Here is a 56647-nt window from a genome sequence, read left to right on the forward strand (position 1 = left end):
GGCGGTCTGGTGCTGAAGGTGCTGCGGGACCGGCTGGACAGGGCGATGGCGGAGTACGCGGCCAAGCCGTACGAGGAGCTCGTGCAGCTGATCCGGACGGGTCCGCCGAAGCTGTCGCCGTACGCGCTGAAGCAGATCGACGAGGCGGCGAACGCGGTGGAGTTCTACGTCCACTCGGAGGACGTGCGGCGGGCCCAGCCGGACTGGTCCCCGCGCGAGCTGGACCCGGTGTTCACGGACGCGCTCTGGTCCCGTCTGGAGAAGCTGGCCCGCCTGACGGGCCGCCGCTCCCCGGTGGGCCTGGTCCTGCGCCGCCCCGACGGCCGCACGGCGGTGGCCCGCAAGGGCGTCCCGGTGGTGACGGTGACGGGCGAGCCGGGCGAGCTGACGCTGTTCTGCTTCGGCCGCCAGGCCGCCGCCGCGGTGACCCTGGACGGCGACAAGGAAGCGGTCGCCAAGCTGACGACGGCGCAGCTGGGCATCTGATCCCTGACGCGCCCCTTGCACGGCTCGGCCTGGCGGCCTCCCCGGCTGCGGGCCGCTGCGCCGGACTCCGTCCGGCGACCGGTCCCCTTCGGCCCGAAAGCGCCTTGTCCGGCCGGATCGCGGCGTGCTTAATGAAGCCCCGCTCCGTCCACGGTCGACAGCGCTCGGGGGGAAACCATGTCCACTCCGGTCCCACCGCCACCGATACCGCCCCAGGCACCGCCCGCGCCACCGCTTCCGCCCGTGCTCCCCGGCTCCGGGGTGGAGCTGCGGGTCAGCAGGCGGCTGCTGTGGGTGGACGGCGCCGCCTATCCGCTGCACAACATCGCCCGGGTGCACACGTTCGAGACCAGACCCGACCGCTGGAAGGCCTTCGTCCAGTTCCTGAAGGGGGTCGGCTTCACGGCGGTGGGCCTGGTGGTGCTCATGCTCGTGGACAACGACACCAAGGTGTTCAGCGGCTCGGACTACGGCTCGCACGACGGCACGCCCGGGCTGGTGACCTTCGCCGTCCTGGTGGTGATCGCCCTCGTCGTCGTGCTGCTGAGCAAGATCTTCGCGTCGCCCCAGCACGTCCTGGCCGTGGAGACCTCGGGTCCATCCGCCCTGGTGACGCTGCCCGACAAGGAACGGCTCCGGCAGCTGGTCGGGCAGATCGTGCACGCCATCGAGAACCCGACGGCCGAGTTCGCCGTCATGGTCCAGCGCGTCGGCGACACGGTGAACATCTTCGGCGGCACGGGACACACGGGAGTCAAGAAGTCATGACCGAGGGCAACCACTACGGCGACGTCGTCAACATCCACGGCGGGACCCACATCACCGGCATCGTGAAGAACCAGTCGCCGACCATCGCCCCGCAGCTGCCCACCGCCGAGCGGGAGGCCATCGCCGAGCTGGTCCGGCTGCTCGACGGGCTGCGCGACCGGATCCCTCCGGGCGACGTGCGGACGGTCGACGACTCCCTGCGGGCGATCGGCTCCGCGGACCGCACCCCGCAGGAGCGCCGCGGCGCCCTGATGGCCGTGGCCGGGGTCGCCTCGCTGATCGGTACCGCCGCCGTGCCCGTCAGGGACGCGGTGAACGCGATCCTGGCCCTGTTGGGCGGCTGAGGCGGAGAGCGAAACGCAGGCGGGCCCGCCCGGAAACCGGGCGGGCCCGCACCGCGTCGTCAGCGGACCGGGTGACCGGCGTCGCGCAGGGCGCCCTTGACCTCGGAGATCCGCAGGTCACCGAAGTGGAACACCGACGCCGCCAGCACGGCATCGGCACCGGCGGTGATCGCCGGCGCGAAGTGTTCGAGCCTGCCGGCGCCGCCGGAGGCGATCACCGGGACCGTGACGTGCTTGCGCACGGCCTCGATCATCTCCGTGTCGTAGCCGTCCTTCGTGCCGTCCGCGTCCATCGAGTTGAGGAGGATCTCCCCGGCGCCCAGTTCGGCGGCCCGGTGGGCCCACTCGACGGCGTCGATGCCGGTGCCCTTGCGGCCGCCGTGGGTGGTGACCTCGAAGGAGCCGCCGGCGGTGCGGCGCGCGTCCACGGACAGGACGAGGACCTGCCGGCCGAAGCGCTCCGCGATCTCCTGGATGAGCTCGGGGCGGGCGATGGCGGCGGTGTTGACGCCCACCTTGTCCGCTCCGGCGCGCAGCAGCTTGTCCACGTCGTCCGCGGTGCGGACGCCGCCGCCCACGGTCAGCGGGATGAAGACCTGCTCGGCGGTGCGCCGGACCACGTCGTACGTGGTCTCGCGGTTGCCGGAGGACGCGGTGATGTCGAGGAAGGTCAGCTCGTCGGCGCCCTCGGCGTCGTACAGCTTGGCCATCTCCACGGGGTCGCCCGCGTCGCGCAGGTTCTGGAAGTTGACGCCCTTGACGACCCGGCCGTTGTCGACGTCCAGGCAGGGGATCACTCGTACGGCGAGGGTCATGCCGCGTCTCCCTTGTAGGCCTCGACCTCGACCTCGACGACCATCGCGGGGTCGACGAAGCCGGACACGATGAGCATCGTGGCGGCCGGACGGACGGTGTCGAAGAGGGTCTTGTGGGCGCGGCCCACCTCGTCGACGTCCCGGGCGTGCGTCAGGTACATGCGGGTGCGGACGACGTCCTCGGGTCCGAGACCGGCCTCGGCCAGCGCCTTGAAGGCGACCTCGAAGGCCTTGACGGCCTGGTCGTACGGGCCGCCCGCGTCGGCGGCGGTGCAGCCGGAGACGAGCACGAGGCCGTTGGGGAGCTGGACCGCGCGGGAGTAGGCGATCACGTCCTCGTAGGGGCCGCCGGAGGAGATCCGGCGTACGGCGGAGGCGTTGCTCATGCCGAGACCACCTCCAGCGCCTCTTCCAGGGTGAAGGCCTTCGCGTACAGGGCCTTGCCGACGATGGCGCCCTCGACGCCCAGCGGCACCAGCGAGGACAGGTCCCGCAGGTCGTCGAGGGAGGAGATGCCCCCGGAGGCGACGACGGGCCGGTCGGTGGCGGCGCAGACGTTCTTCAGCAGCTCCAGGTTGGGGCCGGTGAGGGTGCCGTCCTTGCCGATGTCGGTGACCACGTAGCGGGCGCAGCCCTCGGAGTCCAGGCGGGCGAGGGTCTCGTAGAGGTCGCCGCCCTCGCTGGTCCAGCCGCGGCCCTTGAGGGTGGTGCCGCGGACGTCCAGGCCGATGGCGATCTTGTCGCCGTGCTCGGCGATGGCCTTGGCGGCCCACTCGGGGGTCTCCAGGGCGGCGGTGCCGAGGTTGACGCGGGTGCAGCCGGTGGCGAGGGCCGCCGCGAGCGAGGCGTCGTCGCGGATGCCGCCGGACAGCTCGACCTTGATGTCCATGGCGCGGGTGATCTCCGCGACCAGGGCGCGGTTGTCGCCGGTGCCGAAGGCGGCGTCCAGGTCGACCAGGTGCAGCCATTCGGCGCCGGAACGCTGCCAGGCGAGGGCCGCCTCCAGCGGGGAGCCGTAGGAGGTCTCGCTGCCGGACACGCCGTGCACGAGGCGGACGGCCTGGCCGTCGCGGACGTCGACCGCGGGCAGGAGTTCCAGGGTCTTCGGCGTAGCGGTCATCACAGGGTCTCGATCCAGTTGGTGAGGAGCTGGGCTCCGGCGTCTCCGGACTTCTCGGGGTGGAACTGGGTGGCCCACAGGGCCCCGTTCTCCACCGCCGCGACGAACCGCTCGCCGTGGGTGGCCCAGGTGACCTTGGGGGCGCGGATCAGCGGGTTGGTGACTTCCAGGGTCCAGTCGTGCGCCGCGTAGGAGTGCACGAAGTAGAACCGGGCGTCGGCGTCCAGGCCGGCGAACAGCCGGCTGTCCTGCGGTGCCTCGACGGTGTTCCAGCCCATGTGGGGGACGACGGGGGCCTTGAGCGGGCCGACCGTGCCGGGCCACTCGTCGAGGCCCTCGGTCTCGACGCCGTGCTCGATGCCGCGCTCGAAGAGGATCTGCATGCCGACGCAGATGCCCATGACGGGACGGCCGCCGGAGAGCCGGCGGCCGATGATCCAGTCGCCGCGTACGTCCTTCAGTCCCTGCATGCAGGCGGAGAAGGCGCCGACGCCCGGGACGAGGAGTCCGTCGGCGTCCATGGCCTTGTCGTAGTCGCGGGTGATCTCGACGTTCGCGCCGACGCGCGCGAGGGCGCGCTCGGCGGAGCGGACGTTGCCGAAGCCGTAGTCGAAGACGACGACGTTCTTGGTGGCTGCGCTCATTCCCAGATCCCTTGGATTCGCAGGACTCCGGCGGCCAGGCACATCGCGGAGCCGATGGCGAGCAGCACGACGACCGACTTGGGCATCTGCTGCTTCTGGAAGGAGTAGACGCCGCCGGCCAGGAAGAGGCCGACGACGATCAGGATGGTGTTGAGCCCGTTCACGCTAGAGGGCACCCTTCGTGGACGGGAGGATGCCGGCGGCACGCGGGTCGAACTCGGCGGCGTAGCGCAGGGCGCGCGCCAGCGCCTTGAACTGGCACTCCACGATGTGGTGGGCGTTGCGGCCGTACGGGACGTGGACGTGCAGGGCGATCTGGGCCTGCGCGACGAAGGACTCCAGGATGTGCCGGGTCATCGTGGTGTCGTACTCGCCGATCATCGGCGCCATCTTCTCGGGCTCGGTGTGCACGAGGTAGGGGCGGCCCGACAGGTCGACGGTGACCTGGGCGAGGGACTCGTCCAGCGGCACGGTGCAGTTGCCGAAGCGGTAGATGCCGACCTTGTCGCCGAGGGCCTGCTTGAAGGCGGCGCCGAGCGCGAGCGCGGTGTCCTCGATGGTGTGGTGGCTGTCGATGTGCAGGTCGCCGTCCGTCTTGACCGTGAGGTCGAAGAGGCCGTGGCGGCCGAGCTGGTCGAGCATGTGGTCGTAGAAGCCCACGCCCGTCGAGACGTCGACCTTGCCGGTGCCGTCGAGGTTTATCTCGACGAGGACCGAGGTCTCCTTCGTGGTCCGTTCGACCCGTCCGATGCGGCTCATGCGTGCTGCTCCTTCTTCAGTGCGCGAACCGCTTCCAGGAACGCGTCGTTCTCGGCCGGGGTGCCGGCGGTGACCCGCAGCCACCCCGGTACTCCGTTGTCCCGGACCAGGACGCCCTGGTCGAGGATCTTCTGCCATGCGGTGTGGGAGTCCTCGAACCTGCCGAACTGGATGAAGTTCGCGTCGGACTCGGTGACCTCGTAGCCGATGGCCCGCAGCTCGACGACGAGGCGGTCGCGTTCGGCCTTGAGCTGCTCGACGTACCCGAGCAGGGTGTCGGTGTGCTCCAGGGCGGCCAGCGCGGTGGCCTGGGTGACGGCCGACAGGTGGTACGGCAGGCGCACCAGCTGGACGGCGTCGACCACGGCGGGGTGCGCGGCCAGGTAGCCCAGGCGCAGTCCGGCGGCGCCGAAGGCCTTGGACATGGTCCGGGAGATCACCAGGTTCGGGCGGCCCTCGATGAGCGGCAGCAGCGAGTCCCGGTGGCTGAACTCCACGTAGGCCTCGTCGACGATCACCACGGAGGGCTTGGCGGCCTGCGCGGCCTCGTAGATCGCGAGGACGGTCTCCGCCTCTACGGCGGTGCCCGTGGGGTTGTTCGGCGAGGCGATGAAGACGACGTCGGGGGCGTTCTCTGCGATCGCCTGCTCCGCCGCCTCCAGGTCGATGGTGAAGTCCTCGCGGCGCGGGCCGGAGATCCAGCCGGTGCCGGTGCCGCGGGCGATCAGGGCGTGCATCGAGTACGAGGGCTCGAAGCCGATCGCGGTGCGGCCGGGGCCGCCGAAGGTCTGGAGCAGCTGCTGGAGGATCTCGTTGGATCCGTTGGCGGCCCAGACGTTCTCGCGGGCGACGTGGTGCTTGCCCGTGCGGGTGAGGTAGGCGGCCAGCTCGGTGCGCAGCTCGACCGCGTCCCGGTCGGGGTAGCGGTTGAGGGTGCGGGCGGCGTCGGACACGCGCTCGGCGATGCGCCGTACGAGCTCGTCGGGCAGCTCGTACGGGTTCTCGTTGGTGTTGAGCTGGACGGGCACGTCGAGCTGCGGGGCGCCGTAGGGGGTCTTGCCGCGGAGCTCTTCGCGGATGGGCAGTTCGTCCCAAGGGGACATGGAGGAGTTGCCGGTCACGCCTGGGGAACCTTCCATCCGAACCGCGCCTTGAGGGCCGCGCCGTGCGCGGGCAGGTCCTCGGCCTCGGCGAGGGTGACCACGTGGTGGGTGACCTCGGCGAGGGCGTCGCGCGTGTAGTCGACGATGTGGATGCCGCGCAGGAAGGACTGCACGGACAGGCCGGAGGAGTGGCAGGCGCATCCGCCGGTGGGCAGCACGTGGTTCGACCCGGCGCAGTAGTCGCCGAGGGAGACCGGGGCCCAGGGGCCGACGAAGATCGCGCCGGCGTTGCGGACGCGGGCGGCCCAGGCCGCCGCGTCGGCGGTCTGGATCTCCAGGTGCTCGGCGCCGTAGGCGTCGACGACCTTGAGGCCGTCCTCCAGGTCGCGCACGAGCACGATGGCGGACTGCTTGCCGGCGAGGGCGGGCTTGATCCGGTCCTCGACGTGCTTGGTGGCGGCGACCTGCGGCTCCAGCTCGCGCTCGACGGCGGCCGCGAGCTCCTCGGAGTCGGTGACGAGGACGGCGGCGGCCAGCGGGTCGTGCTCGGCCTGGCTGATCAGGTCGGCGGCGACGTGCACGGGGTCGGCCGTGGAGTCCGCGAGGACCGCGATCTCGGTGGGGCCGGCCTCGGTGTCGATGCCGATCTTCCCGGTGAAGTAGCGCTTGGCGGCGGCGACCCAGATGTTGCCGGGGCCGGTGACCATGTTGGCGGGCGCGCACTCCTCGGTCCCGTACGCGAACATCGCGACGGCCTGGGCCCCGCCGGCCGCGTACACCTCGTCCACGCCGAGCAGCGCGCAGGCGGCGAGGATCGTCGGGTGCGGCAGGCCGCCGAACTCCTTCTGCGGCGGGGACGCGAGCGCGATCGAGCCGACACCCGCCTCCTGGGCCGGTACGACGTTCATGACGACGGAGGACGGGTACACCGAGCGGCCGCCCGGGGCGTACAGCCCCACGCGCTCCACCGGAACCCACTTCTCGGTCACCGTGCCGCCGGGGACCACCTGGGTGGTGTGCTCGGTGCGGCGCTGGTTGCGGTGCACGATCCGGGCGCGCCGGATCGACTCCTCGAGGGCGGCGCGGACGGCCGGGTCGAGCTCGTCGAGAGCGGTCTTGAGGGCCTCTGCGGGCACCCTGACCTGCTCCAGCGTCACCCCGTCGAACTTCTGCGCGTACTCGATCAGCGCCGCCGTGCCACGATGATGGACGTCCTCGCAGATGGGCCGCACCTTCTCCAGGGCAGCTTCTACGTCGAACTCGGCACGGGGCAGCAGATCGCGCAGGGCGCCACCCTCGGGGAGGGCGTCACCGCGCAGGTCGATACGAGAGATCACCCCCCAATTCTCTCAGACCGTCTCGATCCACCGTTCGCCCGTATCACTGGCTGATACACGCCCCGGACGCCACAGGCCCCGATAGCGTTGATCACAGCGGTTTTCGAACCGCACGGGGTACGAGCGGAGGGGGGCCGCCATGACCGAGGCACGCGCGGGCGACGCACCGGCGGATCTTTCCGCCGCCGAGCAGCGCATGTGGGAGGCGTTCCGCACGGGCAGCGTCTGTGATCTGAGCACCCGCGCCGCCGACCGGGACGACCCGCACACCGACCACGTGTGGGGCCCCGAGCGCAGCGTCCGCGCCCGGGTGGTGGCGCTGCTGCTGCTCCACGGGCCGCCGCCGGTGCCGGGCCGGGTGGCCTCGCTGAAGCTGCGCGGGGTGCGGATCGTCGGGCGGCTCGATCTGTCCGGTGGAACGGTCGGCCCGTACGTGGAACTCCAGTCCTGCCGCTTCGACAGCGAGATCCAGCTGTCCGAGGCCCGGTTCGGCACGCTGCGCCTGGTCGACTGCGCGATACCGCGGCTGGAGGCGGCGCGCCTGCACACGGAGGGCGATCTGCACCTGCCGCGCTGCCGGGTCACGCGCGGGATCCGGCTGACGGACGCGCAGATCGGCACGGACCTGCTGATCAGCCAGGCCGTGGTGCAGCGCGACGCCAAGGGGCGGGCGATCGCCGCCGACGGGATGTCGGTCGCGCAGGACTTCCAGGGCGAGCTGCTGGAGACGTACGGGGAGGTGAGCCTGCGCGGCGCGAAGGTCGGCGTGTCGATGAACATGCGCGGCGCCCGGCTGCGCAACCCGAACGGCCGGTACGCGCTGAACGCGCCGCAGTTGACCGTCGAGCGCACCTTGTACCTGACGTCGATCGCCCTGGACTACGCGACCGGCGCGATCTCCTCCACTCCCCCGTACGGGCTGGGGCCGACGCCGGTGCGCGGCCGGCGGGCGCAGCGTTTCGAATGCCGGGGCGGGCTGCGGTTGGACGACGGCCGTTTCGGTGACGCCATCGACTTCTACGGCGCGCGGTTCGTGCTCGCCGCCGATCAGGAGCTGTCGCTGCGCCGGATCCAGACGCCCGAGTTCCGCTTCGTGGGCGAGCGGCCGGAGCGGGGGCGGGTGGTGGTGTCGGGGGCCAAGGTGGTCAAGCTGGTGGACACCTCCACGAGCTGGCCGGGCCCGGGCGGCGTGTCGATCGAGGGCTTCGTCTACGAGAACCTCGCGCCCCGGGGTCATTTCCCGCTCTCGCGCCGGCTGGAGTGGCTGGAGGCGGCGACTCCCGAGTACTCGCCGGAGCCGTACGAGCGGCTGGCGGCCGTGCTGCGGGCCGGCGGCGAGGAAGACGACGCCCGCGAGGTGCTGCTGGCCAAGCAGCGCCGGCGCCGGTCCACGCTGCCGGTGGGACAACGGGCCTGGGGTTACCTCCAGGACTGGACGGTGGTCTACGGCTACCGTCCGGGCCGGGCCGCGCTGTGGATGGCGGTGCTGTGGGCGGCGGGGACGCTGCTGTTCTCGCAGCTCCATCCGCCGCCGATCAAGGAGGACGAACACCCGCAGTGGAACGCCGCCCTGTACGCCCTGGACCTGCTGCTCCCGGTGATCGACCTGGGCCAGCAGGACCAGTGGAAGGTGACGGGGGGCTGGCAGTGGGGGGCCACCGCGCTCATCCTCCTGGGGTGGATCCTCGCCACGACGGTGGCCGCGGGGGCCTCCCGCCTGCTGAGGCGGGGGTGACGGGTCCGGCCCCGCGGCCATTACCCTGTGCCTCGTGACCACCGTTCGCCTGCCACTCTTCCCGCTGAACTCGGTGCTGTTCCCGGGACTCGTCCTCCCGCTGAACGTCTTCGAGGAGCGTTATCGCGCCATGATGCGCGAGTTGCTGAAGGGGAGCTCGGACGAGCCGCGCCGGTTCGCCGTCGTGGCGATCCGGGACGGCCGCGAGGTGGCCCCGACCGCGCCCGGCCTGCCGGACCAGACCGCCGTCCCCGAGCGGGGCCCGGCGGCGGGCTTCGGCGCGGACCCGATCCAGGCCTTCCACCGGGTGGGTTGCATCGCGGACGCGGCGACGATCCGGGAGCGGGAGGACGGCAGCTTCGAGGTCCTGGCGACGGGCACGACCCGCGTACGCCTGCTCTCGGTGGACGCGTCGGGCCCGTTCCTGGTGGCGGAGCTGGAGGAGCTCCCCGAGGACGCCGGGGACGGCGCGGGCGCGCTGGCCGAGGGGGTGCTGCGGGCCTTCCGCAACTACCAGAAGCGGCTGGCGGGCGCCCGCGAGCGGTCCCTGACGGGCGCGGAACTCCCGGACGAGCCGTCGGTGGTCTCCTACCTGGTGGCAGCGGCGGCGGTGCTGGACATCCCGGCGAAGCAGCGCCTGCTCCAGGCCCCTGACACGGCGACCCGCCTCGCGGAGGAGCTGAAGCTCCTGCGCACCGAGACCGCGATGATCCGCCACCTCCCGTCGCTCCCGGCGGTGGACCTGACCCGCTCGCCGACGAGCCCGAACTGACGGCGGACGGATGGCGAAGAAACCGAAGCAGGCGTCGGGCACCCCGGCGATCGTCGCGCTGACGGCGGCCGGGGTGTCCTTCACCACGCACGCGTACGAGCACGACCCGTCGCACCCCTCGTACGGCGAGGAGGCCGCGCAGGCGCTCGGTGTCTCACCGGAGCAGGTCTTCAAGACCCTGGTCGCGGACGTGGACGGGGCGCTGACGGTGGCGGTGGTCCCGGTGTCGGGCTCGCTGGACCTGAAGGCGCTGGCGGCGGCGGTGGGCGGCAAGCGGGCGGCGATGGCCGATCCGGCGCTGGCGGAGCGCACCACGGGCTACGTCCGCGGCGGCATCTCGCCGCTGGGGCAGCGGCGCCGCCTCCCCACGGTCCTGGACGCCTCGGCCTCGGGGCACGCCACGATCTGCGTCTCGGCGGGCCGCCGCGGCCTGGAGGTCGAACTGTCCCCCACGGACCTGGCCACCCTCACCTCGGCCACCCTGGCCCCGGTGGCCCGCCCGTAGCCTGCGGCGCGCCACTGGTACCCGTCTGCGGCGCCGCTGCAGGGGGCCGGCCCCAGACCCCGCTGCTCGAACGCCGGACGGCTGGTTTGCCTCCGGCGGCGCCTCAAACGCCGGCGAGGCTGAGATCGCCCCCGGCGGGGACACATCCAGCACCTCCGGCGTGTGAGAAGCGGGGTCTGGGGCGGAGCCCCAGGGGGCCGCGCAGCGGCACCTTCAGCCTCGCCGGCGTTTGAGGCGCGGGGTCCGGGGCGGCGCCCCGAGGGATGGGCCGGCCCCGTCAGGCGATCGGCGGCTTCGGGTCCGCGTGGACGTGCGGCGGCGGATAGGCGGACCACTCCGGGGACGGGTCCGGGTCCCGGGGGGTCCACAGGGCCGTGAGGGCCAGGTGGACCAGGACCGCGGCCATCGGCCAGGCCAACAGCACGCCGTGCGCCAGCAACTGCAGCGGCGCGTCGAACGGCACGCCCTTGCCCGCCGCCCGCGCCGCGGCGACCAGGTTGGACGTCGGCCCGAGCACGAGGCCCAGCCGCCATCCGACCAGCCCCGCGAAGAGGGACCCGACCGCCAGCCCGATGACCAGCGGCACGCCACCCGCCCGCCGCCACAGGAACGTGCCGAGGCCGCTGAGCGCGCCCAGTCCGGCCGCCAGCAGGAAGAACGTCCCGTCGGTCCCGATCCGGCCCTCGCCCTCGCTGTTGCGCAGGAACACGGCCTCCCCGTTGGAGACGTACTGCACTCGCGGCGCCAGCCACGCCCACAGCACGGCGAGGAGCACACCGGCCACGCCGACCGCCAAGGCCACGGCGGCCCCGTCGCGGACGTCGGCCGGGGTGATGCCCATGCCGGCGGCACCCGGCTTCTCGGGCGGGAGCGACGGCGGGTCGGTCGGGGAGGAAGGGGTCACGGCTTCGGTCACACCCACATCGTGCCAGGTGTGCCCGGCACGGGCGCCACCGGCGTCAGCGGACCGCCGCCCGCCGGTACGCCCAGGTGGCGACGGCCAGCGAGAGGACGCCCACGGCCCCGCACACCCCCAGGTCGAGCGCGACGGCGGCCCAGTCCGGCTCGGGCGCGAAGGTACGGGCGAACGCCTCCACCCCGTACGTGGACGGCAGCAGGTCCCGCGCCCACACGATCAGGTCCGGCATCCGCTCGGGCGGCAGCACGCCCAGCAGCAGCGCCGCCGACATGCCGAGCTGCCCGGCCAGCGTGGCCAGCTCCTGCCGGGGCGCCAGCAGCCCCAGCGCCGCGCCGAGCCCGGCGAGCGCGGCCCCGGCGAGCGGCACCACCGCCAGAAGGATCCACAGTCCGCCCATCGGCAGCCCGAACAGCACGCACCCGAAGACCGCCGTGACCAGCGTCCCCGGCAGGGTGAAGGAGGCGTACGCGGCGGCCGCGCCCAGCACCACCGACGCGGGCGGCACCGGCAGGGTGGCGTAGTGGTCGAGCCCGCCGCCCGCCCGCAGCTGCCCGAAGTACTGCGCGAGCAGGTTCAGCGCGACGAAGGCGACGACGAGCACCGAGGAGCCGGCCACGACGGCCCGGGCCTCCGAGCCGCCGTCGACCACACCCCGCATGAGGATCATGATGCCGACGGACTGGAAGGTGGCCACGAAGAGCAGCGGGATCCGTGCCACCCGGGCCCGGGAGAGCTGCGCCCGGTACACGGCGGCCAGTGCCGGCAGGAGCCGGGCCCGCTCGGCCAGCGGCGCCGCGGCCGCCTGCCGGGCGGCGGAGTGCGGCACGCCTCCGGTCGCCGCGGCCTCGGTCGCCGCGACGCCGATCCGCGTGGCCCGCCCGGTCGTCTCGGCCCCGATCGGGCCGGCCTCGGTCGGCGTGGCAGTGCCTGCCGGACTGTCGCTCACTGCTTCACCAGCCCTTTCGTCTTCCCGCCGAGCGCGAGGTACACGTCCTCCAGGCTCGGCGTGGCCAGCGTGAAGTCGTCCAGCGAGGCGAAGGCCGGCCCGCCGGTCACCGCGGCGACCGCGGCCCGGGCGTCGTCGGGGCCGAGCCGCAGCACCCAGCGCCGCCCCGTCTCGACGGCGGTCGTGCGCAGGGCTTCGACCTCCGGCACTCCCAGCGGAGCGGATTCGCGCCACACCAGTTCGAGCCGGACCTCGCCGGAGACGGTGGCCTTCAGTCCGGCCGGGGTGTCGCAGGCGATGACCTTGCCCTGGTCGACGACGGCGACCCGGTCGAGGACGGTCTCGGCCTCGATGACGTTGTGGGTGACCAGCAGGACCGTCGCGCCGTGCTGCGCGCGCCGCCGGTCGACGGCCGCCCAGACGGCCCGTCGGGCCACGGGGTCCATCCCGGTGGTGGGTTCGTCGAGGACGAGCACCGGCCGCTCCCCCACCAGTGCGGCGGCGAAGCAGGCGAGGCGGCGCTGTCCGCCGGAGAGCTTCTTCAGGGGCCGGCCGGCGATCTCGGTCAGCCCGAGTTCCTCCAGTACCTCGTCGCGCGCGGCCCGGGCCGCGCGCAGCGGCAGTCCGCGCAGCCGTCCGGTGGTCTCGGCGGCCAGGGCGACCGTGAGCTCGTCGAGGGCGGTGGACTCCTGCCCCAGGTAGGCGAGGAGCCGGGCCGCCCGCTCGGGGTGGCGCACGAGGTCGTGGCCCAGGAGGGTGACGGTGCCCGCGTCGGGGCGCATCAGGCCGGTGAGCTGTCGGACCAGGGTGGACTTGCCGGCGCCGTTGGGGCCGAGCAGGCCGAAGACCTCGCCGCGCCGCACGTCCAGGGAGATCCCGTCGTTGGCGCGGGTCTCGGGCAGGGCGGGGGCCCCGCGCCGGCCGCGTACCGCGGGGTACGTCTTGACCAGGTCACGTACCGCGCAGACGACGTCGGCGGGTCCTCCCGCGGCTGCCGCCGTACTGCTCTGGTGTTGCGCCGTGCCCGTACTCACGAGGGAGCAGCCTACGCGGCTTCCGGCCCTACTCGGCCGCCGGGGTCGCCGCGCCCGCGGGTCCCAGGGAGAGTCCCACCGGGCCCGCCGCGGGTACGGCGACCACGTGCTCGGCGGCCGCGCGCACGTCGATCTCCCGCCAGAACCCGGCGCGGATGGCGTAACGGTCGTGCTCGTCGATCTGGTCGTCCTTGTGGGCGAGCAGTCCGAACCGGGCGGCGTAGCGCAGCAGCTCGCCGTCGATGCGGTGCGGGATGCGCGGGTACATGGTGGCGAGCTTCTGCAGGTGCACGGATTCCGGGAGCCGTTCCATCCAGCGCCGGGCGAAGACCTGGCCGACCTCGAAGGGGTCGCCGCCGACGGTGGTGATGTCCTCCTCGCGGTCGGCCCAGCGCTGTTCGGCGCTGGTGAGTTGGGCGAGGGTGGGCAGCGAGGCGGTCTCGGCGGGTTCGCCGAGCGGTCCGGAGCGGTCGATCCAGCCCTTGTCGGAGGACCAGCGCAGGGCGCTTCCGGCGGGCTGTGCGCCGACGGGGTGCCCGGCCGCCGCCGGCGGGGGTCCGGCCTGCCGGCCCGGGTCGCGCAGGGCTCCGGCGAGGTCCTTGGGCGTGGGCACGGTCTTGCCGCCGGTGGCCGGCGCCGGTACGGGAACCCCTTCGGCCTCCTCGTCCCGGGAGGCGGTGCCGTTGCGGGCGGCCTCGGCGAGGGCGGCCTCGGGCAGCGGGGCGGAGAGGATCGCGGCGATGTCGGGGCGCGGGGCGGTCGGCGGGGCGCAGAGTCCGGCGAGGTCCTTGGCCCGGACGGCCCGGGTGATCCAGGCCCGGTCGAGGACGCGGCGTTCGTCGGCCTCGGCCACCAGGTCCTCGGACTGGTTGTAGTCCCCGTCGGCGGCCTGCACGGCCCACAGGTGGACGGCGACGCCGTGTTCCTTGGCGGACATCAGGCCGGGCAGCAGGTCTCCGTCGCCGGTGACGAGGACCACGTCGGAGCAGGCCCGGTTGCGGGCGAGTTCGGTGAGTTCGGCGTGCATGGCCGCGTCGACGCCCTTCTGCGCCCAGCGGCCGTCGCTGCGGGTCAGGGCGCCGAGCCGGACGGTCACGCGGGGCATGACGCGCAGCCGCCGGTGTTCGGGCTGCGGCACCCGGTCGGGTGCGCCGTCGAACCAGTAGATGCGCAGCAGGGGCTGCTCGGTGTCGGCCTCGGCGCGTTCGCGCAGCCCCTGGATGAGGGCGGCGTGGTCGACGGTGATGCGGGAGCGCGAGGGCTCCCCTGCGAGAAGGCTCGCGGCGGCGCCCAGCAGGTAGCCGGCGTCCACCAGGACGACGCAGCGGTCCACGCGTTCCACCTCTTCCCTGGGGAATCCTCTGAGTTCTTCGGCGGTTCCCCCGAGTCTGCCCGACCGCAAGGGTGTTGACGGCCGGAACTCGATCATCGGCGTGGCGGAAGTTTTGGTTCTACCGGCTACGCGCAGTAATGATCCAAAATGCGCGGTTTCTGGCGCTGTGTGAGTGTGAAGGCGGTCCTGGCCCCTAGACCTCACGGAGGCTCCCCCCATGGCCAAGAACAAGAACCAGAAGCAGCCGGCGAAGCAGCAGGCCCGCTCTTCGCAGGACCCGTCGAAGAGCTCCATGGAATCCGGCGAGTCGGTGAATCCGTCGCCGAGTCCGATGGACATGGCCCACAAGAGCAAGCAGAAGAAGTTCGGCCACAACTGACCCGCGGCCGACGCGCACACGGCGCGCTCGGCGCGCTCAGTGACGAAAAAGGGCCTGCCCGGTCGACCGGGCAGGCCCTCGCGCGTGTACGGCTACGGCCTCATCCGGCCAGGCACGACGGTCCGAGCAGCACCTTGAGGTCGCCGAAGAGGGCGGGGTCGGGCTGGACCCGGTGCCGGTCGAGGCGCAGCACGGTGGTGGTGCGCGGCCCCTGGAGCTTGATCCGCACCTCGGTGTTGCCCTTGTGGTGGCGCAGGATCTCGCCCAGACGGGTCACCATCGGCGGGGTGACCTTGACGGTCGGGATGGTGAGGACCACGGGTGCGTTGGTGCCGGCGGAGGAGAGGTCGGGGACCATCATCTCCATGGCGACGAGGCGCGGGACGTCCTCGCGCTTGTCGAGGCGGCCCTTGACGAAGACGACGGTGTCCTCGACCAGCTGGGTGGAGACGAGCTGGTAGGTCGCGGGGAAGAACATGCACTCGATGGAGCCGGCCAGGTCCTCGACGGTGGCGATGGCCCAGGCGTTGCCCTGCTTGGTCATCTTGCGCTGCAGGCCGGAGATGATGCCGCCGATGGTGACGACGGCGCCGTCGGAGTGCTCGCCGCCGGTGAGCTGGGAGATGCCGGCGTCGGTCTTGTCGGAGAGCACGTGCTCCAGGCCGAAGAGCGGGTGGTCGGAGACGTAGAGGCCGAGCATCTCGCGCTCCTGGGCGAGCAGGTAGGACTTCTCCCACTCGACGTCGGAGAACTCCACGTCGAGCCCGAAGCCGGGCTCGTCGCTGCCGTCCTCGTCACCCATTCCGCCGAACAGGTCGAACTGGCCCTCGGCCTCCTTGCGCTTGACCGCGACCACGTTGTCGATCATGGATTCGTGGTGGGCGACCAAGCCCTTGCGGGTGTGGCCCATCTCGTCGTAGGCGCCGGCCTTGATCAGCGACTCGACGGTCCGCTTGTTGCAGACGACGGCCTCGACCTTGTCCAGGAAGTCGGGGAAGGAGGAGTACTTCCCCTTGGCCTTCCTGGTCTTGATGATCGACTCGACGACGTTCTGGCCGACGTTGCGGACGGCGGTGAGGCCGAAGAGGATCACGTCGTCGCCCTGGGCGGCGAAGTTCGGCTCGGACTCGTTCACGTTCGGCGGGAGCACCTTGATGCCCATGCGGCGGCACTCGTTCAGGTAGATCGCGGACTTGTCCTTGTCGTCCTTGACCGAGGTGAGCAGGCCCGCCATGTACTCGGCGGGGAAGTTCGCCTTGAGGTAGGCGGTCCAGTAGGAGACGAGTCCGTACGCGGCCGAGTGGGCCTTGTTGAAGGCGTAGCCGGCGAAGGGGACCAGGACGTCCCAGAGGGCCTGGATGGCCTGGTCGGTGTAGCCGTTCTTCCGGGCGCCCTCCTGGAAGATCGTGAAGTTCTTCGCGAGCTCCTCGGGCTTCTTCTTGCCCATCACTCGGCGCAGGATGTCGGCCTCGCCGAGCGAGTAGCCGGCGATGATCTGGGCGGCCTTCTGCACCTGCTCCTGGTAGACGATCAGGCCGTAGGTGACCGCGAGGACCTCTTCGAGCGGCTTCTCCAGGTCCGGGTGGATCGGGGTGATGTCCTGCTGCTTGTTCTTGCGCAGGGCGTAGTTCGTGTGCGAGTTCATGCCCATCGGGCCCGGGCGGTAGAGCGCGGACACGGCGGAGATGTCTTCGAAGTTGTCGGGCTTCATCAGGCGCAGCAGGGAGCGCATGGGCCCGCCGTCGAACTGGAAGACGCCGAGGGTGTCACCGCGGCCGAGCAGCTCGAAGGTCTTGGGGTCGTCGAGCGGGAGGGCCAGGAGGTCGATGTCGATCCCCTTGTTGGCCTTCACCATCTTGACGGCGTCGTCCATGATCGTGAGGTTGCGCAGACCGAGGAAGTCCATCTTCAGCAGGCCGAGCGACTCGCAGCTCGGGTAGTCCCACTGGGTGATGGTGACCTGGTCGGTGTGGCGCACCCAGACCGGTACGTGGTCGGTGATCGTCTCGCTGGACATGATGACGCCGGCGGCGTGCACGCCCATCTGGCGGACCAGGCCCTCGACGCCGCGGGCGGTGTCGATGACCTTCTTCACGTCGGGCTCGTTCTCGTACATCCCGCGGATCTCGCCGGCCTCGCCGTAGCGGGGGTGCTGCGGGTCGAGGATGCCGGAGAGCGGGATGCCCTTGCCGAGGACGTCGGCGGGCATGGCCTTGGTGAGCCGGTCGCCCATGGCGTACGGGTAGCCCAGGACGCGCGCGGAGTCCTTGATCGCGTTCTTGGCCTTGATGGTGCCGTAGGTGCCGATCATGGCGACCTTGTCCTGGCCGTACTTCTCGGTGACGTACCTGATCACCTCGACGCGCCGACGCTCGTCGAAGTCGATGTCGACGTCGGGCATGGAGACACGCTCGGGGTTGAGGAAGCGCTCGAAGATCAGGCCGTGCGTGAGCGGGTCGAGGTCGGTGATGCCCATGGCGTACGCGACGATCGAGCCGGCCGCGGAGCCTCGGCCGGGGCCCACCGCGATGCCCTGGTTCTTGGCCCACATGATGAAGTCGGCGACCACGAGGAAGTAGCCCGGGAAGCCCATCGAGATGATGGTGTCCATCTCGTACTCGGCCTGCTTCATCCGGTCGTCCGGGATGCCCCCGGGGTAGCGGCGGTGCATGCCGCGCATGGTCTCCTCGCGGAACCAGCTGACCTCGGTGTGGCCGTCCGGGATGTCGAACTTCGGCATCAGGTTCCGGAACTTGAACATGCCCTCGGTGTCGATCTGGTCCGCGACCAGCTTCGTGTTGGCGCAGCCCTCCTGCCAGGCGTCCGAGGAGTCGATGGCGTACATCTCGTCCGTGGACTTCAGGTAGTAGCCGGAGCCGTCGAAGCGGAAGCGGTCCGGGTCCGAGAGGTTCTTGCCGGTCTGGATGCAGAGCAGGGCGTCGTGGGCGCCGGCCTCGCTCGCATAGGTGTAGTGCGAGTCGTTCGTCACCAGCGGCGGGATGCCGAGCTTCTTGCCGATCTCCAGCAGGCCGTCGCGGACCCGGCGCTCGATCTCGATCCCGTGGTTCATCAGCTCCAGGAAGTAGCGGTCCTTGCCGAAGATGTCCTGGTACTCGGAGGCCGACTTCAGGGCCTCGTCGAACTGGCCGAGGCGCAGTCGGGTCTGCAGCTCGCCGGAGGGGCAGCCGGTGGAGGCGATCAGGCCCTCCGACCACTTGGAGATGGTCTCCTTGTCCATGCGCGGCCACTTGGTGAGCCAGCCCTCGGCGTACGCGTCGGAGGACAGTCGGAAGAGGTTGTGCAGGCCGGTGGCGTTCGCCGCCCAGATCGTCTTGTGCGTGTAACCGCCGGAACCGGAGACGTCGTCCCGCTTCTGGTGCGGCTGGCCCCACTGGATGCGCCGCTTGTTGCGCCGGGACTCGGGCGCCACGTACGCCTCGATGCCGATGATCGGCGTGATGCCGGACTTCTGCGCGGTGTGGAAGAAGTCGTACGCCCCGTGCAGGTTGCCGTGGTCGGACATGGCGATGTGCGTCATGCCCATCTCGTTGCAGGCCGCGAACATGTCCTTCAGCCGTGCGGCACCGTCCAGCAGCGAGTACTGGGTGTGGACGTGCAGGTGCGTGAACGGCGTCTTTGACACGGTGGGGGCCTCCGGGGGCGAGAGGGGCGGCAGCTATGAATCCTACGTCCCACGAGTGACACTTCCGGGGCACGGAGAGATACGGTCGGGCGTTGCAGAACCAGGAACACGTGTCCGACGTCCAGTCGGTCAGAACCCGTACCACCCGTGCACCAGGAGGCATCCGCCATGGCGGTTCCCGAGACGACCGACGAGCAGCGCGCCGAGCAGATACTCGATGTGTTCGACACCGCATTCGGTGAGCTGCTCGCCGCCGACCCCGCCGCCTTCCAGGTCAAATTCCGCAAGATGGCGGCCTCGGCCTTCGCCTTCTACCGGGGTACGGCCTGCCTCTTCTACGCCGACCTGGAGCGGGAGCGGCACGGCGGGCCCTACCTGGACGACCGCACGGGCCGGGTGTGGATCCACGGTGACCTGCACGCCGAGAACTTCGGCACCTACATGGACTCCAACGGTCGGTTGATCTTCAACGTCAACGACTTCGACGAGGCCTACGTGGGCCCCTTCACCTGGGACCTCAAGCGATTCGCCGCCTCCGTCGCCCTGATCGGCTACACCAAGGCGCTCAGCGACGAGCAGATCAGCTCCCTGGTGCGGACCTACGCGGCCGCCTACCGCGAGCGCATCCACCGGCTGGCCACCGGCGCGAAGAACGAGGAGGTCCCCTCCTTCACGCTCGACACCGCCGAGGGCCCCCTGCTGGACGCCCTGCGCGACGCCCGCTCCCGCACCCGCTTCTCCCTGCTGGACTCGATGACCGAGATCCGCGACCACGAGCGCCGCTTCTCCGAGGGCGGCGGGGCCATCGAGCTGGACGCGGCCACCCGCTACAAGGTGCTGGCCGCCTTCGACGGGTACCTGGAGACCCTGCCGGAGGAGTCCCTCGTACGCCCGGACTCCTACCGGGTCAAGGACGTGGTGGGTCGCCGGGGCGTGGGCATCGGCTCGGCTGGCCTGCCCTCCTACAACATCCTGCTGGAGGGGCACAGCGACGCCCTGGAGAACGACGTCGTGATCTACCTCAAGCAGGCGCAGACCCCGGCCGTCTCCCGGCACGTCACGGACCGGGCGGTGCGCGACTACTTCCGGCACGAGGGCCACCGCACGGTGATCTCGCAGCGCGCCCTCCAGGCGCACGCCGACCCGTGGCTGGGCTGGACGGAGCTGGACGGCGCCGGGCAGCTGGTCGCGGAGGTCTCCCCGTACGCGGTGGACCTGGACTGGTCCGACCTGGACGACCCGGAGGAGATCGCGGCGGTCGTCGCGGACCTCGGCCGGGCCACGGCCACCATGCACGCCTCCGCCGACGAGGCGGAAAGCGGCCAGTCGCTGGTGCCCTTCTCCACCGAGCGGGCCATCGACGCGGCGATCGCCGCCAACGAGGAGGGCTTCGCGGAGCTGCTCGTGGACTTCGCCCACGCCTACGGGGCCCGGGCGCGGTCGGACCACCAGATCTTCGTGGACCTCTTCCGCAACGGCCGCATCACGCCGTAGGTCCGACCTCCGGCCCGCTCTCACAGACTCACGTGACAGACTCGCGGCGATGGACATATCAGGGGTGAGACTCCGGGGGCTGCGGGCCGCGCTGTTCAGCGCGCTCGTCGTGCTGCTCTCGGCCGGCTCGCACGTCCTCATGTCCCGGGTCCCGCTGCCGCCCGCGCCCGTCGTCGGGGCCTTCGCCGCCGTGTTCGGGCTCGCCTACGCGCTCGCCGGACGCGAGCGGGGCTTCGGCTCCATCGCCGGGCTGCTCGTGCCGCTGGAGCTGGCCGCCGACACCGTCTTCACCTCCGGACAGCACGTCTGCTACGGCCCCGCGGGCGGCCCGGTCGCGGGCCCCTTGCGCGCACTGGGCCTGGACGCGCTGTGCGGCGGCACCCCGGTGGGCGGGGCGCTGACCGGGGTGACCGGGCCCGCCGCCGATCCGGCCGCGCTCCTCGCGTCGCCCGGGCCGTGGGCCCCCTGGCTGCTGCTCGGCGCGCACGTCTCGGTCGGGCTGCTGGCCGCCGCCTGGCTGCACCGCGGCGAGCGGGCGCTGGGCCGACTGCTGCGGGCGGTGGCCGCCTTCGCGTTCCGCCCGCTGCTGCTGGCCGCGGCCGGGGTGGCGGGGGCCGCCCGGCCGAAGCCGCGGCCGGCGCGTCCGGCCCTCCCCGGCGCGGGGGCCCGTACGCGGTTCCCCGCGCACTCCGTGGGACGGCGGGGGCCTCCCGTACCCGGCGCGTTCGCGCGCGCCTGACACACGTACGGCAGTCCACCCCTTCCCATGTCACACCCCACGGAGATCACGATGAGTGCACGCAACAGCCAGGCGAACAAGGCGGCGGCCCGCGAGAAGCTGCGCGTGGAGCGCGAGAAGCAGGCCAAGAAGGACAAGGCGCGCCGCCAGGTGATCGTGGCGGGCGCCGTCGTCGCCGCGCTCGCGCTGGCCGGCGGCATCGGCTACGCGGTCGTCCAGGCGAACCAGCCCTCGGAGTGGGAGAAGGCCGCCGACGCGGCCCTGGTCGCGCCGAAGAACACCACCGGGGACAACGGCACGACCGTCGTCATCGGCAAGGCCGACGCCAAGAAGACCCTGGAGCTCTACGAGGACGCGCGCTGCCCCGTCTGCGCGCAGTTCGAGCAGACCTCCGGCTCGCAGATCAAGAAGGACGTCGACGCGGGCAAGTACAAGATCCAGTTCATCGGCGCCACCTTCCTGGACAAGGGCTTCGGCGGCACCGGCGCGAAGAACGCGCTGAGCGCGCTGGGCGCGGCCCTGAACGTCAGCCCCGAGGCGTTCCTGGAGTACAAGTCGGCCCTGTACTCCGCGGAGAACCACCCTGAGGAGAAGGACGACAAGTTCGCCAAGGACGACTACCTGCTGAAGGTCGCGGACCAGGTTCCGGCGCTCAAGGGCAACGCCGAGTTCAAGAAGGCGGTCGAGGGCGGCACCTACGACCGCTGGGCGATCGAGATGTCCAAGGTCTTCGACAAGAGCGGTGTCCAGGGCACGCCGACGCTGAAGATGGACGGGAAGAAGATCGAGACCCCGCAGACGCCGGAGCAGTTCACGACGGCGATCGACAAGGCCATCGCCGGCTGATTCAGGCCGATTCAGGCTGTTTTCACGGATGATTCCCGGATGACTTCCGGCGACACGGGCGGGTGAACTCCCAGAGTTCGCCCGTCCGTTGCCTTTCGGGGGATGGTACGGACGGCCTACCCGTCAGTAATGTGATCATCCGTGACCAGTCTTCTCGATTCCTCCTCCGAGCACCCCGTCGGCGCCGCGAACCCCCGCCGCCGTACGGTCGTCCTCGCCGCGGCCGCCACGGCCGCCCTCGCCCCGATGGCCGCCGCACTGGGCGCCCCCGCCGCCCACGCCGCCGCGAGCGCGCCCGCGTTCCTGCACGGCGTCGCCTCCGGTGACCCGCTGCCCGACGGGGTCCTGCTGTGGACCCGCGTCACCCCGACCCCCGAGGCCGTGCCCGGCTCCGGGCTCGGCCCCGCCACCTCGGTGAGCTGGGAGGTGGCCGCGGACAAGGCCTTCTCCCGGGTCGTCGCCAGTGGCACGGCCTCCACGAGCGCCGCCACCGACCACACCGTCAAGGTGGACGTGCGCGGGCTCCAGCCGCAGACCGCGTACTGGTACCGGTTCACCGCGGGCGGCACGGTCTCCCCCGTGGGCCGCACCCGGACCACGCCGGGGCACGACGTCACCACGGCCGGGGTCCGCTTCGGCGTGGTCTCCTGCGCCAACTGGGAGTCGGGCTACTTCTCCGCCTACCGCCACCTGGCCGCCCGTACCGACCTGGACGCGATCCTGCACCTGGGCGACTACATCTACGAGTACCAGACCGGGGGTTACCCGGAGGCGAAGTACGTCGTGCGGCAGCACGAGCCCAAGCACGAGATCCTCTCGCTCGCCGACTACCGCACCCGGCACGGCAACTACAAGACGGACGCCGACCTCCAGGCCCTGCACCACGCCCACCCGATCGTCGCCATCTGGGACGACCACGAGTTCGCGAACGACGCCTGGTCGGGCGGTGCCGAGAACCACACGCCCGGTACCGAGGGCGAGTGGGCGGCGCGCGCGGCCGCCGCCAAGCAGGCCTACTTCGAGTGGATGCCCGTACGCGCCTCCATCGCCGGCACCGTCTACCGGCGGCTGCGCTTCGGCACCCTCGCCGACCTGCACCTGCTCGACCTGCGCTCGTTCCGCTCGCAGCAGGTCAAGGTCGGCAGCGGTTCGGTGGACGACCCGGAGCGCACCATCACCGGGCGGGCCCAGCTGGACTGGCTGAAGGCGGGGCTCGCGAACTCGAACGCGACCTGGAAGCTGGTCGGCACCTCGGTGATGATCTCGCCGGTGGCCTTCGGCTCGCTGCCCGCGCACCTGCTGGGGCCGCTGACGAAGCTGCTGGGCCTCCCCGCGGGCGGCATAGCGATCAACGTGGACCAGTGGGACGGCTACACGGACGACCGCAAGGAACTGCTCGGCCACCTGAAGGACCGGAACATCAAGAACACGGTGTTCCTGACCGGCGACATCCACATGGCGTGGGCGAACGAGGTGCCGATGGACATGGCCACGTACCCGGGTTCGGGCACGGCCGCCACGGAGTTCGTCGTCACCTCGGTGACCTCCGACAACATCGACGACATCCTGCACGTGCCGGCGGACACCGCCTCGCTGGTCGCCGAGGCGGCCATCAAGGCCGCCAACTGGCACGTGAAGTGGCTGGACATGGACTCCCACGGCTACGGCGTCCTCGACGTGACGGCCGAGCGCTCCCAGATGGACTACTACGCGGTTTCGGACAAGCGGCGCCAGGACGCCACGTCCGCGTGGGAGCGCTCGTACCGGACGCTGAACGGGACCCAGAAGGTGGAGCGGGTGTGGCAGCCGGTCCGCTGACCCACCGGCCGCCACAGGATTTCCGGACAAATTAACTGACTGACCGTCAATTTTGCGCCGAAGAGGGGCGCCTGGTGTAGACCGGGCGCCCCTCTGTCATCACTGGCAACAAATCTTTTACGTAAGGGTCTTGACCCCTGCATGTCATGAACACATAAGCTTCCCGCCAACGTGGAGAAGATCCTTCACGCCAATCCCCCCCACGCGAGGAGCACACGTGCGCGCTGTTGCCCGCATATCCCCCCTTCTTCGCCGCCGCCTGATGGGCACGGCGGTCCTGGCCGGAACCCTGGCGTTCACCCCGCTCGCCGCCCCCACCACCGTGGCCGCCGCCAAGTCCCCCGCCGAGGCGTGCGCCCAGGAATCCGGCGTCGCCGCCAACGCCCGTGCCGCCCGCCCCAAGGAGCAGCACGCCGCCGAGCCCAACGAGCTCACCGACGCCCAGGCCAAGGCCATGGACGCCGACATGAAGGCGAAGCTCGACAAGGCGCTGAAGAACCAGCCGCAGCGCGGCCTGGCCGCCGCCGAGGCCGTCGTGAACATCCCGGTGTACGTCCACGTGGTGCACTCCGGCACCACCGGGAAGCTGACGTCCACCCAGATCAACAACCAGATCTCGGTCCTGAACGCCGCCTACGGCGGCCAGGGCACCGGGAACGTGAACACCAACTTCCAGTTCACGCTGGCGGGCACCGACTACACGGACAACGCCACCTGGTACAACCTGACCGACGGCTCGCAGGCCGAGAAGGACATGAAGACGTCCCTGCGCAAGGGCGGCGCCGGCGCGCTGAACTTCTACACCGCCAACCTCGGCGGCGGCCTGCTCGGCTGGGCGACCTTCCCGACCTCCTACAACTCCGCCCCCAACATGGACGGCGTGGTCGTGCTCGACACCTCGCTGCCGGGCGGCTCCGCGGCCAACTACAACGAGGGCGACACCGCGACCCACGAGGTCGGCCACTGGATGGGGCTGTACCACACCTTCCAGGGCGGCTGTAACGGCAACGGCGACTACGTCTCCGACACCCCGGCCGAGAAGACCGCGGCCTACGAGTGCCCGACCGGCCGTGACAGCTGCACCAGCAAGTCCGGCGTGGACCCGATCCACAACTTCATGGACTACACGTACGACTCCTGCATGTACCAGTTCACCGCGGGGCAGGTGGCCCGCATGAAGAGCAGCTGGACCGCCTACCGGGCGGGCTGAACCCCGGCCGCGTAAAGCAAGGGTGCGGGGCACGGACCGGCGAGAGCCGGTCCGTGCCCCGCACCCTTTCCGCGGGAGGGGCCCCCTCTACAGGGAATCCAGGAACGCCAGGGCGACCTTCCAGGTCTGCTCGGCCGCCTCGGCGTCGTAGTCGTCCAGCCCCGGGTCGGTGAACAGGTGCCCGGCGCCCGGGTAGCTGTGGACCTCCACATCGGCCCCGGCCCGCTGCATCCGCAGGTACCAGGCCGTCAGCCAGTCGTGCGGCTCGAAGGGGTCCGGGTCCGCGATGTGCAGCTGCACGGGCAGCTCGTCCACCGCGGCGTCCTCCTCCAGGTCCGCCGTCCCGTGCAGGAGCAGCAGGCCGCGCGCCTTCTCGTCGGCCATCGCCAGGTGCTGGGCGACGGAACCGCCGAAGGAGAAGCCCGCGTACACCAGACCCTGGTCGGAGTGGGGCGCGGAGGCCAGCACCGCGCGCTTGAGCAGCTCGTCACGGCCGATCTCGTCCCGGTGGGCCACGCCCTCCTCGACGGTCTCGAAGGTGCGCCCCTCGAAGAGGTCCGGCACCTGGACCTGGTGCCCGGCCGCGCGCAGCCGGTCGGCCGCCGCGTGCACCGCGGGCCGCAGCCCGTACGTCGAGTGGAAAAGCATGATGTTCATGCCCCCATCGTGCCAGTTCGCACGGGCGCCCTCCCGATACGTTCTCCCCATGGAGATCGAGAGCGTTCTGCGTCCCGTGGCGGTCCTCGGCGGCTCGCTGGTGATCACCCTGATCGCGGGCTGGGCCGCCGACCTGGTGCTCCGCCGGATGGCCGCCCGGCACCCCGAGACCCCGCTCTGGGGTCTGCTGCGCCACTGCCGGCTGCCCTTCCAGGTGGTGCTCTGCGCCTCGCTGCTCAGAGGCGCGTACCGGCAGGCCGGGCTCCTCCCCGACCACGCCTTCGCCGTCGGCAGCGTGCTCAACCTGGTGCTGATCGCCTCGGTGGCCTGGCTGGCGGTCCGCGTCGCGACGGCCGCCGTCGACTCGGTGTACGCGCGCTACGCCGCGACGGCCGCGGACGAGGCGCGGGTGCGCCGGGTCCGCACCCAGGTCACGCTGATCCACCGGGTGGTCAGCGCGGTGGTGATCGTGGTCGCCGTCGCGAGCATGCTGCTGACCTTCCCCCAGATGCGGGCGATCGGCGCCTCGCTGCTCGCCTCGGCGGGCGTTCTCGGCATCGTCGCGGGCATCGCGGCCCAGGCCGCGCTGGGCAACCTCTTCGCCGGCCTCCAGATCGCCTTCGGCGACACCGTCCGCATCGGCGACACGGTGGTCGTCGACAAGGAGTGGGGCACGGTCGAGGAGATCACCCTGACCTTCCTCACCGTCCGCACCTGGGACGAACGCCGCATCACGATGCCGGTGTCGTACTTCACGAGCAAGCCGTACGAGAACTGGTCGCGCGGCGGCGCGGAGATGACCGGGACGGTCTACCTCCACCTGGACCACGGCGCGCCGGTCCCGCTGCTGCGGGACCACTTGGAGCAGCTGCTGCCCGGCATCCCGGAGTGGGACGGCCGCGCGTGGGGCCTCGTGGTGACGGACATCACACCCCACACCATCCAGATCCGGGCGACGGCCACCGCGAAGGACTCCGCCGACGTCTGGACGCTGCGCTGCGCGATCCGCGAACACCTGATCACCTGGCTCTCCACCCACCACCCCGACGCCTTCCCCCGCCTCGCCCCCGACCCCACCCCGGGCACCTGACCGCTGCCCCGTCGAGGCGCCCGCGCAGAGCATCGAACGCCGGTGCGCAGCGCGGCCGGCCCCTGCCCGTACCCCCGCGCCGTCGGGGTCGGGTGCGCGGCGGGGCGCCCCCTCAGGGCGTCCAACGCCGGTGCCCAGCGGGGCCGGCCCCCCGCCCGCACCCCCGCGCCGTCGGGGTCGGGTGTGCGGCGGGGCGCCCCCGCAGGGCGTCGAACGCAACCACGTTCAGCATGTCCGCTGCCGCTCCCCGTTCGACGCCCGAGGAGGTGCCCCGGCGCGCGCCCGACCCCGACGGCCCCCCGTGCGGCCCGGCGGGGGCGGGGGTGCCGCTGCGCGGAGCCGGTCCCCTACCCGCCCTTCCACCGTTCCCCGGGGCTCCGCCCCGGACCCCGGTCCTCAAACGCCGGACGGGCTGAAAGGCCCGCGCCTCGAACGCCGGCGAGGCTGAAATGCGCTCCCCGGAAAGGCAGCGCCTGGCGGGCGGCACCAGCGAAATCCAGCCCCTCCGGCGTTTGAGGAGCGGGGTCCGGGGCGGAGCCCCGCGGAGCCCAGGCGGGGCCGTCAGGCAGGGGCGGCGGCGAACCGGACGCGGAACAGCGCCCCACCCCCCGGCGCCGCCTCGGCAACCAGCTCCGCCCCGTGCGCCCGCGCGATCTGCCGCGCCATCGCCAGCCCCAGCCCCGACCCCGGCAGGGCCCGCGCCGCCCCCGCCCGGTAGAACCGGTCGAAGACGTACGGCAGGTCCTCCGCCGCGATCCCCGGCCCGTGGTCCCGTACGGTCACCTCCGGGACCCCGGAGTCGTGGGCCATGTCGACCTCCACCGGCGTGCCCCCCGGACTGAACTTCGCCGCGTTGTCGAGCAGATTGGTCAGCAGCCGACTGAGCCGCGCCGGCACCCCGGCGACCACCACCCCCTCCGTCCGCACCACGAACGGCACGCCCGGCCAGTGCGCCCGCGCCCCCTCCACGCACCGCTCCACCACCGCGTCCAGCCGCACCTGTTCGACCAGCGGCGTCGGCTCCTCGTCCCGGGCCAGTTCGATCAGGTCGTTCACCAGGCCCGTCACCTCCCGCAACTGCCGCCCCAGCGCGGCCGACGCCCGCTCCCGCTGGGCGTCGGTCAGCCGCTCGGCCCTCGCCAGCAGCTCCGCGTTGGTCCGCAGGGCCGTCAGCGGGGTCCGCAGTTCGTGCGAGGCGTCCGCGACCAGCCGGCGCTGCGCGGTGACGGACTGCTCCAGCTCTCCGAGCATGGTGTTGAAGCTCCCGGCGAGCCGCGTGATCTCGTCCTCCCTCCCGAGGGCCCCGGGCAGGGGCGGGGGGAGTTCGATCCGGTGCCGGGGATCCCTCGTCGCCGCGATCCGCTCGGCCGTCGCCGTCAGCCGGGTCACCGGCGCGAGCCCGGTCCGGGACACCCAGTACCCCAGGACGGCGGCCAGCAGCACCCCGGCCACCGCCGTCAGCAGGAGCCACCGTGAGGCCTCCTCGATGCCGGCCTCGACGGTGTCCGCCCGCAGCGCCACCTGGAGCGCACGCCCCTTGGCGTAGTCGGTGGTGAGCATCCGCGCGGGGTGACCGGCCACGGCGATGTTCGTGTAGTACGGGGCCCGTTCCCCGGCCGCGACCTCCCGCGCGGCCGGGGCCACGGGAAGCTGCCCCGGCCTGCCGGGGTCGTCTGCCGGGTCGGCCGGCACCACCTCCGCGCAGGCGGGCGCCGCCAGGAACCGGCACTCCCCCGCGAGGGTGCCCGCCGGCTCTCCCGGGTTGCGCTGGGCGGCGAGCCTCGCGGACTGGGTGAGGCTGAGGTCGAGCTGCTCGTACAGCGCGGACCGTACGACGAGGTACGCGGCCGCGCACACCCCCACGGCCACGAACGCCACCGCCGCGGTGACGGCCAGCGCCAGCCTGGTCCGCAGCGGCCGCCGCCTGCGCCAGACGCCCCCGAGCCGCCGCCGGCCCCCGCTCACGCCTCGTCCAGCCGGTAGCCGACCCCGTGCACGGTGTGGACCAGCCTCGGCTCGCCCGCGGCCTCCAGCTTCCGGCGCAGGTAGCCGACGTACACCGCGAGGGAGTTGGAGTCCGGCCCGAAGTCCCGCCCCCACACCAGCTCCAGGATCAGCTCGCGCGGCAGCACCTGCCCGGGGTGCCGCAGCAGCAGCTCCAGCAGCGCGGCCTCGGTGCGGCTGAACTCCAGCGGCCGCCCGCCCCGCCGCCCGGTGCGGCTCTCCGGATCCAGTTCGAGATCGCCGAAGGCGAGCGGGGCGCCGCCCGCCGGCTCCGGCGCGGCCCGCCGCAGCAGTGCCCGTACCCGGGCGACCAGCTCGTCCAGCGCGAACGGTTTGACGAGGTAGTCGTCGGCTCCGGCCTCCAGCCCGTCGACCCGTTCGCTGACGGAATCGAGCGCGGTCAGGACCAGTACGGGCGTACGGTCCCCCATCGCGCGCAGCTGCCGGCACACCCCGAGCCCGTCGAGCACCGGCATCATCACGTCCAGGACGACGGCGTCCGGCTCCCAGCCCGCCACCTCGGACAGCGCGGCGAGCCCGTCCGCCGCTCCCCGCACCTCGTACCCCTCGACGGCGAGGCCGTCCTCCACGGCGGCCCGTACCTCGGGTTCGTCGTCGACCACCAGAATCCGCTGCGCGCTCATGAGGCAAAGCCTGCCAAACCCGCCGATGTGAACCTCTTAGAACCTTCTTAGGGCACACCGGGAGTGTGCGGCCATGAGCACTCGAACCACACTCTCCGTCGTGATCGGTGCGGGCGGCACCGGCGGCCACATCTATCCGGGGCTCGCCCTCGCCGAGGCGCTGCGCGCGGCCGTCCCGGGCGCCGTGGTCTCGTTCATCGGGACCGAGCGGGGGCTGGAGACCGAGCTGATCCCGGGCGCCGGCCACCGCCTGCACACCGTCGACATGATCCCCTTCGATCCGGCGCTGGGCGCGAAGCGGTACCTGCTGCCGGCCGCCCTGCTGCACTCGGCGCACCAGGCCCGGTCCGTGATCCGGGCGCAGGGCGCCCAGGTCGTCGTCGGCATGGGCGGCTATCCGAGCGCGCCGGCCGTGCTGGGCGCCCGGCTGGCGGGGCTGCCGGCGGTGATCCACGAGTCGAACGCGGTGCCCGGCCGGGCCAACCGGTTCGCGGCCCGCCTCACCCCGCACGTGGCGGTGGCGTTCGACCGCAGCCGCGAGCACCTGACGGGCGGGGCGCGGGCGGTGACCACGGGGATGCCGATCTCGGCGGCCCTGTCGGGGCTCGCGGAACTCTCCCCGCCGCGGCGGGCGGCCCTGCGCGTCGAGGCGCGGCGGGCGCTGCGGGTCCCCGACGGGCGGCGCCTGGTCGTCTTCAACGGCGGCAGTCTCGGCGCGGTCCGGCTGACCAGGGCCGCGGCCGCGCTGGCCGGGCTCTGGCAGCGGCGGGACGACGTGCAGCTGCTGGTCAAGACGGGCCCGGCGGCCCTGCCGGACACGGTGGCCGACCTCGCCGCTTCGGGCGGGCAACGGATCGCGCGGGCCGTGCCGTACCTGGACCGGATGGACCTGGTGTACGCGGCCGCCGACCTGGTGGTGTGCCGGGCGGGTTCGGCGACGGTGGCGGAGCTGGCGGCGACGGGCGTCCCTTCCGTCCTCGTCCCCTACCCGCACGCCCCGGGTGACCACCAGACCCACAACGCCCGGGTGCTGTCCGACGCGGGCGCCGGGCTGTTGCTGCCCGACGCGGAGACCACCGCCGAGCGCCTCGCCGGGCTCGTCGGCCCGCTGCTGTCCGACCCGGCCCGGCTGTCGGCGATGGCCGGCGCCGCGGACCCAGGCCCGCACGCGCGGGCCGCCGAACTGCTGGCCGCGGAGGTCCTCCGCGTGGCCGGCGTCCCCCTCCCCCTCCCGACCCTGGAGCGCGTGTGAACACCCCGACGAACATCCCGACGAACGACAGCTGGGCCGACCGCACCGTCCTCGTCACCGGAGCCGAGGGCTTCATCGGTTCCACCCTCGTCGACCTGCTGGTGGCGCGCGGCGCACGGGTGCGGGCCTTCGTGCACTACAAGCCGTACGCCGAGAAGGGCCACCTGGCCCACTACCTGGCCGACCCCGGCGGCCCGGTGGAGATGTGGGCGGGCGACGTGCGCGACGCGGGCCGGGTCAGTGACGCGGCGGCGGGCTGCGACACCGTCTTCCACCTGGCGGCCCTGATCGGCATCCCGTACAGCTACGCCTCGCCGGGCGCGTACGTGCAGACGAACGTGACGGGCACGGAGAACATGGCGGAGGCCTGCCGCCGCCACGGCGTGCGCCGCCTGGTGCACACCTCCACCAGCGAGGTCTACGGCACGGCCCTGACCGCGCCCATCTCCGAGAGCCACCCGCTCCAGCCGCAGTCCCCGTACTCCGCGTCGAAGATCGGCGCGGACATGATGGCGCTCTCGTTCCGCCACGCCTTCGACCTCCCGGTGACGGTGGTCCGCCCCTTCAACACGTACGGCCCGCGCCAGTCGGCCCGCGCGGTGATCCCCACGATCCTGGCGCAGCTGCACGCGGGCTCCCGGGAGATCCGTCTCGGCTCGACCACCCCCACCCGGGACTTCACGTACGTGACGGACACGGCCGAGGGCTTCCTCGCGGTGGCGGAGTGCGACCGGGCGCTGGGCGAGGTGGTCAACCTCGGCACGGGTGAGGAGGTCTCCATCGGCGACCTGGCCCGGGCGCTGATCACGGCTTCGGGCCGGGAGGCGGAGGTGGTGGTGGACCCGGGCCGGCTGCGCCCCTCGGGCAGCGAGGTCCACCGGCTCCTGTCGGACAACTCCCGCGCCCTGCAGTGGGCGGGCTGGAAGCCGCGGGTCTCCCTCCCCGAGGGCCTGCGCCGCACCTCGGACTGGATCGCGGAGAACCTCCACCTCTTCGCCCCGGACCGCTACCAGGTCTAGGGCTTCCGACCCATCTCGACGAGCCCGGCGGCGCATTCCTCCGCGAGCTCCTCGGCGTACGGCGGCATCTCGTCGCCCGCCCGCAGGTGCCGGCGGACCAGGGAGAGCGGCAGTTCGATCACGGCCAGGGCGACCCTCTCCCGGTCCACGGCCCCGGCGGCGCCGAGGGCCGTGCCGAGTCCGCGGAGGGCGGCGAAGGCCCGGGCATTGCCGGCGTCCGCCCGCTCCCGGTGCTCCTCGGACCACTCGGAGCAGCCGAACTCCTCGGGCCCGTGCAGGAGGAGCGAGGCCTCCTGCGGGTGCGCGCGGCTCCACGAGACCACGTGCCGGGCGGCCGCACGGGCGGCCCGGCGCGGGTCGGGATCCCCGTCGAGGGCATCGAAGTACCCCTCCTGGAACCGCTCGACGGTCCGCAGCCACACCGCGGCGAGGAGGGCGGGGCGTCCGGAGAAGCGGTGGTACACGGATCCACTGGGCGCGCCGATCGCCTGGGCGACGGCCGACATGGTCACGCCGCCCGGTCCGGCGGCGGCTGCGAGGCGGACGGCGGCGTCGAGGATCTGGTCGCTGTCGAAGCGGGGTGGTCTGGCCATGAATCAGAGAGTACTCTCCAATTTATTGGAGGGATACCTCCAATACCTATGGGAGGGAGGCCCCATGGCCGTCTACAACGTCCACGAACGCCTGCTCACGGCCAAGGGGAGCGAGGTGGGGGCACTGATCGACACGATCTCCGCAGGCCCGGCGGACCGGCTGTGGCCGCACGCGGACTGGCCCGCGGTGCGCTTCGACCGCGGCCTGGCGGTCGGTTCGGCCGGCGGCCACGGCCCGGTCCGCTACACGATCACCGCGTACGTTCCCGGCACCTGGATCCGCTGCACCTTCACCGGGCCTCGCGGATTCCACGGCTTCCACGAGTTCGCCGTACTGCCCGTCGACGAGGACCGCACCGTGTTGCGCCACACCCTCGCGATGCGCGCCGCCGGTCCGGCCCGCTTCACCTGGCCGCTCGTCTACCGCCCGCTGCACGACGCCGTACTGGAGGACTGCCTGGACCGCGCGGAACTGGCCTGCGCCGGCATCCTCGCCCGCCCCGCCCGCTGGAGCCCGTACGTCCGCTTCCTGCGCGCCCTGCTGCGCCGGAGCTGAGCGGAACGCGACGCCCAGGCCGTCCCTTTCGGATCTTGCCGGGCGGCAGGGGGCACCTCCCAGCCCCCTGGGGCTGGGGGAGGGTCAGGCAAGATCCGGAAGAGACGGCCTACGGGCTCCGCAGGCTCCGTACGTCCAGGTGGCGCAGCACCCGGTCGACGATCTCCGGATCGGCGCCGGGCTCGCTGCGCGCGGAGAGCACTTCGTGCCGGGCCGCCGACATCATCTCGCGCTGGATCCGCTGGATGTCCCGGAGCCGCTCCACCCGCTTCGCGTACGCCTCCCGCCGCTCCTCGTCGACCATGTCGGGGCTGATCCTGGCCCCCACGTCGTACGCGCGCCGCTGCAACAGCTCGACCAGGTCCTCCGGCAGTTCCTCGACCTCCTCGATCTCCTTCAGCCGTCGCTTCGCGGCCTTCGCGGCGCGGATCGCGAGCCTCCGTTGGATCTCCGCCTCCGCGTCCGCGTCGGCCTCCACCCCCAGCCGCCGGACCAGCCACGGCAGGGTGAGCCCCTGGCACACCAGGGTCGTCATGATCACCGCGAAGGCGATGAAGATGATCTCGTCGCGCGCCGGAAAGGGGTTGCCCGCGTCCGTCTTGAACGGGATCGCCAGCGCGAGCGCCACCGAGGCCACCCCGCGCATCCCGGCCCACCACATCACCACGCTCTCCCGCCAGCTCAGCGGGATCTCCTCGTCGAGGTCGCGCAGCGAGTGCAGCCGCTTGGCGAGCCAGCCGGCCGGCAGCAGCCAGAGCAGCCGCACGCCGACCACCACGCCGACGATGGTGGCGGCCCACCCGGCGAGCTCCGCGGGACGGCCGGTCGCCGCCGTGAAGACGTTGTGCAGCTCCAGCCCGATCAGCCCGAACGCCACCCCGGTGACCAGCATGTCGACGACTTCCCAGAAGGTGTGCCCGGCCAGCCGCCCCAACACGTCGTCGGCGTCGGACGCGTACTCCGCGAGGAACAGGGCCGTCGTCAGCACGGCCAGCACCCCCGAACCGTGCAGTTCCTCGGCCAACACGTACGAGACGAACGGCACGAGCAGCGTCAGGCCGATCTGCAGCGTGGCGTCCCCGAGCCGCCCCATGAGCCGGTTGGTGGCCCACCCCAGAGCCAGCCCGACGGCCACGGCGACGACGGCCGACAGCACGAACTCCCCGAGCGCGTCGGGCCAGGAGAAGCTGCCGCTGACGGCGGCGGCGATGGCCACGTGGTACAGCACGATGGCGGTCACGTCGTTGAAGAGCCCCTCGCCCTCCAGGATCGACACCATCCGGCGCGGCAGCCCGAGCGATCCGGCCACGGCGGTGGCCGCGACCGGGTCGGGCGGCGCGACGAGCGCGCCGAGCGCGACGGCGGCGGCGATCGGCAGCCCGGGCACGACGGCGTGCGCGACGAAGCCGACGGCCGCGGTGGTCACGAACACCAAGGCCACGGCCAGCAGGAAGATGGGCCGCACGTTGGCGGCGAACTGCCGCCAGGAGGTGCGCTGCGCGGAGGCGTACAGCAGCGGCGGCAGCAGGAGGGGGAGGATGTACTCGGGCGGGATGTCGACGTTGGGCACGGCGGGCACCAACGCGAGGACGGCTCCGCCGATGGTCATCAGGACGGGCGCGGGCAGCCCGAGCCGGTCCCCGAACGGCACGCTGACGACGGCCCCGAGCAGCAGCACGAACAGCAGGGCAAGCTGATCCATCCCCCACACCCTGCCGCACCGCTCGCCGCGGGGTGTTGCGCCCCGCCGCACACCGCCGGGGCGCCGCCCCAGACCCCGCGCCTCGAACGCCGGCGGGGCTTGAGTTGTCCTGCGGCCGAGTCCAGCCCCGCCGGCGTTCGAGGTACGGGCGCGCAGCGCCCGTACGGGGTCCGGGGCAGCGCCCCGGGGAACGGTGGAAGGGCGGGTAGGGGACGAGCCCCGCAGGGCACCCGAACCCGCACCCGCAGGGTTACGGCAGGGCGCGCCGCATCGCCCGGTGCGGAATGCCCGCGTCCTGGAACTCCGGCCCGTACGCCACGTACCCGAGCCGCTCGTAGAAGCCGAGCGCATGCGTCTGCGCGCCGAGCTCCACGGCGGCCAGCCCAAGGGCGACGGCCTCCGCCTCGATCGCCCGCACCAGCGCCACACCGACACCCGACCCGCGCGCGGACTTGCCGACGGCCAGCCGCCCCAGCGAACCGACCTCCGACGAACCGGTCTTGGCGAGCACGGCGTCCCCGTGCAGCAGCCGCCCCGTCCCCAGCGGCTCGCCGTCCGCGCCCACGGCGAGCACGTGCACCGCGCCCGCGTCGTACGCGTCGTACTCGATCGACTCCGGTACGGACTGCTCGACCACGAACACCTCGGTCCGCACGGCGAAGCAGGCCGCCATGTCGGCCTCCCCGGAGGCCACCCTCACCTCGAAGCCGACGGTGGAGGCCGTCACTCGCTCTCCGCGCGGATCACGTCCAGCGCGTGCTGCAGGTCCGCCGGGTAGGTGCTCTCGAACTCCACCCACTGCCCGTCCGCCGGGTGCTCGAAGCCGAGCCGCACCGCGTGCAGCCACTGCCGTGTCAGCCCCAGCCGCTTCGCCACCGTCGGGTCCGCGCCGTACGTGAGGTCGCCGACGCAGGGGTGCCGGTGCGCGGACATGTGCACGCGGATCTGGTGCGTGCGGCCGGTCTCCAGCTTGATGTCGAGCAGCGAGGCCGCGCGGAACGCCTCGATCAGGTCGTAGTGGGTGACCGAGGCCTTGCCCTCCTGGGTCACGGCCCACTTGTAGTCCGCGCTGGGGTGCCGGCCGATCGGCGCGTCGATGGTGCCGCTCATCGGGTCCGGGTGGCCCTGCACCAGCGCGTGGTAGCGCTTGTCGACCACGCGCTCGCGGAACTGGTTCTTCAGCGAGGTGTACGCGCGCTCCGACTTGGCGACGGCCATCAGGCCGGACGTGCCGACGTCGAGGCGGTGCACGATGCCCTGGCGCTCGGACGCGCCGGAGGTCGAGATCCGGTAGCCGGCCGCGGCGAGCCCGCCGATGACGGTGGTGCCGGTCCAGCCGGGGCTCGGGTGGGCGGCGACGCCGACCGGCTTCATGATGACGACGATGTCGTCGTCGTCATGGACGATCTCCATGCCGGGGACCGGCTCGGCGACGACCTCGACCGGGCGCGGCGGCGCGGGCATCTCGACTTCGAGCCAGGCGCCGCCGTGGACGCGCTCGGACTTCCCGACGACGCTTCCGTCGACCGCCACCTTCCCCTCGGCCGCGAGTTCGGCCGCCTTCGTCCGGGAAAACCCGAACATACGGGCGATGGCGGCGTCGACGCGCTCGCCTTCGAGGCCATCGGGAACGGGCAGGGTGCGGATCTCGGGATTGGTACTCACCCGTCGAGTATGCCTTGTCAGTCCTTGTGGACGGTGCCGTCCGGGTCCAGGCCCTTGAACGACAGCAGCACGATCAGGATGCCGCCGCACACGATCGCGGTGTCGGCGAGGTTGAACACGGCGAAGTGGGCCGGCGCGATGAAGTCGACGACGGCGCCCCTGAAGACACCCGGCGAACGGAAGATCCGGTCGGTCAGATTGCCCAGCGCACCGCCGAGCAGCAGGCCGAGCGCGATCGCCCACGGCAGGCTGTAGAGCTTGCGCGCCAGCCGGACGATCACCACGATCACGGTGGCCGCGATGCAGGTGAAGATGATCGTGAAGGCCTCGCCGAAGCCGAAGGCGGCTCCGGGATTGCGGACCGCCTCGAACTTCAGCAGGTCGCCGATGATCTCGATCGGCGGCCGGTGCTCCAGCTTCGCCACGACCACCATCTTGCTGCCGAGGTCCAGCAGGTACGCGAGCACCGCGACGACGAGCAGCGCGACGATCCGCCGGCGCCCCTTGGGCTGGGCGGTCTCCGGCTGGGCATCGTCCCCGACCTCCGGCGTACCGATGATGCTCTCCGCCTCTGCCACGTGAGTCCCTCGAACTAGCTCGAACCGGCTTGCTGACCAGACACGAGGGTACGTCAGGCCGCCGTCGGGCCGGCCTCCCGCCGCCCGCCCGCTTCCCGGCCTCCCACCGGCCTCCGCGGAGTCAGTGCCTCCGCTCCTGCTTCTGCTTGCAGTCCACGCACAGCGTGGCCCGCGGGAACGCCTGCATCCTCGCCTTGCCGATCGGCTTCCCGCAGTTCTCGCAGAGCCCGTACGTGCCCGCGTCCATGCGTTCCAGGGCCCGCTCGGTCTGCTCCAGCATCGAGGTCGCGTTCGCGGCGAGCGCCAGCTCGGACTCCCGGGTGATGTTCTTGGTGCCCGTGTCGGCCTGGTCGTCGCCCGCGCCGTCGCCCGAGTCCCGCATGAGGCCTGAGATGGCCACCTCCGAGGCGTCGAGTTCCGCGCGCAGCCTCAGGACCTCCGCCATCAGCTCGCTGCGGGCCTCCGCGACCTCCTGGGGGGTCCAGGGATCCTCCCCGGGCCGTACGGCGAGCTCGCCCGGTTCGGTGACCGCCGTGACCCTCGCCTTGGGCAGTCCGCTCGTGGCGGCCGCGGCCGTCTTCCTCGCCGCGCCGGTGCTCTTCTTGGCAACCACTTTCCGGACTCCCGTCTTCTTCGCGGCCTGCGCCGCCCCCTCGGCTCCGGCCTTCTTGGCCGGGGCCTTCCGCGTCGTCTTCGCGGCGGTCGTGTTCTCGGTGCCGGCGGCCGCCGCCTTGCCGGCGTGAGCCGTCTTCGCGGCCACGGCCTTCTTGGCGGCCTTCTTGGCGACGGCCTTCCCGGTCGGCTGGGTCGACCCGGTCGGCGCCTTCCCGTCCGCGGCGCTCTTCGTCGAGGCCTTCCTGGCCGGTTCCTCCCCGGCGGCGGCCGTTGCGGCAGCCGTCCTGGCAGTACTCCCGGCGGTACTCCCGGCGGTCTTTTTCGCCACCATGGCCGCGGCCCCTTCACATACTGTGATCTTTGCTCGCGAATCGTGCCGGAACGATAAATCGACTCCAGTCCCGCGGCAACGGGGCACGCTTCCGTCGAGGCCAACCTGCATCCGTTGTGCCCAGCAGGGGGCCCCGTAATCCGCCCCACCCGCCCCACCCGGATCCCTTCGGACCCGTCAGCCCGTTCGGGTCATCCCCGGCACTGCCGCGGACCCCGTACGAGAGCCCGCACGAGAGCCCGCGCGAAGGCCCCCGCCGGCGCCGGTGCGCGCCCCCGTAAACCGGTCTGCCGACCGCCGCCCGGGCCCGTACACTGGCCCCAGCGAAAGGCATGGATGGGGACGAGTAGCGTCGGACGCAGCCAGGAGCGACCCGGGGACGGTGAGAGCCCGGGGGCGAGCGCGATGCGAAGGATCACCCCGGAGCCGCCGGAAGAAAGCCCTCAGGGCCAGTAGAACCGGCTTCGCACCCCAATGAGGGGGCCACCGGCACGCCCGGAGGCCAAGGAGGGTGGTACCGCGGGAGCACATCGGCTCTCGTCCCTCCGGACGGAAGTGACACACCGCCGGAGGAAGAGTTCAGCCTCATGACCACACCGCCGCAGTACCGCCCGGTACCCGCCCAGGTCGACCTGTCCGCCCTTGAGCACGGGGTGCTCGACTTCTGGCGCGAGAGCAAGATCTTCGCCAAGACCCTGGAGCAGTCCGAGGGCCGCCCCGAGTGGGTCTTCTACGAGGGCCCGCCCACCGCGAACGGCATGCCCGGTGCCCACCACATCGAGGCCCGCGTCTTCAAGGACGTCTTCCCCCGCTTCCGCACCATGCGCGGCTACCACGTGGCCCGCAAGGCCGGCTGGGACTGTCACGGCCTGCCCGTCGAGCTCGCCGTCGAGAAGGAGCTGGGCTTCAACGGCAAGCAGGACATCGAGGCGTACGGCATCGCCGAGTTCAACGCCAAGTGCCGCGAGTCCGTGACCCGCCACACCGACGCGTTCACCGAGCTCACGACCCGGATGGGCTACTGGGTCGACCTGGACGACGCCTACCGGACGATGGACCCCGAGTACATCGAGTCCGTGTGGTGGTCGCTGAAGGAGATCTTCGACAAGGGGCTGCTGACCCAGGACCACCGCGTCGCCCCCTGGTGCCCGCGCTGCGGCACCGGCCTCTCCGACCACGAGCTGGCGCAGGGCTACGAGACCGTCGTCGACCCCTCGGTCTTCGTCCGCTTCCCGCTGACGAGCGGCCCGCTCGCCGGCCGCGCCGCCCTCCTCGTGTGGACGACCACCCCCTGGACCCTGGTGTCCAACACGGCGGTCGCCGCGCACCCCGAGGTCACCTACGTCGTCGCCACGAACGGCGAGGAGCACCTCGTCGTCGCCCAGCCGCTGCTGGAGAAGGCCCTCGGCGAGGGCTGGGAGGCCACCGGCGAGTCCTTCACGGGCAAGGAGATGGAGCGCTGGACGTACCAGCGCCCCTTCGAGCTCGTGGAATTCCCGGCCGAGGCCCACTACGTCGTGAACGCCGAGTACGTCACGACCGAGGACGGCACGGGTCTGGTCCACCAGTCCCCCGCCTTCGGCGCCGACGACCTCGCGGTCTGCCGCGCGTACGGCCTGCCCGTCGTGAACCCGGTCCGCCCCGACGGCACCTTCGAGGAGGAGGTCCCGCTGGTCGGCGGCGTCTTCTTCAAGAAGGCCGACGAGAAGCTGACCGCGGACCTCGACGCCCGCGGCCTGCTCTTCAAGCACATCGCCTACGAGCACAGCTACCCGCACTGCTGGCGCTGCCACACGGCCCTGCTCTACTACGCGCAGCCGTCCTGGTACATCCGCACCACCGCCGTCAAGGACGCGATGCTGCGGGAGAACGAGAAGACCAACTGGTTCCCGGACTCGGTCAAGCAGGGCCGCTTCGGCGACTGGCTGAACAACAACATCGACTGGGCGCTGTCCCGCAACCGCTACTGGGGCACCCCGCTCCCGATCTGGCGCTGCGAGGAGAACCACCTCACCTGCGTCGGCTCCCGCGCCGAGCTGTCGGAGCTGACCGGGCAGGACCTCTCCGCCCTCGACCCGCACCGCCCGTACATCGACGACGTGACCTTCACCTGCACGGCGGAGGGCTGCTCGCTCACCTCCGTCCGCGTGCCCGAGGTCATCGACGCCTGGTACGACTCGGGCTCGATGCCGTTCGCGCAGTGGGGCTACCCGTACAAGAACAAGGAGATCTTCGAGAAGCGCTACCCGGCGCAGTTCATCTCGGAGGCCATCGACCAGACCCGCGGGTGGTTCTACACCCTGATGGCGGTCGGCACCCTCGTCTTCGACAAGTCGTCCTACGAGAACGTGGTCTGCCTGGGCCACATCCTCGCCGAGGACGGCCGCAAGATGTCCAAGCACCTGGGCAACATCCTCCAGCCGATCCCGCTCATGGACCAGCACGGCGCTGACGCCGTGCGCTGGTTCATGGCGGCCGGCGGCTCCCCGTGGGCGGCGCGGCGCGTCGGCCACGGCACGATCCAGGAGGTCGTCCGCAAGACCCTCCTCACGTACTGGAACACGGTCGCCTTCCAGGCCCTGTACGCCCGTACGTCGAACTGGGCGCCCTCCGCGGCCGACCCGGCCCCGGCCGACCGCACGGTCCTCGACCGCTGGCTGCTCTCGGAGCTGAACACCCTGGTCTCCGAGGTCACCGAGGCCATGGAGGCGTACGACACCCAGCGCGCCGGCAAGCTCCTGTCCGCCTTCGTGGACGACCTGTCCAACTGGTACGTCCGCCGCTCCCGCCGCCGCTTCTGGCAGGGCGACGCGGCCGCGCTGCGCACCCTGCACGACGTGGTCGAGACGGTGACCCGCCTGATGGCCCCGCTGACCCCCTTCATCACGGAGCGGGTCTGGCAGGACATGATCGCGCCGGTCACCCCCGGGGCGCCGGAGTCGGTGCACCTGTCCACGTGGCCCGAGGCGGACGCCTCCCAGGTGGACCGGAACCTGTCCCAGCAGATGCTGCTGGTGCGCCGCCTCGTCGAGCTGGGCCGCGCCACGCGCGCGGAGTCGGGCGTCAAGACCCGTCAGCCGCTCTCCCGGGCCCTGGTCGGCGCGGTGGGCTTCGAGGCCCTCTCCCCCGAGCTGCAGGCGCAGATCACGGAGGAGCTGAACGTCTCCTCGCTGGCCTCCCTCTCCGAGGTCGGCGGCTCCCTCGTCGACACGACGGCGAAGGCGAACTTCAGGGCGCTGGGCAAGCGCTTCGGCAAGGGCGTCCAGGACGTGGCCAAGGCGGTCGCGGCCGCCGACGCCGCGGCCCTCTCCCTGGCCCTGCGCGCGGGCTCCGCGGTCGTCACGGTCAACGGTGAGGAGGTCACGCTCACCCCCGAGGAGGTCATCATCACGGAGACCCCGCGCGAGGGCTGGTCGGTGGCGTCCGACTCGGGCGCGACGGTCGCCCTGGACCTGGAGATCACCCCGGAACTGCGGCTGGCGGGCCTGGCGCGTGACGCGATCCGCCTGATCCAGGAGGCCCGGAAGAACTCCGGCCTCGACGTGGCGGACCGCATCGCGCTGCGCTGGTCCTCCTCGGACCCGGAGGTCGTCTCGGCCCTGACGGACCACGCGACGCTCATCGCGGACGAGGTCCTGTCCACGGACTTCGCCTCGGGCGACGCGGAAGCCGGCTACGGCGACCCCTTCACGGACGAGCCCCTCGGCCTGACGTTCCGCCTCCGCAAGGCGTAGCGGCTCGCCGCCTCCTGTGGCCCGGCCCCGCACTCGGGGTGCCGGGCCACAGCTGTCTTCTCCCCGCCCCGCCCTTTCACCGTTTCCGCCTCAAACGCCGGAGGGGCTGGAAGATCCAGCCCCTCCGGCGTTTGAGGAGCGGGGTCCGGGGCGGAGCCCCGGGAAACGGAGAAAGGGCGGGGAGGGGCCCGCTCCGCGCAGCGGCACAGCCCGGGGGACCCGGCACGGACCCAGCCCCCCGGACACGGAAACGGGCCGGGCCCGGTGCCCCCGAAGGGGAACCGGGCCCGGCCCGTGAAGGCGACTGCCGACAGACGCGGCGCCGGCGCCTAGTTGTCGTCCTCGTCGATCAGGAAGCCCCGCATGGGCGACGGCGCCTGCATCGGCTGCGGAGCCGCCGGCCGGACCGGAGCCATCGGCTGGGTCATCGCCGGGGACATCTGCTGCTGGCCACCGTAGGAGGGGCCGCCCATCGGCGAGGGACCGCCCATGGGGGACGGGCCGCTGCCCATCGACGGGCCGCCCATGGAGTGACCCATCGCGCCGGCCGGAGCCATCGACGGGGACGGCGAAGGCGGCAGCGCCGGACCGGCCGGACCGCGCGGCGGGGCGAGCGAGTCGTCGGCCTGGGTCTCCAGCTGGCGCAGCTGCGACTCCAGGTAGGACTTCAGACGCGTACGGTACTCACGCTCGAAGCCCCGCAGGTCCTCGACCTTGCGCTCCAGCGTGGCGCGGGCGGACTCCAGGGAGCCCATCGCGACGCGGTGCTTCTCCTGCGCGTCCCGCTCCAGCGCGTCGGCCTTGGCGCGGGCGTCCCGCTCCAGGCCCTCGGCGCGGCTGCGCGCCTCGCCGACGATCTTGTTGGCCTCGGAGCGGGCCTCGGCGATCGCCTGGTCGGCGGTCTGCTGCGCCAGCGACAGGACGCGGGCGGCGCTGTCGCCACCGGGACCCTGCTGCGGGAGCTGCTGCGGCTGCGGCTGGCCCATCGGCTGCATCGGCTGGCCCATGCCCTGCATCGGCTGACCCATCGGCTGCATCTGCTGGCCCATGGGCTGCATCTGCTGGCCGAGCGGGTTCTGGCCGCCCATGGAGGGCTGGCCCATGCCCGGCTGACCCATGCCCTGCGGTCCACCCATGGGGTGCTGCTGCATGGGGCCGCCCATCGGGCCCGGACCCTGCGGTCCGTGTCCACCGGGGCCGGCCGGAAGCTGCGGCGGGCCGCCCGGGAGCTGCGGCGGGCCCATCTGGGGCTGCTGCGGCGGGCCGGATATGGCCGCGGGCACGGGGGCGCCGGGGCCACCGGGGCCACGCTGGTCCTGGGGCTCGGGCTTGCGCATGCCCTGCTGCTGCTGGTTCTGCGCGGCGGCACGCGTGGCGGCAGCCAGCTTGGCGCGCAGGTCCTCGTTCTCGCGCAGCAGGCGCGTCAGCTCGGACTCGACCTCGTCGAGGAAGGCATCGACCTCGTCCTCGTCATAGCCTTCTCGGAGGCGGACGGTCGTGAACTGCTTGTTCCGCACGTCCTCGGGAGTCAGCGGCATGTCTTCTTCACCTCTACGTAGTCGTCGGCAGTCGGCAAGACCGTATCGGGACTGTCCCCGCGCGCGCGGAGAAGCTCATCGTTCACACGCTTCTCGCAGCGGTGCTCACGAAACTGATGAGGATGTAAACGATGATCATCAGAACGAAGAAGGACAGGTCGAGTGCCACGCCCCCGAGACGCAACGGCGGGATGAGCCGCCGAAGAAGCTTGAGCGGTGGATCGGTAAGAGTGTAGGTGGCCTCCAGGACGACCACCATCGCCTTGCCGGGTGTCCATGAACGTGCGAACTGGAACACGTAGTCCATGACCAGTCGGAAGATCAGCACGATGAGGAAGCACATCAGCGCGATGTAGACCACCTGTAGTGCGACGCCCATCCCGCGCTTCCCTCTCCCCGTTTCCCGCTCTGTTCCCGGTCCCGTATCTGACGGATCGGTCTAGCTTTGGTTGAAGAACCCGCCCTCCGCGATGCGGGCCTTGTCCTCCGCCGTGACATCGACGTTAGCAGGCGACAGCAGGAACACCTTCTGTGTCACGCGTTCAATGCTGCCGTGCAGACCGAAGACGAGTCCGGCGGCGAAGTCCACGAGACGCTTCGCATCCGTGTCGTCCATCTCCGTGAGATTCATGATCACCGGAGTGCCCTCACGGAAGTGTTCCCCGATGGTACGGGCCTCGTTGTAGGTCCGGGGGTGCAGCGTCGTGATGCGGTACGGCTCCCGCTCGGAGACGACCTTGGGCATGATCACGGGGGCGTTCTTCTCCAGGTTCGTACGGTCGGGTGTGATAGACGCCACGGGGGCGATTCGCGCAGGACGTCCATTTTCAACAGGAATTGAGACGGGTTCGCGCTGCGGCGGGGGCTGTACGACTCGTACCGGTTCGTCCGATACGGGCGCTTGGTGCACGGGCTGCTGTCGGCGATCCCGGTCCCGGGCCACGCGTTCCGGTTCCGGCTCGGGCTCGAACTCGTCGTCGGGGTCATACCCCGGGTTGTCGTACCGGTCGTCCTCCACGAGGCCGAGGTAGACCGCCATCTTGCGCATCGCGCCGGCCATTCTCTGAGTCCTCCGCTCTGTGGTGGATCGCCCTGTCGCAGGTGCCGCCGTGTCACGAATGTCACCAACTGCCCGCGATCCACGTGGCCCGCCCGCCCATTTGCGGGAATGACCATATTTTCTGCTGTGGTTCGACTTTCTTCGCGACGTTACCCGAGCCGGGGTCTCGCGCCGAGTACCGCAGTGCCGACGCGTACATGTGTCGCACCGGCCGCAACGGCCTGTTCCAGGTCTGCGCTCATCCCGGCCGACACCATCGTGGCAGCAGGATGGTCCGCGCGCAGGCGGGATGACAATTCCACCAACCGCTCGAAAGCGGCCTGTTCGCGTCCCGCGTACTCGCCGGCCAACGGAGCGACCGTCATCAGCCCGTCGATCCGCAGTCCCGGCGCCTTCGCGACGAGGTCCGCCAGCTCCGCGAGCTGCTCCGGCGCCGCGCCGCCGCGGGACCCGCGCTCACCCGACTCCGCGTCGAGGGCGATCTGCACGAGACAGCCGAGCTCGCGCCCCGCCGCCTCCGCGGCCGCCGAGAGGGCGGTCACGAGCTTCGGGCGGTCGACCGACTGCACCACGTGCGCGTATCCCGCCACGGAACGGACTTTGTTCGTCTGCAACTGCCCGACGAAGTGCCAGTTGAGCGGCAGATCCGCGCAGGCCGCGGCCTTGGGGGCGGCGTCCTGGTCCCGATTCTCCGCAACATGGCGGATGCCCAGCTCCGCCAGCAGTCGTACGTCGCTCGCGGGGTAGGTCTTGGTGACCACGATGAGGGTCACCTCGTCCCGCTCGCGTCCCGCCGCCGCGCAGGCGGACGAGATGCGTTCCTCCACCCGCTCCAGGTTCGCGGCGAGTTCCGACTTACGATCCGTCATCAGTCCAACCAGACATATCCGGCAAGCCGCCCGGTCACCCGGTCACGGCGGTACGAGTAGTGGTCCCGCGACTCCAGTGTGCAGACCGGGGAGCGGTGGACGTCCACCACCCCCGCCTCGGCGAGCTGCGCGTGCACTCCGGCGACCACGTCGACGGCCGGTGTCTCCCAACTGGTCTCGGCCCGGGCGGCCGGCACCTCTTCGGCGACGGCATCCCTCATCTCGGCGGGCACTTCGTAGCAGCGTCCGCAGATCGCCGGACCGGTACGGGCGACGATCCGGCCGGGCTCGGCGCCGAGGGAGACCATGGCCTCCAGGACGGCGGGCACCACTCCCGCGACCAGTCCGGGCCGCCCGGCGTGGGCGGCGCCCGCGATCCCGGCTACGGGGTCCGCGAGCAGGACGGGCGTGCAGTCCGCGGTGAGCACCGCGAGCGCCAGTCCCCGACGGGCGGTCACCACCGCGTCCACGGCGGGGACCGCGGAGTCCGCACCCCAGGGTCCGGGGACCACCGCGACGTCCCGGCCGTGCACCTGGTTCATCCAGACCACGTGGTCCGGGTCCAGGCCGAGGGAGTTCGCGGCGAGCGCCCGGTTCGCCAGAACGGCGGCCGGGTCGTCTCCGACCGCGCCGCCGAGGTTGAGCTCTTCGTACGGAACGGCGCTCACTCCGCCCCACCTGTCGGTGAAGGCGAAGTGGGCGCCGCCCACGTGGTGCTGCTCCGGTGTCACTTCAAGAAGTCCGGTACGTCCAGTTCCTCGGCCGGGCTGTCCTGGTACGGACGGGCCGTGGGGACCTGCGGCGCGGGGGGCTCGACCAGGGCCGGCGCCGGCTCGACCGGAGCCTGGGGCTCCTCGCGCGGCGGGACCGTGCCGAGCCCGCCGAAGGCCGGACGGACCGGCTCCGGCGCGCGGACGGGGGCCGGGGCCGGCTCGTCGCGCTTCGTGGAAGCGGCGCCGATGACGTTGTCCCGGCGGGCCGGGGGCTGTCCGCCGTCGAACCCGGCCGCGATGACGGTGACCCGTACCTCGTCGCCGAGCGCGTCGTCGATGACGGCACCGAAGATGATGTTCGCCTCGGGGTGCGCGGCCTCGCTCACCAGCTGCGCGGCCTCGTTGATCTCGAAGAGACCGAGGTCCGAGCCGCCGGAGATGGAGAGCAGCACGCCGCGGGCGCCGTCGATGGACGCCTCCAGCAGCGGCGAGGAGATCGCCATCTCGGCCGCGGCCACGGCGCGGTCGTCGCCGCGGGCCGAGCCGATGCCCATCAGTGCCGAGCCGGCCTCGGACATCACGGACTTGACGTCGGCGAAGTCGAGGTTGATCAGACCCGGGGTGGTGATGAGGTCGGTGATGCCCTGGACGCCGGACAGGAGGACCTGGTCGGCCGACTTGAAGGCGTCGAGGACGCTGACCTGGCGGTCCGAGATGGACAGCAGGCGGTCGTTGGGGATGACGATGAGGGTGTCGACCTCTTCGCGGAGCTCGGCGATGCCGTCCTCCGCCTGGTTCGCGCGGCGCCGGCCCTCGAAGGTGAACGGTCGGGTGACCACACCGATCGTCAGGGCGCCCAGCGAGCGCGCGATGTTGGCGACGACGGGTGCGCCGCCGGTGCCGGTGCCGCCGCCCTCACCGGCGGTCACGAAGACCATGTCGGCCCCCTTGAGGACCTCCTCGATCTCCTCGCGGTGGTCCTCTGCCGCCTTGCGACCGACGGCCGGATTTGCTCCGGCGCCGAGGCCCCGGGTGAGTTCACGGCCGACGTCGAGCTTGACGTCGGCGTCGCTCATCAACAGCGCCTGGGCGTCCGTGTTGATGGCGATGAACTCGACGCCCTTGAGACCGACCTCGATCATTCGGTTGATGGCATTGACACCACCGCCGCCGACACCGATGACCTTGATGACTGCGAGGTAGTTCTGCGGTGCTGCCACGTCGAAGGCCTCTCGCCTCGATTACGTGTCGTCGCCTCGCGGTCTGCGTTGCGACGACTGATGCCGAAATGGGGACGGTTCGAACGCGCCGACCCGAACCCTCACCCTGAAGTTTAGGGTTAGGGGTGTGTCTGTTCCTTGGACTCTTCCGAACAGGACACTAAGTCGACAAGTAGCGCGTGTTCAACGAACACGCCGAACCTCCCGTTTTTCTTTTCACCCTATGTGATCACCCGTATCGCCGGCCAACCAGGGTGCTCCGCTGTTCGACCGGGAGTCAACTCCCGGACACCGCAGGGGCGGTGGGAACGCTCACGTCGAAGTGACCGGCCTTGGGCGCGGCCTTGAGCAAAGCGGTCAGCGCACGCCCCTTCGCTTCGCTCTGTTCCCCACTCCCCCACGTCACGGACCGCCCCCCGGTGAGCTCCAGGACCACCGAATCGTACGAACCCACCTTGACCTGCACCGTCTGCTTCGAGACCGGCGCCGGAAGGGCTCCCGCGATGAGCACGGCCTCGTGCAGCAGCCGTTCCTCGTCGAAGCGGCGGGCGCTCGGGGAGCCTCCCGCGTTCAATTCGAGGACCGGAACACCGGCCGGTGCTTTCGGAACCGTGTCGAAACGCACACCCGATGCGTCCACTTCCACGAAGTTGGCGTCCTTTTTGATGAGCAGTACCGGTTTGCGTTCCGTCACTTTCAGCCCGATTCCGTGCGGCCAGGCCCGCACCACGTCGACCGAATCGATGCGGGGCAGACGGCCGCGGACGCGGTCCGCGATCTCGTCGGTGTCGACGCCGACGAGCGGTGCGCCGACCGGCACCGCCGCGGCGGCGACGACCTGTTCGGGGGTCAGCACCTCGGTGCCGCCGGCGGTGACCTTCTCGACGCGCAGCCAGGAGGAGCCGTAGAGCACCCAGGTGCCGCCCCCCGCGAGGAGCAGCGTCGCGGCGAGGGCGGCCAGCAGCACCGGGCCTCGGCGCAGGCGCGCGCCGGGGCCCGGCGGGCCGGACCGCTTCTCCGGCTTGGGCGCCTTGGGTGGCTTGGGTGTCCTCGGCGGCTTCGGAGAGCCGGTGCCGCCCTTGCGGGCGGGCCGGTCAGAGCCCGGGTTGCCGCGCTGTGCGGTCGTCGCTCCGGCCACTCCTGTGCCTCCTGCCTCAGCGGCTGCTGTGCGCCGCGATCGCCTCGTACACCATCCCGACCAGCAGCTCGTCGGCGTCCCTGCGGCCGAACTCGCCTGCGGCGCGTGACATCTCGTACAGGCGGTGCGGGTCGGCAAGCACCGGGAGGACCTGGCCGAGCACCCACTCGGGCGTCAGCTCCGCGTCGTCCACGAGCAGGCCGCCGCCGGCCTTGACCACCGGCTGGGCGTTGAGCCGCTGTTCGCCGTTGCCGATCGGCAACGGGACGTAGGCGGCGGGCAGCCCGACGGCGGAGAGTTCGGCGACGGTCATCGCGCCCGCGCGGCACAGCATCATGTCCGCGGCGGCGTACGCGAGGTCCATCCGGTCCACGTACGGTACCGGCACGTAGGGCGGCATCCCGGGCATGTTGTCGACACGCGGCAGTTCGTTCTTCGGCCCGACGGCGTGCAGGATCTGGATCCCGGAGCGCTGGAGGTTCGGGGCGACCTGCTGGATCGTCTCGTTGAGGCGGCGGGCGCCCTGCGAACCGCCGGAGACCAGCAGCGTCGGCAGGTTGGGGTCCAGGCCGAAGGCGGCGCGCGCCTCGGGGCGTACGGCGGCCCGGTCGAGGGTGGAGATGGAGCGGCGCAGCGGGATGCCCACGTAGCGGGCGCCGCGCAGCTTGCTGTCGGGGGTCGAGACCGCGACGGCGTGCGCGTACCGGGAGCCGATCTTGTTGGCCAGTCCGGGCCGGGCGTTGGCCTCGTGGACGATGATCGGCACCCCGAGCCGCTTCGCCGCCAGATAGCCGGGCAGGGCCACGTAGCCGCCGAAGCCGACGACGCAGTCGGCCTTGGTGCGGATCAGGATCTCCTCCGCGGCCTTGATGGTGCCGCGCAGCCGTCCGGGGACGGTGATGAGCTCGGGGGTGGGCTTGCGGGGCAGCGGTACGGCGGGGATCAGGCCCAGCTCGTAGCCGCGTTCCGGCACCAGGCGGGTTTCGAGTCCGCGCTCGGTGCCGAGGGCGGTGATGCCCACTGAAGGGTCCTGCCTGCGCAGGGCGTCCGCGAGGGCGAGCGCCGGCTCGATGTGGCCGGCGGTCCCCCCACCGGCGAGTACGACATGCACCGAAATTCACCGCTCTCCGGACGGACGCTTCTTGACGCGCCGTCTCATCGACTTCCATCTCACCCCGGTCCGCCACCAGCCCGTCTTCGGCTGTCGCATCGCCAGGGCCGCGCGCGCCGCCGGCTCCTCCCGCGCGAAGGCGATGAGCAGTCCGACCGCGAACATGGTCGGCAGCAGGGCCGACCCTCCGTAGGAGAACAGCGGGAGCGGGACACCGGCGATCGGCAGCAGGCCGAGCACCGCACCGATGTTGATCACGGCCTGGGCCGTGATCCAGGTGGTCACGCCTCCCGCGGCAAACCGTACGAAGGAGTCCTCCGTGCGTCCGGCCACGCGGATACCCGCATAGCCTAGAGCCGCGAACAGGGCGAGCACCGACAGCGTCCCCGCCAGACCCAGTTCCTCCCCTGTGATGGCGAAGATGAAGTCGGTGTGGGCTTCGGGTAGTTGGCCCCATTTTTCCACACTGGCACCCAGCCCGGAACCAAACCAGCCGCCGGATGCGAGGGCGTAGATTCCGTGGACCGCCTGCCAGCAGAGGTCGTTCTTGCCCGGGTCCGTCGCGCCGATGCACTCCAGCCGGTCCATCCGGTGGGGGCTCGTCCTGATGAGCAGTGCGACGATCGCACCAGCGAAGACGAGCACGCCCACGAACATCCGCGTCGGGGCCCCCGCCAGCCACAGCAGGCCGAAGAGGATCGCGCCGAGGATCATCGCGGTGCCCATGTCGCCGCCCAGCATGATCAGCCCGAGCAGCAGGAAGGCCACCGGGACCAGCGGCACCAGCAGGTGCTTCCACTGGCTGAGCAGCCCCTTGTCGCCCTTGCGCGCCAACAGGTCGGCGCCCCACAGGATCAGTGCGAGCTTGCCGAACTCACTGGGCTGCAACATGAACGGACCACCAAGGGAGATCCAATTCTGGTTGCCGTTGATGGACACCCCTATCCCGGGGATCTGGACGAGGACCATCAGGAAGAGCGTGCCCGCGAGCACCGGATAGGACAGCGCCCGGTGGAGTTTGACGGGCATCCGGGAGGCGACGAGCATCAGCCCCGTGCCGATGAGGGCGGCGAGGAACTGCTTCTTGAAGAAGTAGGCGTCGCCCAGGCCGAGCTGGAGCGCCTTGATCATGGAGGCCGAGTAGACCATCACCAGGCCGAGCACGGTGATGAGCAGCGAGCTGCCGAAAATCAGGTAATACGCCGTGAGTGGCCGGTCCCAGGCCTTCCGCAACTTCCGCCGCGTACGCCGGATCCCGGCCAACGGCCCGCGCCCCGCGGGCCGCTTCGGGCCCGCCGCCGGGCGCTTGCGGCCCTGCGCCCTCACGGCGGAAGGCCGCCGCCCCGGCAGCATCTGCTTGGCCGGCATCTGTGATCTTCCCCTCCACTCGTACGAAGCGAGCCGCCGGCCGGAGGGAACCGCTCCCGGAGCCCCCGGCCTAGGCCGTGTTCGCGGCGCTCTCGGCGGCCAGTTCGCGCACCGCGTCGGCGAACGCGTCCCCACGCTCGTTGTAGTTCGCGAACATGTCCATCGAGGCGCAACCGGGCGCCAGCAGGACCGTGTCGCCGCGCTCGGCGAGCCGGGCCGCTTCGCGGACCGCTGCGAGCATCGCCCCAGTGTCGGTCCGGTCGAGGTCGACGACCGGGACCTCGGGCGCGTGTCGCGCCAACGCCTCGGCGATCAGCGCCCGGTCGGCGCCCATCAGCACGGCGGCGCGCAGCCGCTTCGCCGCCTTCCGGACGAGCTCGTCGAAGGTGGCGCCCTTGGCGAGGCCGCCGGCGATCCAGACGACCGGCTCGAACGAGGCGAGGGAGGCCTCGGTGGCGTGCGTGTTGGTGGCCTTGGAGTCGTCGATGTAGGTGACCCCGTCGACCTCGTCCACGTACGCGACGCGGTGGGCGTCCGGGCGGAAGTCGCGCAGCCCGTCGCGGACCGCGCGCGGCTCCACGCCGAAGGCGCGGGCCAGGGCCGCGGCGGCGAGCGCGTTGGCGATGTTGTGCGGGGCGGGCGGGTTGACGTCCTCGACGTGGGCGAGTTCCTGGGCGTTCTTCTGCCGGTTCTCGACGAAGGCGCGGTCGACGAGGATGCCGTCGACGACGCCGAGCATGGAGGGGCCGGGGGCGCCGAGGGTGAAGCCGATGGCCCGGCAGCCCTCTTCGACGTCGGCTTCGACGACCAGGTCCTCGGTGGCCTTGTCCGCCACGTTGTAGACGCATGCCACCGTGTTGCCCTCGTAGATACGGCCCTTGTCGGCGGCGTACGCCTCCATCGAGCCGTGCCAGTCGAGGTGGTCCGGGGCCAGGTTGAGCACGGCCGCGGAGTGGACGCGCAGCGAGGGCGCCCAGTGCAGCTGGTAGCTGGAGAGCTCGACGGCGAGTACGTCGTACTCCTGCTCGCCGAGGACCACGTCGACGATGGGGGTGCCGATGTTGCCGACGGCCGCGGTGCGGAGCCCGGCGGCCTTCAGGATCGACGCCAGCATCTGCGTGGTGGTGGTCTTGCCGTTGGTCCCGGTGATGGCGAGCCACTCGGCCGCGCCGCTCGCGGGTGCCTCGGCGCCGGCGGCGCGGAGCGCGACGCCCGCTTCGCGCAGGCGCCAGGCGATCTCGACGTCGCCGACGACGTCCACGCCGGCCTTGCCGGCCTCCAGGAAGAGCGGGCTGTCCGGCTTCCAGCCGGGCGAGGTCACCACGAGCTCCGTGCCCTCGGGGAGGGTCTCGCCGGCCTTGGCGCCGTCGTCCAGGCGACCGAGACGGACCTCGATGCCCAGTTCCGCGAGGTCGGCGGCCTTCGCTCGGTGCGCGTCGCCGTCGCCGTTGTCGACGACGGTCACGGCGGCGCCGAGGCGGGCCAGGGCGCGGGCGGCACTGATGCCGCTGATGCCGAGACCCGCCACGGTGATCCGGCCTGGCAGACCGAACCGGCCCAGGGCATCGGGGCCGAGCACGTCGGCCAGGTCGGTGGTGCTCACTTGTCGGCTGCCCATCCCGCGTAGAAGAGGCCGAGGCCCACGATCACGCACATGCCCTGGATGATCCAGAACCGCACGACGACGAGGACTTCGGACCAGCCCTTGAGTTCGAAGTGGTGCTGCAGCGGTGCCATCCGGAAGACGCGCTTGCCGGTCAGCTTGAAGGAGCCGACCTGGATGACGACCGACATGGTGATGAGGACGAAGAGGCCGCCGAGCAGGGCGATCAGGAACTCCGTGCGGGAGCAGATCGCGAGGCCGGCCAGCGCGCCGCCGAGCGCCAGCGAACCGGTGTCGCCCATGAAGATCTTGGCGGGCGAGGTGTTCCACCACAGGAAGCCGAAGCAGGCGCCCATGAGGGCCGACGCGACGACCGCCAGGTCGAGGGGGTCGCGCACCTCGAAGCAGGCGTTGGGGTTGGTCAGCGTGGCCGCGTTGGCGCAGGACTCCTGGAACTGCCACACACCGATGAAGGTGTACGCGCCGAAGACCATCACCGCGGCGCCGGTGGCCAGGCCGTCGAGGCCGTCGGTCAGGTTCACGCCGTTGGACATCGCCAGGATCATGAACAGCGCCCAGACCACGAACAGCACCGGGCCGATCGACCAGCCGAAGTCCGTGACGAACGACAGCTTGGTGGAGGCCGGGGTGAGCCCGCGCGAGTCCTTGAACTGGAGTGCGAGCACCGCGAAGGCGATGCCGACGATCAGCTGGCCGGACATCTTCGCCTTGGCGCGCAGACCGAGCGAGCGGCGCTTGACGATCTTGATGTAGTCGTCGAGGTAGCCGACCAGGCCCATGCCCGCCATCAGGAACAGGACGAGCAGGCCCGAGAAGGTCGGTTCACTGCCCGTGATGACCTTCGTCAGGACGTACGCGACGATCGTGGCCAGGATGAAGGAGATGCCGCCCATGGTGGGCGTGCCCTTCTTGCCGGCGTGGCCGCGGGGGCCGTCGTCGCGGATGAACTGGCCGTAGCCCTTGCGGGCCAGCAGCTTGATGAGCAGCGGGGTGCCGATGACCGTGAGGAACATGCCGATGACACCGGCGAACAGGATCTGCCTCATCGGCCGGCGACCTCGCCCTCGAGCAGCGCCAGCGCCACCCGCTCCAGACCGACCGACCTGGAAGCCTTCACCAGCACGACGTCACCCGGGCGCAGTTCACTGCGCAACAGGTCGACCGCCGCCTGCGCGTCGGACACGACCACCGACTCCTCACCCCACGAACCCTCGTTATATGCGCCCAGTTGCAGCCAGGACGCTTCCCTGCCCCCGACTGCGACGAGCTTGCTCACGTTGAGCCGGACGGCGAGCCGTCCCACCGCGTCGTGTTCGGCGAGCGATTCGTCACCGAGTTCGGCCATGGGACCGAGCACCGCCCACGTGCGCCCCCCGTTCGCCCTGGCCGGGCCGCCCATCGCGACAAGTGCGCGCAGTGCGGCCCGCATGGACTCGGGATTCGCGTTGTAGGCGTCGTTGACGATCGTCACACCGTCCGCCCGCTCGGTGACCTCCATCCGCCACCGTGACAGCGTGCCCGCCCCGGAGAGCGCGGTGGCGATCTCCTCGACGGACATTCCCAGTACATGGGCTACGGCGGCCGCGGCGAGCGCGTTCGACACGTGGTGCTCACCGTACAGCCGCAAGGTCACATCGCTGCACCCGGTCGGTGTGTGGAGTGTGAAGGAGGGTTGGCCCGAGGGTGTCATCCGGACCTCGGTGGCCCGGACTTCCGCGTCCTCGGCCTCGCCGAAGAGGACCGTACGGGCCTTGGTGCGGGTGGCCATCGCGCGCACCAGCGGGTCGTCGGCGTTGAGGACGGCGATGCCGCCCTCGGCCTCGGCCGGCAGGGCCTCGACCAGCTCTCCCTTGGCCTGTGCGATCTGCTCGCGGCCGCCGAACTCGCCGATGTGGGCGGTGCCGACGTTGAGGACGAGGCCGATCCGCGGCGGGGTCAGGCCGGTGAGGTAGGCGATGTGGCCGATCCCGCGGGCCCCCATCTCCAGTACCAGGTGGCGGGTTTCGGGGGTGGCCTTGAGCGCGGTGAGCGGCAGGCCGATCTCGTTGTTGAGGGAGCCGGGTGTCCACACCGTGGGCGCGTGGGTCTGGAGCACCTGGGCGATGAGGTCCTTGGTGGAGGTCTTGCCGGCGGAACCGGTCAGGGCCACCACGTCGGTGCCGAGCCGCTCGACGACGGCGCGGGCGAGGGCGCCGAGCGCCTTCTCCACGTCGGGGACGACGACGGCGGGCACGCCGACCGGCCGGGCCGCGAGGACGGCCGCGGCTCCGGCGGCGACCGCGCGCCCGGCGTAGTCGTGGCCGTCGACGTGCTCGCCCTCGAAGGCGGCGAACAGGCTGCCGGCCTCCACCTGACGGGAGTCGATGACCACGGGCCCGCTGATCCGCACCGACGGATCCGGTATGTCGTGGGGCCGCCCGCCGGTGATGTCGGCGATCTCGGCGAGGGAAAGGGCGATCACTGGTTCACCTCGGCCTGTCGGGCGCTGCTCTGCTGGGTCTCGATGGCCGCGCGGAGCACCTCGCGGTCGTCGAAGGGGCGTACGACGCCCGCGGTGTCCTGGCCCTGTTCGTGGCCCTTGCCGGCCACGAGCACGGTGTCACCGGGCTCGGCGCGCGCGACGGCGGCGGCGATGGCCGCGGCCCGGTCGGCGTCGACGAGGACGGTGCCCCGCTCGGCGGCCGGTACGGACACGGCGCCCTCGAACATGGCGGCGAGGATCTTGAGGGGGTCCTCGGAGCGCGGGTTGTCGGAGGTCAGGACGGCCACGTCGGCGTACCGGGCGGCCGCGGCGCCCATGGGGCCGCGCTTGGTGGTGTCGCGGTCTCCGCCGCAGCCGAGCACGATGTGCAGCTTGCCGGTGGTGACCTCGCGCAGCGCGCGCAGCACCGACTCGACGGCGTCCGTCTTGTGGGCGTAGTCGACGACGGCCAGGTACGGCTGTCCCGCGTCGACCCGCTCCAGCCGGCCGGGGACCCCGGGGACCGCGGCGACGCCGTCGGCGGCGGTCTGCGGGTCGATGCCTGCGGCGGCGAGCGTGACGATCGCGGCGACGGTGTTGGCGACGTTGAACGGGCCGGGCAGCGGCGCGGTGGCCCGTACGCGCTGTCCTTCGGGGCCCAGCAGGGTCAGCGTGGAGCTCGCCGGCCCGAAGACCACGTCCTCGGCGCGCCAGTCGGCGGCCGGGTCGCCGACCGCGGAGAAGGTGACGACCGGGACGGTGGCCTCCTTGGTGAGGCGGCGGCCGTACTCGTCGTCGAGGTTGACCACGCCCAGGCGGGAGCGGCGGGGGGTGAAGAGCCCCGCCTTCGCCTGGAAGTAGTCGTCCATGTCGGTGTGGAACTCCATGTGTTCCGGGCTCAGGTTGTTGAAGACGGCCACGTCGAAGACGCAGCCGTCGACCCGGCCGAGCACCAGGGCGTGGCTGGAGACCTCCATGGCGACGGCCTCGACGCCGCGTTCGCGCATGACCGCGAAGAGGGCCTGGAGGTCGGTGGCCTCGGGGGTGGTCCGCTCGGACTTGATGCGTTCGTCGCCGATGCGCATCTCGACGGTGCCGACGAGCCCCGTGCGGCGGCCCGCGGCGCGCAGGCCGCCTTCGACGAGGTACGCCGTGGTGGTCTTGCCCGAGGTGCCGGTGATCCCGATCTGGAGCAGGTCCTCACCGGGCCCGCCGTAGATGGCGGCGGCGAGCTCGCCCATCCGGCCGCGCGGGTCGTCGACGGTCAGGACGGGCAGTCCGGTGGCGGCGGCGCGCTCCTCCCCCGCGGGGTCGGTCAGCACGGCGGCCGCGCCGAGACCGGCGGCCTGGGCGGCGAAGTCGGCGCCGTGCGTCCTGGCTCCGGCGAGGGCCGCGTACAGGTCGCCCGGGCGGACGGCACGGGAGTCGTGCGTGATGCCGGTGATCGCCGCGGCGTCCGGTTCGGGCAGCCCCAGCAGGGCTGCCAGCTCGCCGAGGGCGGTCTGGCGGACGGACTCGGGCCGCGGCGCTCCCGGCGGCACTGCCGGGGCGTCCTTCTGGGTCGTTCTGGGCTGATCAGCGTGGGGCACGGCGGTGAGCGTACCGGGCGCGGCGGGCCGCCCGCGAAGTGAGGGCCCGGGCTCGGAGCCGTCGGCCGACTGGTTCCCCGGTTTCGGGGTGATCGTTGTCACTGGTGGTGCCTCGCGCTTTTCGGGCCGGTACGGCCGGTCACCGAGCCGGCTGCGCAGCGGGCTGCCGGCCGGGTTCGTAGGTGACCGGAAGTCCGGCGGGGGCGGATCCGGTGGGGGCGACCTGGAGGGTCTTGAGGGCGAACTCCATGACCTTCTTGTAGATGGGGCCACAGATCTGGCCGCCGAAGTAGCTGCCCTTGGTGGGGTTCTGGATGGCGCAGTACACGGTGATGCGGGGTTTGTCGGCCGGGGCGAACCCGGCGAACGAGGCGGTGTAGCCCTTGTAGCGGCCGGTGGCCGGATCCACCCGGTTGGAGGTGCCCGTCTTGCCGCCGACCCGGTAGCCGGGGATCTTCGCCTTGGTCCCGGTGCCCTCCTGGTCGTCTACCACCGATTCGAGCATTTCGGCCAGGGTCTTGGCGGTCTCCTTGCTGATGACCTGGTTCTGCTCGGGTGCCGGGGCGGGCGTGAAGCGGCCGTCGGGGCCCTTGGTGCCGCGCACGAGCGTCGGCTCGATGCGGAGGCCGCCGTTGGCGATGGTCGAGTACACGGAGGCCGCCTGCATGGCGTTGAGGGACAGGCCCTGGCCGAAAGGAATCGTGTACTGCTGGGAGGTGGACCAGTCCTCGGGCTTGGCGAGGATGCCCCGGGACTCGCCGGGGTAG

At 71.8% G+C, this 56647-nt stretch carries 53 protein-coding genes (2 of these 53 only partly in view); 17 read left to right on the forward strand and 36 right to left on the reverse strand.

Going from position 1 to position 56647, the window contains the following annotated elements:
• The 3 genes from ACFYYJ_RS21855 to ACFYYJ_RS21865 all read left to right on the forward strand — a co-directional run.
• Nucleotides 1-486: the 3' portion of a TIGR03085 family metal-binding protein gene (locus ACFYYJ_RS21855; protein WP_385362902.1), read on the forward strand. It extends 147 nt beyond the left edge of the window; the window shows 486 of its 633 coding nt (coding positions 148-633); the start codon falls outside the window, past its left edge; it ends in the stop codon at nt 484-486.
• Between the two features lie 243 nt (nt 487-729).
• Nucleotides 730-1254 carry a DUF6232 family protein gene (locus ACFYYJ_RS21860; protein ID WP_389134646.1) on the forward strand — a complete coding sequence of 175 codons (525 nt, stop codon included), beginning with the start codon at nt 730-732 and terminating at the stop codon, nt 1252-1254.
• Entirely contained in the window at nt 1251-1598 is a 348-nt protein-coding gene (locus ACFYYJ_RS21865) for a hypothetical protein (protein WP_385362906.1), read from the forward strand. Before ACFYYJ_RS21860 ends, ACFYYJ_RS21865 begins: the two co-directional genes overlap by 4 nt.
• Nucleotides 1599-1657: 59 nt before the next feature.
• Here the strand turns inward: ACFYYJ_RS21865 and hisF are convergent, their stop codons facing one another.
• The 8 genes from hisF to hisD are packed head-to-tail and all read right to left on the reverse strand — an operon-like array spanning nt 1658 to nt 7376.
• Nucleotides 1658-2413: an imidazole glycerol phosphate synthase subunit HisF gene (hisF, locus tag ACFYYJ_RS21870; RefSeq protein ID WP_385362908.1), complete on the reverse strand. Its 756-nt coding sequence runs from the start codon at nt 2411-2413 to the stop codon at nt 1658-1660.
• A complete protein-coding gene (locus ACFYYJ_RS21875; RefSeq protein ID WP_384753146.1) occupies nt 2410-2799 on the reverse strand; it encodes a RidA family protein in 390 nt (129 codons plus the stop codon). The genes hisF and ACFYYJ_RS21875 overlap by 4 nt, the downstream gene beginning before the upstream one ends.
• Entirely contained in the window at nt 2796-3533 is a 738-nt protein-coding gene (gene priA / locus ACFYYJ_RS21880) for a bifunctional 1-(5-phosphoribosyl)-5-((5-phosphoribosylamino)methylideneamino)imidazole-4-carboxamide isomerase/phosphoribosylanthranilate isomerase PriA (RefSeq protein WP_384753150.1), read from the reverse strand. Before priA ends, ACFYYJ_RS21875 begins: the two co-directional genes overlap by 4 nt.
• A complete protein-coding gene (hisH, locus tag ACFYYJ_RS21885) occupies nt 3533-4177 on the reverse strand; it encodes an imidazole glycerol phosphate synthase subunit HisH (RefSeq protein WP_385130512.1) in 645 nt (214 codons plus the stop codon). Before hisH ends, priA begins: the two co-directional genes overlap by 1 nt.
• Nucleotides 4174-4341, reverse strand: a complete 168-nt coding sequence (locus ACFYYJ_RS21890; protein ID WP_362590272.1) for a hypothetical protein — start codon at nt 4339-4341, stop codon at nt 4174-4176. Before ACFYYJ_RS21890 ends, hisH begins: the two co-directional genes overlap by 4 nt.
• A 1-nt stretch (nt 4342) precedes the next feature.
• Complete coding sequence (hisB, locus tag ACFYYJ_RS21895; protein WP_385130510.1) at nt 4343-4936, reverse strand: imidazoleglycerol-phosphate dehydratase HisB; 594 nt, start codon at nt 4934-4936, stop codon at nt 4343-4345.
• Entirely contained in the window at nt 4933-6039 is a 1107-nt protein-coding gene (locus tag ACFYYJ_RS21900; RefSeq protein ID WP_389134840.1) for a histidinol-phosphate transaminase, read from the reverse strand. Before ACFYYJ_RS21900 ends, hisB begins: the two co-directional genes overlap by 4 nt.
• 14 nt (nt 6040-6053) lie before the next feature.
• Nucleotides 6054-7376 (reverse strand): histidinol dehydrogenase, encoded by a 1323-nt coding sequence (hisD, locus tag ACFYYJ_RS21905; protein WP_389134653.1) that lies wholly within the window; start codon nt 7374-7376, stop codon nt 6054-6056.
• 139 nt (nt 7377-7515) lie between these two features.
• Here hisD and ACFYYJ_RS21910 point away from each other — a divergent pair, with 139 nt between their 5' ends.
• From ACFYYJ_RS21910 to ybaK, 3 genes are read left to right on the forward strand one after another with little or no spacing between them, the layout of a single operon-like run.
• Entirely contained in the window at nt 7516-9111 is a 1596-nt protein-coding gene (locus ACFYYJ_RS21910; protein ID WP_389134656.1) for an oxidoreductase, read from the forward strand.
• Nucleotides 9112-9145: 34 nt separating this feature from the next.
• Nucleotides 9146-9883 carry an LON peptidase substrate-binding domain-containing protein gene (locus ACFYYJ_RS21915; RefSeq protein WP_385130502.1) on the forward strand — a complete coding sequence of 246 codons (738 nt, stop codon included), beginning with the start codon at nt 9146-9148 and terminating at the stop codon, nt 9881-9883.
• Nucleotides 9884-9893: 10 nt separating this feature from the next.
• Complete coding sequence (ybaK, locus tag ACFYYJ_RS21920; RefSeq protein ID WP_385130499.1) at nt 9894-10388, forward strand: Cys-tRNA(Pro) deacylase; 495 nt, start codon at nt 9894-9896, stop codon at nt 10386-10388.
• Nucleotides 10389-10665: 277 nt separating this feature from the next.
• On the opposite strand, the gene ACFYYJ_RS21925 is transcribed toward ybaK, so the two are convergent.
• The 4 genes from ACFYYJ_RS21925 to ACFYYJ_RS21940 all read right to left on the reverse strand — a co-directional run bounded on the left by ACFYYJ_RS21925 (nt 10666) and on the right by ACFYYJ_RS21940 (nt 14629).
• Entirely contained in the window at nt 10666-11304 is a 639-nt protein-coding gene (locus ACFYYJ_RS21925; protein ID WP_385130496.1) for a hypothetical protein, read from the reverse strand.
• Between the two features lie 43 nt (nt 11305-11347).
• Nucleotides 11348-12133, reverse strand: a complete 786-nt coding sequence (locus ACFYYJ_RS21930; RefSeq protein ID WP_385362925.1) for an ABC transporter permease — start codon at nt 12131-12133, stop codon at nt 11348-11350.
• Nucleotides 12134-12249: 116 nt separating this feature from the next.
• Nucleotides 12250-13287, reverse strand: coding sequence for an ABC transporter ATP-binding protein (locus tag ACFYYJ_RS21935; protein ID WP_385130493.1), 1038 nt, complete (start codon nt 13285-13287; stop codon nt 12250-12252).
• A gap of 28 nt (nt 13288-13315) precedes the next feature.
• On the reverse strand, nt 13316-14629 hold the full coding sequence (locus ACFYYJ_RS21940) for an NYN domain-containing protein (RefSeq protein WP_389134663.1): 1314 nt from the start codon (nt 14627-14629) through the stop codon (nt 13316-13318).
• Between the two features lie 208 nt (nt 14630-14837).
• Between ACFYYJ_RS21940 and ACFYYJ_RS21945 the strand changes: the two genes are divergently transcribed.
• Nucleotides 14838-14999, forward strand: coding sequence for a hypothetical protein (locus tag ACFYYJ_RS21945; protein ID WP_384593490.1), 162 nt, complete (start codon nt 14838-14840; stop codon nt 14997-14999).
• Nucleotides 15000-15099: 100 nt separating this feature from the next.
• Here the strand turns inward: ACFYYJ_RS21945 and dnaE are convergent, their stop codons facing one another.
• Entirely contained in the window at nt 15100-18642 is a 3543-nt protein-coding gene (gene dnaE / locus ACFYYJ_RS21950) for a DNA polymerase III subunit alpha (RefSeq protein WP_389134666.1), read from the reverse strand.
• 168 nt (nt 18643-18810) lie between these two features.
• Here dnaE and ACFYYJ_RS21955 point away from each other — a divergent pair, with 168 nt between their 5' ends.
• The 5 genes from ACFYYJ_RS21955 (at nt 18811) to ACFYYJ_RS21975 (ending at nt 24749) form a co-directional block, all read left to right on the forward strand.
• Nucleotides 18811-20136: a DUF2252 domain-containing protein gene (locus ACFYYJ_RS21955; RefSeq protein WP_389134669.1), complete on the forward strand. Its 1326-nt coding sequence runs from the start codon at nt 18811-18813 to the stop codon at nt 20134-20136.
• Nucleotides 20137-20185: 49 nt separating this feature from the next.
• Nucleotides 20186-20875, forward strand: a complete 690-nt coding sequence (locus tag ACFYYJ_RS21960) for a hypothetical protein (RefSeq protein WP_389134672.1) — start codon at nt 20186-20188, stop codon at nt 20873-20875.
• Between the two features lie 51 nt (nt 20876-20926).
• Nucleotides 20927-21721 (forward strand): DsbA family protein, encoded by a 795-nt coding sequence (locus ACFYYJ_RS21965; protein WP_385130478.1) that lies wholly within the window; start codon nt 20927-20929, stop codon nt 21719-21721.
• 141 nt (nt 21722-21862) lie between these two features.
• Nucleotides 21863-23539: an alkaline phosphatase D family protein gene (locus ACFYYJ_RS21970; RefSeq protein WP_385130475.1), complete on the forward strand. Its 1677-nt coding sequence runs from the start codon at nt 21863-21865 to the stop codon at nt 23537-23539.
• 262 nt (nt 23540-23801) lie between these two features.
• Nucleotides 23802-24749: a M43 family zinc metalloprotease gene (locus ACFYYJ_RS21975; protein ID WP_385130541.1), complete on the forward strand. Its 948-nt coding sequence runs from the start codon at nt 23802-23804 to the stop codon at nt 24747-24749.
• A gap of 87 nt (nt 24750-24836) precedes the next feature.
• Here the strand turns inward: ACFYYJ_RS21975 and ACFYYJ_RS21980 are convergent, their stop codons facing one another.
• Nucleotides 24837-25406 (reverse strand): dienelactone hydrolase family protein, encoded by a 570-nt coding sequence (locus ACFYYJ_RS21980; RefSeq protein ID WP_389134677.1) that lies wholly within the window; start codon nt 25404-25406, stop codon nt 24837-24839.
• Nucleotides 25407-25461: 55 nt separating this feature from the next.
• Between ACFYYJ_RS21980 and ACFYYJ_RS21985 the strand changes: the two genes are divergently transcribed.
• Nucleotides 25462-26496: a mechanosensitive ion channel family protein gene (locus ACFYYJ_RS21985; RefSeq protein ID WP_385130539.1), complete on the forward strand. Its 1035-nt coding sequence runs from the start codon at nt 25462-25464 to the stop codon at nt 26494-26496.
• Between the two features lie 561 nt (nt 26497-27057).
• Here the strand turns inward: ACFYYJ_RS21985 and ACFYYJ_RS21990 are convergent.
• Nucleotides 27058-28461: a sensor histidine kinase gene (locus ACFYYJ_RS21990; protein ID WP_389134680.1), complete on the reverse strand. Its 1404-nt coding sequence runs from the start codon at nt 28459-28461 to the stop codon at nt 27058-27060.
• Nucleotides 28458-29144: a response regulator transcription factor gene (locus ACFYYJ_RS21995; protein ID WP_389134683.1), complete on the reverse strand. Its 687-nt coding sequence runs from the start codon at nt 29142-29144 to the stop codon at nt 28458-28460. Before ACFYYJ_RS21995 ends, ACFYYJ_RS21990 begins: the two co-directional genes overlap by 4 nt.
• 73 nt (nt 29145-29217) lie before the next feature.
• Here ACFYYJ_RS21995 and ACFYYJ_RS22000 point away from each other — a divergent pair, with 73 nt between their 5' ends.
• Together ACFYYJ_RS22000 and ACFYYJ_RS22005 are read left to right on the forward strand one after the other, a co-directional pair.
• Nucleotides 29218-30396, forward strand: coding sequence for a glycosyltransferase (locus ACFYYJ_RS22000; protein WP_389134686.1), 1179 nt, complete (start codon nt 29218-29220; stop codon nt 30394-30396).
• Nucleotides 30393-31415 (forward strand): SDR family NAD(P)-dependent oxidoreductase, encoded by a 1023-nt coding sequence (locus ACFYYJ_RS22005; protein WP_389134689.1) that lies wholly within the window; start codon nt 30393-30395, stop codon nt 31413-31415. The genes ACFYYJ_RS22000 and ACFYYJ_RS22005 overlap by 4 nt, the downstream gene beginning before the upstream one ends.
• Here ACFYYJ_RS22005 and ACFYYJ_RS22010 read toward each other — a convergent pair.
• Nucleotides 31412-32008: a TetR/AcrR family transcriptional regulator gene (locus ACFYYJ_RS22010; RefSeq protein WP_389134692.1), complete on the reverse strand. Its 597-nt coding sequence runs from the start codon at nt 32006-32008 to the stop codon at nt 31412-31414. The two genes, ACFYYJ_RS22005 and ACFYYJ_RS22010, sit on opposite strands and share 4 nt — an antisense overlap.
• Nucleotides 32009-32072: 64 nt before the next feature.
• Here ACFYYJ_RS22010 and ACFYYJ_RS22015 point away from each other — a divergent pair, with 64 nt between their 5' ends.
• Entirely contained in the window at nt 32073-32564 is a 492-nt protein-coding gene (locus ACFYYJ_RS22015) for an SRPBCC family protein (RefSeq protein ID WP_389134695.1), read from the forward strand.
• Between the two features lie 109 nt (nt 32565-32673).
• Here the strand turns inward: ACFYYJ_RS22015 and ACFYYJ_RS22020 are convergent, their stop codons facing one another.
• From ACFYYJ_RS22020 to ACFYYJ_RS22040, 5 genes are all read right to left on the reverse strand, one after another.
• Complete coding sequence (locus tag ACFYYJ_RS22020; RefSeq protein ID WP_389134698.1) at nt 32674-34266, reverse strand: Na+/H+ antiporter; 1593 nt, start codon at nt 34264-34266, stop codon at nt 32674-32676.
• 250 nt (nt 34267-34516) lie between these two features.
• Nucleotides 34517-34939 (reverse strand): GNAT family N-acetyltransferase, encoded by a 423-nt coding sequence (locus ACFYYJ_RS22025; protein WP_385132446.1) that lies wholly within the window; start codon nt 34937-34939, stop codon nt 34517-34519.
• Nucleotides 34940-34989: 50 nt separating this feature from the next.
• Nucleotides 34990-35931: an RluA family pseudouridine synthase gene (locus ACFYYJ_RS22030; protein WP_385366400.1), complete on the reverse strand. Its 942-nt coding sequence runs from the start codon at nt 35929-35931 to the stop codon at nt 34990-34992.
• A 17-nt stretch (nt 35932-35948) separates the two neighbouring features.
• On the reverse strand, nt 35949-36509 hold the full coding sequence (gene lspA, locus ACFYYJ_RS22035; protein ID WP_385132400.1) for a signal peptidase II: 561 nt from the start codon (nt 36507-36509) through the stop codon (nt 35949-35951).
• Between the two features lie 121 nt (nt 36510-36630).
• Nucleotides 36631-37455, reverse strand: a complete 825-nt coding sequence (locus ACFYYJ_RS22040; protein WP_389134702.1) for a TraR/DksA family transcriptional regulator — start codon at nt 37453-37455, stop codon at nt 36631-36633.
• Nucleotides 37456-38042: 587 nt separating this feature from the next.
• Between ACFYYJ_RS22040 and ileS the strand changes: the two genes are divergently transcribed.
• Complete coding sequence (gene ileS, locus ACFYYJ_RS22045) at nt 38043-41189, forward strand: isoleucine--tRNA ligase (protein ID WP_385132395.1); 3147 nt, start codon at nt 38043-38045, stop codon at nt 41187-41189.
• Nucleotides 41190-41518: 329 nt separating this feature from the next.
• Here the strand turns inward: ileS and ACFYYJ_RS22050 are convergent, their stop codons facing one another.
• From ACFYYJ_RS22050 to ACFYYJ_RS22115, 14 genes are all read right to left on the reverse strand, one after another.
• Entirely contained in the window at nt 41519-42727 is a 1209-nt protein-coding gene (locus ACFYYJ_RS22050; protein ID WP_385133247.1) for a DivIVA domain-containing protein, read from the reverse strand.
• Nucleotides 42728-42809: 82 nt separating this feature from the next.
• Nucleotides 42810-43106, reverse strand: a complete 297-nt coding sequence (locus ACFYYJ_RS22055; RefSeq protein ID WP_384593323.1) for a YggT family protein — start codon at nt 43104-43106, stop codon at nt 42810-42812.
• A gap of 60 nt (nt 43107-43166) precedes the next feature.
• On the reverse strand, nt 43167-43787 hold the full coding sequence (locus tag ACFYYJ_RS22060) for a cell division protein SepF (RefSeq protein WP_385133250.1): 621 nt from the start codon (nt 43785-43787) through the stop codon (nt 43167-43169).
• A 149-nt stretch (nt 43788-43936) separates the two neighbouring features.
• Nucleotides 43937-44656 (reverse strand): YggS family pyridoxal phosphate-dependent enzyme, encoded by a 720-nt coding sequence (locus ACFYYJ_RS22065; protein WP_384593329.1) that lies wholly within the window; start codon nt 44654-44656, stop codon nt 43937-43939.
• The gene (pgeF, locus tag ACFYYJ_RS22070) at nt 44656-45387 is read right to left on the reverse strand and encodes a peptidoglycan editing factor PgeF (RefSeq protein ID WP_389134708.1); all 732 of its coding nucleotides are present in this window, start codon (nt 45385-45387) and stop codon (nt 44656-44658) included. Before pgeF ends, ACFYYJ_RS22065 begins: the two co-directional genes overlap by 1 nt.
• A complete protein-coding gene (gene ftsZ / locus ACFYYJ_RS22075) occupies nt 45384-46589 on the reverse strand; it encodes a cell division protein FtsZ (protein ID WP_385133255.1) in 1206 nt (401 codons plus the stop codon). Before ftsZ ends, pgeF begins: the two co-directional genes overlap by 4 nt.
• A gap of 277 nt (nt 46590-46866) precedes the next feature.
• Nucleotides 46867-47727, reverse strand: a complete 861-nt coding sequence (locus tag ACFYYJ_RS22080) for a cell division protein FtsQ/DivIB (RefSeq protein WP_389134712.1) — start codon at nt 47725-47727, stop codon at nt 46867-46869.
• A gap of 16 nt (nt 47728-47743) precedes the next feature.
• Nucleotides 47744-48838: an undecaprenyldiphospho-muramoylpentapeptide beta-N-acetylglucosaminyltransferase gene (gene murG / locus ACFYYJ_RS22085; RefSeq protein WP_385133261.1), complete on the reverse strand. Its 1095-nt coding sequence runs from the start codon at nt 48836-48838 to the stop codon at nt 47744-47746.
• 6 nt (nt 48839-48844) lie between these two features.
• A complete protein-coding gene (gene ftsW, locus ACFYYJ_RS22090) occupies nt 48845-50206 on the reverse strand; it encodes a putative lipid II flippase FtsW (RefSeq protein ID WP_389134716.1) in 1362 nt (453 codons plus the stop codon).
• A 70-nt stretch (nt 50207-50276) separates the two neighbouring features.
• A complete protein-coding gene (murD, locus tag ACFYYJ_RS22095; protein ID WP_385133264.1) occupies nt 50277-51824 on the reverse strand; it encodes a UDP-N-acetylmuramoyl-L-alanine--D-glutamate ligase in 1548 nt (515 codons plus the stop codon).
• A complete protein-coding gene (gene mraY / locus ACFYYJ_RS22100; protein ID WP_376660688.1) occupies nt 51806-52876 on the reverse strand; it encodes a phospho-N-acetylmuramoyl-pentapeptide-transferase in 1071 nt (356 codons plus the stop codon). The genes murD and mraY overlap by 19 nt, the downstream gene beginning before the upstream one ends.
• Complete coding sequence (gene murF, locus ACFYYJ_RS22105) at nt 52873-54291, reverse strand: UDP-N-acetylmuramoyl-tripeptide--D-alanyl-D-alanine ligase (RefSeq protein ID WP_389134719.1); 1419 nt, start codon at nt 54289-54291, stop codon at nt 52873-52875. Before murF ends, mraY begins: the two co-directional genes overlap by 4 nt.
• On the reverse strand, nt 54288-55982 hold the full coding sequence (locus tag ACFYYJ_RS22110; protein WP_389134722.1) for a UDP-N-acetylmuramoyl-L-alanyl-D-glutamate--2,6-diaminopimelate ligase: 1695 nt from the start codon (nt 55980-55982) through the stop codon (nt 54288-54290). Before ACFYYJ_RS22110 ends, murF begins: the two co-directional genes overlap by 4 nt.
• Before the next feature lie 37 nt (nt 55983-56019).
• On the reverse strand, nt 56020-56647 hold the 3' portion of the coding sequence (locus tag ACFYYJ_RS22115; protein WP_385363996.1) for a peptidoglycan D,D-transpeptidase FtsI family protein. 1358 nt of this gene lie beyond the right edge of the window; only the last 628 of its 1986 coding nucleotides appear in the window; the start codon falls outside the window, past its right edge — the gene reads right to left on this strand; its stop codon occupies nt 56020-56022.

Origin of the sequence: Streptomyces sp. NPDC002467 (assembly GCF_042889825.1) — a bacterium.
Classification (GTDB): domain Bacteria; phylum Actinomycetota; class Actinomycetes; order Streptomycetales; family Streptomycetaceae; genus Streptomyces.

Excerpts from the sequence above, each read along its gene's own strand:
- ACFYYJ_RS21980 (WP_389134677.1), bottom strand. The coding sequence starts at position 25,406 with ATGAACATCATGCTTTTCCACTCGACGTACGGGCTGCGGCCCGCGGTG.
- ybaK (WP_385130499.1), top strand. The coding sequence starts at position 9,894 with ATGGCGAAGAAACCGAAGCAGGCGTCGGGCACCCCGGCGATCGTCGCG.
- hisH (WP_385130512.1), bottom strand. The coding sequence starts at position 4,177 with ATGAGCGCAGCCACCAAGAACGTCGTCGTCTTCGACTACGGCTTCGGC.
- ACFYYJ_RS21965 (WP_385130478.1), top strand. The coding sequence starts at position 20,927 with ATGAGTGCACGCAACAGCCAGGCGAACAAGGCGGCGGCCCGCGAGAAG.
- ACFYYJ_RS22050 (WP_385133247.1), bottom strand. The coding sequence starts at position 42,727 with ATGCCGCTGACTCCCGAGGACGTGCGGAACAAGCAGTTCACGACCGTC.
- ACFYYJ_RS21960 (WP_389134672.1), top strand. The coding sequence starts at position 20,186 with ATGGACATATCAGGGGTGAGACTCCGGGGGCTGCGGGCCGCGCTGTTC.
- hisF (WP_385362908.1), bottom strand. The coding sequence starts at position 2,413 with ATGACCCTCGCCGTACGAGTGATCCCCTGCCTGGACGTCGACAACGGC.
- ACFYYJ_RS21975 (WP_385130541.1), top strand. The coding sequence starts at position 23,802 with ATGGGCACGGCGGTCCTGGCCGGAACCCTGGCGTTCACCCCGCTCGCC.
- ACFYYJ_RS22015 (WP_389134695.1), top strand. The coding sequence starts at position 32,073 with ATGGCCGTCTACAACGTCCACGAACGCCTGCTCACGGCCAAGGGGAGC.
- ACFYYJ_RS21875 (WP_384753146.1), bottom strand. The coding sequence starts at position 2,799 with ATGAGCAACGCCTCCGCCGTACGCCGGATCTCCTCCGGCGGCCCCTAC.
- mraY (WP_376660688.1), bottom strand. The coding sequence starts at position 52,876 with ATGAGGCAGATCCTGTTCGCCGGTGTCATCGGCATGTTCCTCACGGTC.
- ACFYYJ_RS22065 (WP_384593329.1), bottom strand. The coding sequence starts at position 44,656 with ATGACGGATCGTAAGTCGGAACTCGCCGCGAACCTGGAGCGGGTGGAG.
- ileS (WP_385132395.1), top strand. The coding sequence starts at position 38,043 with ATGACCACACCGCCGCAGTACCGCCCGGTACCCGCCCAGGTCGACCTG.
- ACFYYJ_RS22055 (WP_384593323.1), bottom strand. The coding sequence starts at position 43,106 with ATGGGCGTCGCACTACAGGTGGTCTACATCGCGCTGATGTGCTTCCTC.
- ACFYYJ_RS22020 (WP_389134698.1), bottom strand. The coding sequence starts at position 34,266 with ATGGATCAGCTTGCCCTGCTGTTCGTGCTGCTGCTCGGGGCCGTCGTC.
- murD (WP_385133264.1), bottom strand. The coding sequence starts at position 51,824 with ATGGGCAGCCGACAAGTGAGCACCACCGACCTGGCCGACGTGCTCGGC.
- ftsW (WP_389134716.1), bottom strand. The coding sequence starts at position 50,206 with ATGCCGGCCAAGCAGATGCTGCCGGGGCGGCGGCCTTCCGCCGTGAGG.
- ACFYYJ_RS21995 (WP_389134683.1), bottom strand. The coding sequence starts at position 29,144 with ATGAGCGCGCAGCGGATTCTGGTGGTCGACGACGAACCCGAGGTACGG.
- ACFYYJ_RS21865 (WP_385362906.1), top strand. The coding sequence starts at position 1,251 with ATGACCGAGGGCAACCACTACGGCGACGTCGTCAACATCCACGGCGGG.
- ACFYYJ_RS22040 (WP_389134702.1), bottom strand. The coding sequence starts at position 37,455 with ATGGTGGCGAAAAAGACCGCCGGGAGTACCGCCGGGAGTACTGCCAGG.
- ACFYYJ_RS22060 (WP_385133250.1), bottom strand. The coding sequence starts at position 43,787 with ATGGCCGGCGCGATGCGCAAGATGGCGGTCTACCTCGGCCTCGTGGAG.
- ACFYYJ_RS22010 (WP_389134692.1), bottom strand. The coding sequence starts at position 32,008 with ATGGCCAGACCACCCCGCTTCGACAGCGACCAGATCCTCGACGCCGCC.
- hisB (WP_385130510.1), bottom strand. The coding sequence starts at position 4,936 with ATGAGCCGCATCGGACGGGTCGAACGGACCACGAAGGAGACCTCGGTC.
- ACFYYJ_RS21910 (WP_389134656.1), top strand. The coding sequence starts at position 7,516 with ATGACCGAGGCACGCGCGGGCGACGCACCGGCGGATCTTTCCGCCGCC.
- ACFYYJ_RS21955 (WP_389134669.1), top strand. The coding sequence starts at position 18,811 with ATGGCGGTTCCCGAGACGACCGACGAGCAGCGCGCCGAGCAGATACTC.
- ACFYYJ_RS22025 (WP_385132446.1), bottom strand. The coding sequence starts at position 34,939 with ATGGCGGCCTGCTTCGCCGTGCGGACCGAGGTGTTCGTGGTCGAGCAG.
- ACFYYJ_RS21900 (WP_389134840.1), bottom strand. The coding sequence starts at position 6,039 with ATGTCCCCTTGGGACGAACTGCCCATCCGCGAAGAGCTCCGCGGCAAG.
- ACFYYJ_RS22000 (WP_389134686.1), top strand. The coding sequence starts at position 29,218 with ATGAGCACTCGAACCACACTCTCCGTCGTGATCGGTGCGGGCGGCACC.
- ACFYYJ_RS21945 (WP_384593490.1), top strand. The coding sequence starts at position 14,838 with ATGGCCAAGAACAAGAACCAGAAGCAGCCGGCGAAGCAGCAGGCCCGC.
- priA (WP_384753150.1), bottom strand. The coding sequence starts at position 3,533 with ATGACCGCTACGCCGAAGACCCTGGAACTCCTGCCCGCGGTCGACGTC.